This is a genomic window from Pseudoalteromonas sp. CO348, from assembly GCF_004208845.1.
In the GTDB taxonomy this organism is placed as follows: domain Bacteria; phylum Pseudomonadota; class Gammaproteobacteria; order Enterobacterales; family Alteromonadaceae; genus Pseudoalteromonas; species Pseudoalteromonas maricaloris.
Map to the genome: position 1 here is coordinate 230,685 of NZ_SGPI01000012.1, position 43,473 is coordinate 274,157.

The window sequence follows — 43,473 nt, forward strand, 5'->3', positions numbered from 1 at the left end:
GAGGAATATCCGCAAGATCCGTGAGCGTTGGCTTTGCGCTACAACCCTCACAAGGTGCAAAATCGCCTCTTTGATTGGCTTTGGCAATTTCGTTGGCAAAGAAACCTTGTAGTGCTTGATGATGAGCTTCAACTTCTTCCATGAAGGCGTGATGACGTGCTAATCCATTGCCCGCTAAATCAACCAGCAGTGTTTGTGCGATGAGTGCGGGGGAGAGATACTGTAGCTTTTGTGCATTATGTTGCTGTGCTTGTTGCGCCGTAAAAAATCGTAAATCTTCGGCCGCCATTGCGCGTTCAACAGAATTAATCGTAGCAATTTTTTTGGTTGCGTAATCGCTGGCACCACTGCCATTTTTTGCAAGCTCTGGATGATCTTGAAAATACTGAGCTAAGGTCTTTTCACTCGCTTTTTGGGCATCGTCACTGGCGGCACGCAGGCTATCTATATAGTGAATTCGTGAAGGGGTTGGGTCGAGTAATGCGATGCTGGTATTGACCAAAGCTGGAACCACAATCACCAAGGCAAGCCAACAGGTGACTAAGGTAGCTGCGTTGTTTGCTGCACTTTTAGCTCTGCTATTTACCCAAGCGGTTAAGGCAATCCAAAACCCAGAATAACATAGTGCGATAAGGTTATAGCTCAGCAGTTCAATCACCCCTAGCTGCTCTCGTATTGTTATTAAAAGCAGGCTACTAATACTTAAAAATGGCAGCACAATTAACGCGCTTCGCAGCAATAATTGATAGGTCAGAAGGCGGGTCGCACTGCCTCCTTGAAGCATCAGTAGTCTTAGCTGCCCATCTTGGCGTTCACTTGCCAAGGCATTAAAGCAAATGCCAATAATGAGCAATGGCAGTAAATAGACAATCACAAAACTTAAATCGAACTGGCCTAACAACAGAGATAGCGGATGAACATAGTCATATTGATGAACGATGTGCTGTTTCTCTTTGATTAGCATCTTAAAATAGTAAGGTAATACGTCGGCTTGCCCTGTTGCGATTGGCGACGTTGCAAGCGGGGTGTTGGTGGCGTAATTTTGCATTAAGTAAAAAGCCTGTCCGCGCAGGTCGTATGGGTCTTCCCACCATTTATAGTCTGCTGTGCTGGCGAGTCTCTCTGGTAATCCAGCTTTGGCATCTTGGATGGCCTGTTGCTGCATTTGCTGCGCGGCAAGCACCACATCATGCTGTTTTTTAGCAAAGTAATGGGCGTTAAAAAATGCCACTAGTGCAAGCATGGTGGTGGTCACAAACAGCGCGAGTACGAGCTTTTCTCGCCAGAGGTTTTTAAACTCAGTAGCTAACATTAAGCGTTTCATCTTTGCTCCTCCAAGCGCAGTTTTTTAATCGCGAAGAAACTCAATAACACCAGCACAATCAACCAAAAGCTCAGGCTAAACAGGCTGATAACGTAGTGAGGCAGGTAACGAATGAAATTGGGGTATTGGAATGCGAACTTTGGGATCTGCTGCCATAATTCCTCGCCCGCGGTGTAATGTCCGTTCGCCTTGTGACCGTGATCTCTTTGATTAAAGTTAAGCACCTCTTGCATCAGGCGGCGGTGCTGCTCTGCCGCATTCTCAAATGCTTGCTGGTGGGTAAAGTCGCTGGCGGCGGTGGCCATCGACAGCGTTTGTATCGCGATAAACGGCGTTAACATTCCTGCAAGTTGATAGCTTTGTGATTGCGCTTCTAGTTGAGCTAAACGCGCTGAAAATAAGCGGTCAAAGATTTTATCAGCGTATTGTTCACCAAATTGGAGTTGCGCTCCGGCATAGTCAAAGGGCAAGTCTTCTACATTGCTAACACCATATTGAGTCAATGTTTGCTGTTTGAACTTTGCGATTGCTTCAACTCGTGCTTCGGTATAAACCTCACTTTCAAGCTTTGCTTGAAACGCTTGACCTGAACCTTGAGGATGAATGGTGGTCGCGATATTCATCGCCAGTTTTGGTAGTAAAAGCGTTGTAAAGGCCCAAATGGTTAATAACGTGATCAATGCGCGCCTAGCCGTTGGGAGTAAACTTGAAAGCGTGGTGGTGAGTAACGACCAAAGCAATAGGTAAACCAAATAAAATAGTAAAAATAACCCACTTCTGAGTGTATGAGGTTCTGTGCTTGTTACTTGGCTATAAAGTAAAAAAATCGCAACAGGCAATAAAAACAAGCAAGAAATAGCAAAAAGCAGCGCACATTTGGCGATAAACAGCTTTGCTGGGCTTGCGCCCGATGCGAGTAGTTGTTTTAGGGTGCCTTGCTCACGCTCTCGGGCAAGTAGTGGGTAGCCAATTAATATAATCAACAGCGGCAGTAACACTTGCAGCACAAAGGCGGGCGATAAGCTGCCAAAACGTGACATTGGCAAGTTATCTTGCGCACTTCGAAACATACTATCGTTACGAATATGAGCCTCAAGTCTCAACACATTCCCTTGATATGCTTGTAATCCCGCGTCGAGTGCAGCCAATGGGGTGGTGGGTTTGACCACATAAATACCGTAGTGGGCGGCGGAATGGGGACCTTTTTCACCTTGATTTAACCAGCGTAATTGCTCTGATTGGGACACTTCCGTGACGGCTTGCTGATAGCTTTGGTGGCTTTTAAAACCGGTCAAGCAGGCAAGCAAGAGTAGTAATATTGCAATGCCCCCAAGCCAAAGCGCTTGTCCCTGCCGCTTGGTATCGAGCCATTCCTTTTTTAATGTCGTTTGAAACATCAGACACCCACCTTGATATGTTTGAGGTAAACGGATTCAAGTTGGACTTCTTGCAGTTGTTCATAGACTAAGGTATCGACTAATTGCCCTTGATTGATAATTGCCACGCGATGGGCATCTTCTTGAGCACGGTATAAGTCGTGGGTCGCCATTAAAATCGCGACGCCTTGCTTTGCTAATGACTGAATGAGCTGGCTAAATTCATGGCTGGCTGAAGGATCAAGACCTGATGTGGGCTCATCTAAGATCAATGCCTTGGCTTGTTTTGCAAGGGCAATGGCTATGCCCACTTTTTGTCGCATCCCTTTTGAATAGGTTGCAACGGGTTTATCTACAGCGTGACTTGGCAGTTTTACTTCACTGAGCAGTGTGCAAAAGGCCTCGTCGGTCTTTTCTATGCTGGCCATTTGGCTGAAATACGCGAGATTCTCAAGTCCGCTAAGTCGCGGATAGAGCGCGACTTGTTCAGGAATATAAGCCAGTTGCTGCCTTGCCGTTACTACGTCATGCTGTGGATTAATTCCAGCGATGGTGATTTCTCCGGCTTCCGGTTGTAAAAAGCCCAGTAAGCAATTAATCGTGGTGGTTTTACCCGCACCATTTGGGCCTAGCAGCGCTAGAATTTCACCTTGATGTACGCTCAAGTTTAATCCCTGTAACGCTTGGTATTCACCAAAGCGCTTTTGCAGGTTATTGATTTGAATAACAGGTGTAGTCATAAATTATCCTTAAAAGCTCACGCTTAATGAGGCGATAAAGGTGCGGCCACGACCGGGAGCGACTCCCCAATCTATGCCTTTGGCACCGCCAGATAGCCAATATTCTTTGTCGAACAGGTTTTCGGCCTTGAGTCGTAGCGTGGTGTTAATGTCAGTAAAGTGGTATTTAGCGCCCAAGTCGAAGCGCGTGTAGGCTGGTAGCTTTAGCGTGTTATTGACGTTTTGTTCGCGCTCACCAACATGGAAAATACCCGCATTGATGCTTAACGCCTCCCAAAATGGCAGCTGATAGTCGACATAGAGATTTGCTTGAAATTCAGGCACATTGGCTGGGGTGTTGCCATTAAGCGCGGGCTCGCCGTCAAGCTTATCTAAGCTCGGGTCCATCAAGGTAATGGATGCTACGGTTGCAAGGCCGTGAGTAAATGAACCACTGGCATTGAGCTCAATACCTTTATGTGACTGGACACCGTCTTGCACGAAATAGTTAGTAATGTGATTGTGGTACTCCAACATTTTTTCTATTTCGAAAATGGCCATCGAATAGTTCATGGTGTCCGTTTGGTATTTTATGCCAGCTTCAATTTGTTCGCTTTCTTGTGGGCCGAGTGATTCGCCCTCGTTTATTGCACCGCTGCCGATGACTGCAACACCACCTTCTCCCGCGCCTTCTGAGTAACTGGCGTAAAACGCGAGCTGATCGCTTGGGTTGTAGTTAAGACCTATGATGGGAGTATTAAAAGTTCGGTCGTCTAGCGTGGTTTTAGTTTGGCCAGGTAGAGTTTGCTCTTTTTTGTATTGAATATGACGCAGCCCTAAGGTGGCATAGAATACATCGTTAAAGTGCAAGGTATCTGTGATGAACAACGCGCTTTCAGAGGCTTCAGTTTTAGTTGGTTCTGGATAATCAGGGAACTGCGGTTTACTGCTATGAATTGGATTGAAAATATTGCCAACGGGGTTGGATAACTCAAACCAACGACCATCCTTTGACTCATAATCACGAATGCTAACGCCGACGACTAGCTCATGTTCAATTGCAGCGGTGGTAAGTTGACCGCTGATAAAACTATGTGCGGAGAGTGTGTCATACGTTTCGTCTGGGGTAATGTGGATAGCGGCAGACAGCACATTGCCTTCTGTATCAACCGAGTAGATATCAGGAAAAACGGTAAACCTATCATTACCAGAAAGCGCAGCTTGGTTTACCCATTGCCAGTTGTCGTTCAACCAAAAATCAGCACGTGCGGCAAGGTTATATGACTCGGTTTGATACTTTGCCCAAGGTTGTCCGAGCAATACATCACTGGTGTCGACATAGGGCGGTAATATTTTACGGTCAGGATCATTGGGGTCGCTGGCAAGTCCTATCAAAGGCTGTGATACGGTGCTTTTGTCTTGGTAATCGCCGTCTAATCGGATAAATAGGCGATCAGAGACTTGCCAATCCAGTGCTGCACTAAAGAAATAGCGCTCTAAGTCATCACCACCGGTAAAGTCACCGTTTTTCTCTGCTGCTGCATTAATACGATAGCCGAGTGTTTGCTCGTCGGAAATTGGTCCACCGAGGTCGATGTGTAAATACTTTCCTCCACGGCTACGTACTTCTGTTGTGACATCCAAAAAGGCGTCCATGGTTGGGCGCTTTGTCACATAGTTGATGGTACCGCCGGGGTTGTTAAAGCCTGATACGAGACTTGACGGGCCTTTAACGATATCAATGCGCTGAATATTCTCTAGCGGTACATCTTGGTAGGGGGCAAGCGCTAAACCGTCGCGTCTTAGACCGTTGGTCCAATCTAATTGAAAGCCACGCAGACTAACAAAGTCGAAAACCGTACCAATTGAGGTATTTTGAACAGAAGCATCGTTGGCAAGCACTTCGCCTAGCGTTTTTACTCTTTGATTGCTGATCAGTTCTTCAGAAAATGATTGAATGGAAATAGGAAGAAGCTGCGGATCTTTCATCCCCAATGCCGAAGCGTTCACGTCTCTCGTGCTGTAAAGAGGCGCGCGAGTGCCATGCACATCAATTGTTTCAATGGATTGTTCGGCAACACTAAGTGAAGAATATAAGCTACTAAGCACGCTAACTGTCAGGAGTGACCTTGTCATTTTGTTATTCCAACTGCAAAAACGAATGTGAAAAGAACCATCATTTATTTGATACAAATGATTATTTTAAAAATGTTATAACGTAACGATCTTAATCATGTTTTTGTGTGCTTGAAAAGAGGGAAGTTATTGCTAAAAGGTTATCTCTGGATCTTTTTGTTGTAAAAAATAGAATAAATGTGGGTTGTTCAAAGTAACAGCTTTGTGTATTGATAAAAGTATAAGTCTCAACGAGTGTTATTTTTATAAATAAAAATCGTTCTCATTAATTTGTTTTTAAAGTGGGTGAGTTGATTTTTTGTTGTGAATTTTTGTATAAAAAACAATGTGAAAGTTTGTAAATGGTTTGCGTGTTATTCAGTACATCGAGCTTAATCTCACTGAATAACGCCGAACATATGCTTAGAGAAGTGTTTGCTGCTTGATAAAGGTAACGAGTTTCTCGGCAATGTCTTGATGTTCCGAAGCGGTTGGATGCCACACACAGCCTTCTAATGGTGAGTCGAAAGTATGACTGTATAGCTTAGTGATATCTTGCTGATTAAGCCTTGCAATTGCATCGTGAGTTGCTGGAATAATAAAGTTATATGGATATGCTGGACGAGGCATATAAATAATGGGAACCGCAGGATATCTTGCACGCAGCTGTTTGGTGAAAACGACCATTGTTTCTACCCACTGCGTTTTGACTTCATCAATAGTTTGCCAAGGCTCTGCAGGGGTTGGATCGGTACTAAAGTCATTGGTGCCTACTTCAATGATGATAAGCTGTGGAAACTTATCTTCAAAGTCAGTGTTGTCGGTAAATACTGCTGACATTTTGTCATAGTAACTACGCAGCGTATGATGTGGCTGATTGCCACCCCAATTTCGAATTAAGCCTAAACCTGAGTATGAAACTTGGGTAAAACTGGCACCCAACTGTTGTGCGCTCATATATGGAAATGCTTTACGCGCGTTACTTAAATCAAGAATTTCACTCCATTCACACTGTCTTTGGGTGGACTCACTGCCAAAGCCTGCGCTAATTGAATCGCCAATAAATAAGATATGGGGCTGTGGCTGCTGGATTGAGTCTAATTTTCCATCCACATCAACACTTAGGATCTGGGTATTGTGTTCGTAGTGCTCCCAGCGTTTAACGAGTTCAATGGTGACGGTTTCTGCCTTTGCGCTCTCAAATAGTGTGAAGGTCTCAGCGACTCCATTGGCGTTGGTCTTTAGCTTTTTTGTGAATTTGCCATCGATCAGTACATCGAATTGATCGCCGTAGCCCATCAACTCGATATGAAAGGCACGGCCAGTGAACTTAGTATGCAGCTGGCTACCCGGCCAATTAAAACTCACACTGCCATCGGCATAGTTTTTACTGACGCGTCCTTCATAATGAATCGCATGATGGGTCGCTGCGTGATTTGCGGCACTGGCTACGCTTCCAGAAGCTAATAAAGCCACCGTAACTAACGTTTTTAACATGTTGTATTCCTTGTAGGGTTATTCATTGAATAATGTAACTGGTTTAAATGGGTTGTGAGTGAATTTAGGCTTGAAAATTATTCACTTAAGAAAGGAAAAAATAGAATATATCACTGGCAGGAAGAGGGTTGCTCAGGTACATTACTCTATGTAATCAGGTTAAGGAGAGGTAGCTGATGACGATTGTAGAACAGATAGTTGCTCGGAATATAGAAGCGGTTATCGTATATGAATCAGAGCAGGTGATTGCGTTTGCCGATCATGACCCCATAAATTTTGGCCATATCTTAATTTGCCCCAAATCCCCTTATGAAACGCTTCTTCAGGTCCCAGAATCCATACTGGCTGAAATCCACGGCGTTGCGCGTGACCTTTATGTGCGAATTGAGCGTAAATTTTCCCCAGATGGGATTACGTTGGTGCAAAACAACGGGCACTTTAACGAATTGAGCCACTATCACCTGCATATTTTCCCCCGCTATAAGCGAGATAGTTTTGCGTTTGGACGTGATGAACTCAATATTAAACCTCAAGAGGTTTTGCGTACCTCACTTGAGGGGTTATAGATGCTCGGGGAAGTATTAATCAAGGTTGTTGTAACGCTATTGCTTTGTATGTCACTCGTCTGGACTTTGTTGCCTTGGGCATTTGGATTATTAAATTTTCAAAACAAGCATGGCTACCCACTCTACAAAATTGGCCGAGTGTGCTGGTGGGTAATGGTTGCTATGCATCCCGTATTTGCTATTGGTATTTGGTTTTTCGATGCCAGTTTAAGTAAGTTAATATTTAGCCTAGCTGCAATGCATTTCTTTTTTGGGATAACGTTTGCCAGAAATGTAAGCACGCAATAAATCAAAAGGTCATAAGTGAAGATTACCATCAATGCTATTCAGGGCGAGGATGCAAATGCCATTGAAAGGTTAATGCGCGAAGTTTCAGAGGCTGACGTCTTACCCCATTTTTCGCAGCTTGGAAAAGATACTTATTTAAACGAAATATTACCTGAAGTGACTCAGGTGATGCGCAACGCCAATTTTGTCGGTGCCAAGGCGTTGTTAAACGGTGAGCTGATTGGATTTGCTTTATTAAGAGATGGTAACTATCTCACCCATTTATTTGTTGCCAAGTCAGCCCAAGGTAAAGGGATTGGTCGGCGACTATTAGATACTGTGCTAGCGAGTACAACCGCAGCTCAAGTCTCATTGTGTTCATCGCTCAATGCAGCACCTTTTTATCTTGCGTTAGGATTTCAGGCGACAGGGCAAGAAGCACAGAAAAACGGTATTAGATTTATTCCAATGAGGTTAGATCGAACTTAAGCAAGGATATTTTATGACATTTCCAATTAATGGCTCGTGCCAATGTGGTGAAGTAAGCTACACGTTAAAAGCAGCACCTAAAATGGTGGTCGCCTGTCACTGTAAGGCTTGCCAAAAACTATCAACCAGCGCATTTAGCATTACTGCCATTGTTGATAAAGACGATATTGAATTTTCGGGTCTGATGAAGGAATGGCGGCGCCCAGCTGACAGCGGTAACGTTAGCGGAGCAAAGTTTTGCCCAACTTGTGGCAATCGCATTTACCACTTTAATCCCGCAGAACCGAATTCAATTAAACTCAAACCAAGTAATTTGGACGATACTCGCCTTATTCAACCGACGGCCCATGCATGGGTTAGTGAAAAGCAAGACTGGTATACTATCCCAGAGGGCGTCATTGTATTTGATAAACAGCCTTAGCCTGCTCTGATGTGTTCAACGTCAATTATTGAGCAAGTCATCGCGAAGGAGTGTGCGCTTCATCGCAAAGAAAATAGGCATAATATGGCGTTGTGTCGCGAACTCCTTCACCCTCAATTTATTGAGGTTGGACGCTCTGGAAGCCAATATAACTTGAGCCAGATCCTATGCTTAATGAATGAAGAAGAATGGCCAGATGGGGAGGTGGTAGCAGAGCAGTTTCACTGTGCTTATATGAATAGTGACGCTTTGCTTCTTACTTATCGCTCTGCATGGAGGGAGACTGATGGCACGCTTTCAGAGCATGCTTATCGGTCATCTTTATGGGTTGAGCAAAATGGTAAGTGGCAGTTGTTACATCATCAGGGTACGCCCACCAGTTTATTTTAGTGCTGTTGTTATGACATAGTTTGGATTGCAAAAAATCACAAAAGTAAATTTTAAGTAATTTAAAATGCGACTACACTAAATCGACATAAGAAGAATATATGCTAGATCAAGATCTAAGGAACGAGTATGCCAACATCTCAACCAGGCACTGTAGTGAGCAATGCACAAACCAGAGCCGCTAATTTAACGACGACAAACAGCAATGAAGTGCCAGCGACTAAACAATTTGTAGTGAATGCCACCGGCAACTTATTTATCGCAAGTACACTAAACAGTACCGCAGATGGAAGTGTATTGCCGCAAGAAGCTGAAAATGCGTTTGGTGAAGTCAGCGTATTTTTTGCCGCGCTCACAAAAGCGATGGCAGAAGCTGGGACAAGTCTGTACGACTACGATGCACTCAATAAATTAGTGTCAAGCTCAGGATTGTTTGTCAAAGTGACAGATAGCAATATTCAATTTGAAAGTAAGCAAAGTGGCGTCACCTTATCAAGCCAACTGATCCAAACTTTACTAGGGCTCAGTGGTAATTTAGCCTCCATAGGTAAATCATTGATGGATATGATCGCTGGTATGGGGCAAGCCTCGCTAAGTATTAGTGCGAGTTCCGACAGCCAAGACAAAAAGGTCGGGACGATTATTTTTGTTTGCGAATATCTGCTTGGTGCAATTTCTATTGCGCCCATTGTCATTTCAGCGGATGCCAATGATGTAAAAGCCATTTGGCAAGCGGGCCCTTGCTTACAAGGCGGGCATACAGACGTGCAGTTAAGTCTGTGCAAATCAGTATACTTATTTGTGCCACCTGCATTTGTTAAGCAAGCGGCATCGCTCAATGAAGCGATGTCAGACCCTGAATTTAATAATCTAATTGAATCAATGCGAAGTGTCATAGCCGCACCGCCGCAAACCACTGCAGCCAGTAAAACGACTAAAAAGGACAGTTAATGTTGGGAGTAAATAATGTTCTCAACTTGGTTTAGCAAGCAAGATAAACCGTCAAAACCGCAGTCACAGCCAATGTATACCCCAATTACTAAACATTATGTGTTTAATGAAACGGGTAATATCATGTTGTGTGCCACGGCGGATAGCATTCAGAACTTTGACACTGACTTAAAAAGTGCATTCGTTGATATTAGTGTGTTTTTTGCCGCGATGACAAAAGCGGTGACGTCGACAACAAATCCGGTGACGGGGAAGCCGTTTTCAATATTTAACTACCAAGCTGTGAAAAATATTTTGGTAGAGTCAGGGCTTTTCATTGAAACCAATGTGGAAGAAGGCACTTTTAGTCACGATGGCGTAGGTAATGCGCTCGGCAAAGCGCTGTTTCAGCATGTCTTAAATCGAGAGTTTTCTGAAAAGCAGCTGCCTTTTGCCAAGTCCATGTTTAATGGTATGCAATATCAAAGGGCGAAGATGGCAGAGCAATCTGAGATGACGGAAGCGCAGCAGCAGCTTTGCCGCAGTGGTAGCATCTTTTTTATTGGTGAGCTGTTGATGGGCGTGCCACAAACGTCGGCAATTTTGCTTAGTATCGAACCACAAAGTATTGCCCAGTCGACAGGCGATACCGAAAGTGACTGGCAAGACTTATTTTCGTTGGCTGGGTTAGATGAAGACAAGCATCAGCCCAAGCACATCGTGCGTCATTGGAAATTTAAAAAACGTACTTATCTATTTGTACCACCGCAGTTTATTTCTCATGCGGTGGCTGGACTTGGTGAGCAAAGCAATATCGATTTTGAGGAATACAGTCGCAAGTTGGCGCAAAGTATTACTCCTAATCACAGCGTTAGCTAACTTCAAATATTATAATCTTAAAGCGCCTTAGCTAATTCGGTTAATGCGCTTTTTGCTATGTCTAAATCGACTTGCTCCGTTTGCCAATTACTGAGCGCAGCACGGATCACCTTCTGCCCTTGCCAACTCCCTGGGCTGACAAATATACGGCCGTCCGCATTAATGGCATGAAGAAGGGCGGTTGTGGCTGCGTCGTCTTTGCCACTTGGCTTGAAAAGCACCACGTTCAGCTCTCCGTAGTAGACTAATTCATAGTCTGGAGAATCAGCAAACCAGTCTGCAAGCTGTTTAGTTTGCGCAATATTTTTGCCTACCCATTGACGGATCCCGTCTTTACCATAGGCAAGTAATGACATCCAAACGGGCAGTGCCCTAAATCGACGAGAGTTTTCTACACCCATCGAAAAAAAGTCGGGGTCGGCTTTTGATGTGACTAAGTATGGAGCTGGAACGTCGCAGCTTTCAACCAAGTAGTGCAAATGACGAGTGAGAAAGATCCCACAATCGTATGGCACATTGAGCCACTTGTGTGCATCCAAGGTAATACTATCGGCGAACTCTAGCCCCTTAGTGCGACCTTCTGAGCCAGAGACCAGCCGGTCGAAAATGCCAAATGCAGCATCAACATGCAGCCAAGCTTGGTGTTTATCGCATAGACGGCGGATCTGCATTAAATCGTCAAAATTAGTGCCGGTAACCGTGGCGGCACTGGCGATGACAACCTTTCCTTTGGCGTTACTTGTTGCAAGCGCTGACTCAAGCGCTGCAATATCCGTAGCCTCATTGCCTACTTGCGTTGCGACTCTCGTGATTTGGTTGCGACCAAGGCCTGCAAGACCAAGCGCCTTAATCATACTCGCGTGGGGCGTCGCGCAAAAAACCTCAACTTCCAAACCGAAGGCTCCATCTTCTGCCACATTGATCCCTTGTTGATGCCCTGCAAACTGGCGTGCTATGACTGCACCTAAGTAATTTGCTGCTGTCGCTCCTGTAGTAAAAAGACCATCAAAGCTCGCTGGTAGGTCGAATAATTCGGTTAGCCAGCGAATGGCCTGCCGCTCTATACTGGTCGCAATGGAGCCATCGCCCTTTGAGACATTTTGGTCATAGGTTGACACTAGCCAATCGGCAAAGGTGGCAACAGGTGTTGCGCCGCCAGTGACAAATCCCCAATACCTAGGCCCAATGCTGGTACTTAAGTTTGGCACTACTTGTTTACTAAAAATCTCTATCAGTGATTCAAATTCAATCCCTGATTCTGTGAGTGTTAGGTCGGGCGGAGCAATATCTCGACCTGCGACGGGACGGCTATTGCTAGACTGTATAAATGCCTCGGTAAGTTTAGAAAACTCAGTGAGTAATTGGGGTAATGCTTGCCATTGGTTGTGTGTCATCGTCATGTGTCAATCCTATTTGTGATCGAATACTGGAATTACAGTGTAACTTCGATAAAAATGCAGTACAGATACAGAATTCTTGGTTATTAAGGATACAGATGGCGAGGAAGTTTATTACATTAAGTGAGCAGGTGATTGCAGAGATAAATGCTGGTGAGCGTCAATGCGGTGAAAAAATGACTTCACTTAGGATCTTTGCCAAGCAGCATGGCGTGAGCATGAGTACTGCAATTAGAACCTATGAGGAATTACAGGATAATGGCTTTTTAGCTTCTCAAGAGAAGTCTGGTTTTTATATTTGTAAACCGAAAGCGAAAAATAGTGACATTGACTTTGCCACGTTTACGAGTGAAGTAAAATCTCCCAAAAGTGCGCTAAGACCCTCTGTCATGGGGCTCAATACGATGTTATCGACGGTGCAAGTAGCGCCCGAGTTGATGCCCATAAATCGCCTGACTAAGTTTATAAAGCAAGCGTTCGACTCTCCTCAGTATCACCATTTTCATTATCCCAATGCGATGGGACTGATGTCGCTTAGAGAGAATCTAACCAAGCACTTTAAACAAAAGGGGTTGGCGCTGAATCCTGATAATCTCGTGGTGACGGGCGGTTGTATACAAGCCGTGATGGCGGGACTGCAGGCTGTTACAAAAGCGGGGGATTGTGTGGTGGTGCCATCACCTTGTTATCAAGGTTTATTGCAACTGCTTGCAACGCTACAGCTCAAGGTCATTGAGATCCCAACGACGCCCGAAGGACTCGACCTAGAAGCCTTGGAACAGGTAGTGACAACGCAAAGGGTATCTGCGTGTTTGCTTACGGCAAACCATCAAAATCCAACGGGACACAGTCTATCTGTGCAACAAAAAGCGTGGCTTGCGGATTTTGCTGTGCGGTATCAAGTGGCGATTATCGAAGACGACGTCTTTGGGGAGCTGAGCCATAATCAAACAATGCCTTTACCGATAAAAGCGTGGGATAAAGCCGGATATGTAATTTGGTGTAGCTCAGTGTCTAAGACGTTAGCGCCGGGCTTGCAAGTTGGATGGTGTGAAGCTGGGCGTTATCAAAGCCAAGTGGCCGCGCTCATGCAGGCATTTCACGGCATGCCAAACCAATGTTTACAAATGGCGGTATCACGCTTTATTGAGACAGGACATTACCAGCGCCATTTACGTACGCTTAATCGCACCTTAGCGGCACACTGCTTCGCTTACCAAAGCTATTTGAAATCGCGTTTACCAAAGGGCTGTAAAATATCTTCCCCTCAGGGCGGAATGGCATTATGGCTGAAACTGCCTAATATTGACTGTGATGCACTCGCTTTACGGCTCGCTGAACTTGGGATTGAGATTCGCCAAGGCAGCTTATTTACAAGTCGTGAGTTGTATCAAGATCATTTGCGGATCAATTGCGGTTGGCCGCTTGATGTGGCAAAACCTTGGTTAGATAAGCTATGTGATTGGGTACTTCATAATTGCGCCAAATTATAGTGTTATGCTCGGTTCATATAATACAACAAGGAATTAAAAAATGACTGTATTACTCAACGCAGAAACTCAAGTAAATAGCGAAGCGCTCAATGCCATTGCACATATGCCAACCAAGAGTCTTGGCGTATTACTCGATAGCAACTTTACGCGTAAGCTTTGCGATAAAGACTTTATGCGCATTGCTGTTTTGCTGGCAAAAAAGGGTTATGAAGAGGGCGGTTGCCCAATTGGTGCGGTTATTGTTGATAACGAGACCAATCAAATTGTAGGTAAAGGACATAATACGTTAGTACAAGAGAGTCACCCATATAACCATGGTGAAACCTCGGCAATTCGAGATGCGGGACGGATTGATTTTAGTAAAACCACTTTGTATACCAGCCTAAGTCCTTGTGACGTATGTGCAACATTACTCTACATGCGTGGCTTTCAGCGAGTCGTGGTGGGGGATATCACGAATGCTTCAGGCAATGAGCCGCTACTTGAAAGCAAGGGCGTACAAGTCGATATTTTAGAAGATGAGCAAGGTATCGTATTGTATCAACAATTTCGTGCTGAAAAGCCAGAACAAGATTTAGAAGATTGGCAAGGTCTGGCAGCGGTAAACGCAGGTCATAAGTAGCTAACTGTGCCCATGGCGAGGTAAAACCATTACTACATGATGTACTGGATTATCAAATGAAATACTTTCCGAAGTAATATAGCCATTGCTGCGGATTGAATTGCAATGCAAATACGGGCACACTGACCGAATGATTATTTAATTTATTGAGATAAAATGATTCGGAAAATTTTATTCCTTATGGCGCTACTTGCATCAACCAAAATAATTGCTTCGCCGCAAGAAACGGTGCATTTTGTTGCGGAAGATTTGCCTCCCTATCATTTTATTAATGGCCAAGGAGAAGTGGATGGTGGCCTGGTTGAGCTTGCTCAAGCGGTAGCAGATAAAGCAAATGTTACTGCTAAAATTGAAATAATGCCGATGGCCCGTGTGTTACACGAATTAGAAACTAAACCTAATGTTGTGCTGTTATCTTGGCTAAAAACACCAACTCGAGAAGTCTATTTCCGCTTTTTGGGTACTATGTGCCATACGTCCGCATCACTCATTGGCCTGAAACAATCTCAAACGCCAATAAACGATCTTGACGCTGCAAAGCGCTATCGTACCGGAACCATACGCGGTTATTATAGTGAAACCTTTCTCAAACAAGCTGGCTTTTCTGAAGGCTATGAGTTGGTATTAGTGTCAAACTACCAAAGTCTTTGGAATTTATTGTTTAAGGGCCGGATTGATTTTGTACTAACCAACACACTAACACTCGAGAAAGAGCTAAACGCCCTTAAGCTGGACCCAAAAGCAATTGAGCATAAGTTACTTCTTGAGCATTTCCCAAGTGAGTTGGCTCTGGCGGTGAATGCAGAGTTTCCCAATGAGCTTGCGAACCGCTTGCAGCACGCACTAGCGGAATTAAGTCAAAGTGGTCAACAACACGCTATTTTGGAGCGCTGGAAAATACACTAAATTGAATGCAGCTGCTTGGTTTCGTATGTTCCTAAATTAGTATAAAGTGTGTAGACATAAATTTAGCGCATTAAGGATAGGCGTGATGTTGCAAGAGTTGGTGAGTTATTTTGGCATACTAGCAAGTATATGGATGCTGGTAGGGGTGTATGGCGTTGCCAAGCGTTACCCAAATTATAGTCACAAAAATCAATTTTGTAGTGAGTTAGGCGCCAGTGGCAGCCCAACAGAGCGATTGTCTCCTGCAGTTAATAATTACCCCTTAGCCTTTTTATTTTGTTGTTTTGGTTTTTATATCATCTTGGCACCCGAAGGGAACTGGGCGTTAGGTGTTATCGGTGGTTTGATTGTTTGTCATGGTCTAGCAACCGCTGTTGCAGGTTTCTTTCCTATGGATCGGGATCCATACACAACCTCGCCAAGTCGAGCGTGTAATATTCATTCTTTCGCGGGCATGGTAATGCTATTAAGCTTACTCATCGCACCTTTATTGGTCTGGTTTGTAAGCCCGTTAAACTCGCTGTTTGCTTGGTTTTCTACTGCTTGTGTACTTGTTTGTATCGGTTTTAGCTATCAGCTTGCCAATGCTTACAAGAAAAAGCGTAACAGTGGGCTCTATCAGCGATTAAGTTATGGCGTTCAGCTAGTCTGGCTGAGTGCGCTGTGTTTTATAGTGTAAGGTGTTGATAAGCCAATAAAATGGCTTGCGCTTCGGGTTTGCCTTTGGCAACTCGTGCATAATGATCCAGCGTTTTCTCTAAATAGCGTTTGGACAGCGTGCCTTGTTGCCAAATCGCTTCGCCCAATGGGGTTATGGCAGTGCCAGTCTTACCTGAAGTGAGATAGAGCACTTCGTAAATACGTCGATTTTCTTCAACCAGTGATTCATAGGTCAGCTTAAGTGGCAAAGATTGCAAGGTTTGCCTCAAGGTATAATGATGATGAACTGGGCAAAGCAAGAAATCGACCTCGTCACGCAAATTGCAGCAAAGACTTGTCATCAGTTCTGCGGTTAAGTCGCCGCCAACACCTGCGATGATCACTAACTGCCTGCCTGAGTATTGTGCAAGAGGGAGCGTCGCAACGTCTTGGGTGTAAAGGCTATAGCGCGTTTCAGCTTCTGGAAAGAAGCGCGCGAGATCCAATTTTACTTTCGCGATAAGCGCTGGGACTACATCAACAAAGTGTATGTGCGCTTGGCTCGAATCTAAAAATTGTGCACCAAGCTGGCCATGATCGCAGCAGCAGTCCCAAATATGTTGATAGTCTTCAGTAACAACATCATGCAAAGTCTGTAAGCGTTTTCCAAGCTTCAAGTGGATTCCTTTTATTCAGGCGTAGGTATGGTGGCGCGTTGCACTAAAGTGGTTAAGTAGGCGATGAATAAGGTAGATTGCACAGAGACTTACCGTAATTGCAACGCTCACTGAACTGAAGCGATACAGTGCGCTATAGATTAAATCTTGATTTGGCGCGAGAGACTGACCAAATAAGATCCCAAAAGTGGTAATAATACCAAAGCCAATCCCAGGAGCACCACCACTTAACAAGTGGTAGCGACTAAAAATGAAGACTAAGATCCATAAAATCAAAATTGGAAAAAGTAAAATTTGGCTATAGGTTTGCAGTAGGATTTGCGCTGCTAATGCCAAGTTACAACCTATCAGCGTGCCAACTGCACGTTGCCAGCCCGCTGTGCCCGCCGCTTTCCAACTCAGTGGAAAGAGGATTAATATTGATGCCGCTTGGGCGGAAACGGAATCTTGTAAATCTAGGATTTGGAATATCATAAATGAGAGTGTGGCTACGGTGGCGCACAGTAAGACTTCATGGCGAATACTTGCCGCGTCTTTCGCTGGCCGTGGCGGTAATTGACGCACAGTAACATCCGGAAATAACCAATGCATTACATATGCGGTTGCGATACTAATGATAATAGCCAGAGAGTTACTGGCTATGAGTGAATATAAGCCACCACTGGTTGACGCATAACTGGCAAAATGAAGTTGGATTGATAGTCCCACCACACTCATTGCACCAAATAAGAAGTTAACGCCTTTGCTCATTTGCAAAAACAAAAAGGCAAATAAGGCAAAGGTGAGTAAGGACATTAACGCAGGGTGGAAGCCAAATAGCCCTTGTAGCACCAATACCGAAAAGGCACAGACCAACCCACTTAAGATAAACTGGCGCACTATGTGTGCGTTTAACATTGGTACTAACCCAAGTAGCAGCATGGGATATACGGTAAAAAAGATACCGTACGGCCAGTTGAGCAGTTTGCTTAGTGCAAAGCCTAGCGTACTCCCAGTTGCAATACGCAGCATCTGTCTCAGGTCATTGGCGTTCAGTGCAACTTTCATATCAATAAACGTAGTGAAGTAGACTGACGAATTTGATTTGCGCTTGTGCAAGGGTTGCAAGCAGAGAGCTTTCAGGCAGAACTTGAACAGTCGCTCTGGCACCACTTGCTAGTAAAGGTAATGGCTCATCAAATGCTAAATGAACGCGTTGACGTTGCGCATCTCGCACCCAGCGGTTGGAGGTCTCAACGGCAGCCAATTGGCCGTCGGCATTGAGCTGTCCATCGCTGACGCCAGCAGAAAATTCATGGATCACGGCAGGGTATACTTTGCCCGGTAACGCATCAAAGCTCACTAGCGCTTGTTCGCCGAGTTTGACGTGGTAAAGCGATTTTTCTCTGAAATCCGCAGCTAAGTCAACATTGTCCGAAACCAAACTGGTTAGACTCACACCCGTTCGAGCATAGGTTCCCGTGGTGATCTGTAAGTTACTAATGATGCCATCATGGGGCGCGCGGACTTCGGTATAGCTGAGTTGCAATTTAGCCTGCTCTACGGCATTTCGTGCTTGCATTAGTGCAATATTTTGTTCGTCGGTTGCACCACGCTTTACTTCAAGCGCATGTAGATTAGCTCTGAGTGCACTAAGCTGTGACTTAGCCGTCGCAAAATTTGCTTGAATTTGATCTGATTCCTGCGTTGAAATTGCGTGTTGTGACAGCAAAGATTGGCTGCGTTTATAAAGTCGCTGTTGCTCATCATACTTGGCTACAGCAGCCTCTATTTGTGCTTGCTGGGCAACCATCTGTGCGTCTAATTGTTTGTTCTGCTGATTAACCTCAGCCAAAGCGAGCTCAGCCTTAGCTAATGCTAAACGATATGGCGCTTCATCAATAGTAAGTAGTAGTTGCCCTTGCTGAACTCTTTGATTATTGCTGACATTTACTGCAAGCACTTCACCACTGACTTTAGGCGTCACTTTGGTTACTTGATGATACACACGTGCCTGAGGCGTCATTGGTATATAGAGATCAGCAAAGATAAAATAGCTAAAGCAGAGTGCAAAAAGGGCGATTGAAACCTTTACGTAGCGGGAAAATTGCTGATCTGGACTAAGTTTACTCACTGGTACCCCCACTTTCAGAAATATTGTCACAACATTGCTGAGCATTGTTCTCAAGTTTGACCAAAGCATGTGCAATAGCATTGAGCTCGTCATCGCTAAGCCCATGATATAAAAGTGCCTTCACTTCACTGATCCGCATCTTTAGCTGCGCTAACTGGGCTTGCCCGTGTTCGGTAAAGTAGATTTTACGACAGCGTTTGTCTTGCTTATCAATGCGGCGTTCAATGACGTTATTCTCTTCTAACTGTTTCATCGTGCGAGTCAGGCTCGGCATTTCGATATCTAAACTGCATGCCAATTGGTGTTGTGTGCAACCTTCACCCAAATGATGAATATGCATCATGGCGGTCCAGCGAGGCTGGGTAAAACCGAGTGGCTCCACAGCTTGGGTTACGGCTTGACGGCAAATTCTATGGACTCGGCCTAACTTGCCACAGAGACTAAGATCGAGCGTTTCATGAAATGGAAGTGACGACATAACTTAAGATATATTTACTTAGCATGCTAAGTATTCTAAATTAGTTAGCATGCTAAGTAAATGGTGTGTGTTTAGGTTATTGCAATATTAGCTTTAACTCTCTGAATTGGCGGTGCTTATTTTTAGTAAGAATCGCGTATAGTGAATACAAACGTGGCTAATTACAGCGATCGCAACAACAAGTTCAAACCAAACTAGGTACTGCAACACACTTAACCAGCCTTGGCTTAAGTGTTCGCTGCCGGGCCAAGTGACGACCTTACTAATGGCGGTGACGCCGATGACTAATGGAAAGGTATATGCTGCAAAAGCGGGACTAAATGGCAGCCGCAGAAGCTGAATAAAAGCAAGGTATATTGCTAGGGTCATAATAATAGCAATGCTCAGTAGGGCAAGCACCACGCCAGCCGCTGGCATTGGATGGACACTTAAATATCCTGCTAAACATAGACTCGCAGGCGCTGCCATGACTGCAATTGTGGGCTGGGTTTGCTGTGGTATGGCACTGCCTCTACACAAACGGTAAATCATGAACGGTAGCAGCAGCAGATAAAATATCACTCCCAAGTACCAAAGCCCCATCGCCAAAGGCTGCAACGCTGCCATGCCGTTAAAGGTGACATCGGCAACGACAAACCCCACAGGGGGAATAAACCAACTTGGCACTAGCTGGTTAAGCTCAAAATTGCGGCTGCGAAAATACACGAAGCTGATTAGCAACCCTAGGTGAAGTGCAATGGCGAGTAGCCAAACCACAGTTGCAATAAGATGTGAATAGGCCGCGATGCTATGAGAAATCACCATGATTGTCATGGCACTGGTTGGTAATACACTCCCAACTACTGGATCTGCGAGATCTGCTCTTAATAGAGCTGGTTGATGAATAAACTTAAGCACTAACAACAATAAAATAAAGCCAGCCAGCAGTGCACTTAAAGGTTTTAACACAAAAAATGCGGGAAAGAGGTTACTGATACACCAGCCTAAACTAGCTAGCCCAAGAGCAAGACCAGACATCGGGGTGGGGATATTGGCGGTGAGTTTTTTACCATAAGAAAGAAGAGTAGCCATGCGTAATTTCACAATAATTGTTCGGTGAAGGGATAATACGCTTGCGCTTTGATTAAGAATATCTGAATATATTTAAATTAGTGTTCAGTAATTCTTAACATCAATGATAACCCTTAAGCAACTCAATGTATTTACGGTAATCGTGCAAGAGCGTTCGATCACGGCTGCAGCGGATAAGCTATGTTTAACTAAGGCTGCTGTTAGCATGGCTCTGGCGGAGTTAGAGCGTCACCTCGAACAACCATTATTCGATCGTGTAAATAATCGATTAATGATAAATCCAGCCGGAGAGTTATTACTACCGCATGCGCATCAAGTGCTTGATAGATGTCGCTTCTTAGAGTCCTTATTTAAAGAAAGCGAGAGGCTATATGGCGAAATTAAAATTGGTGCCAGCGATACCTTAGGCAATCATTTGTTGCCTCCCATGTTAGCGGCTTTTCAGCAGCAAACAGGGCATACGCAGCAGCAGTTGTTTATCACCAATACGGCGAAGGTGTGTGCCATGCTTCGTGATTACGAATTAGACATTGGTTTTGTTGAAGGTCGAGTGATAGGCGAAGATTTAGACATCATGCCTTGGTTTGAAGATGAAATGTGTATCGTGAGTGCAATGGACTGTGCGGTAACTGACGTTCAAACGCTGATACAAAGTCAATCTCGCTGGTTGTTACGGGAACAAGGCTCTGGCAGTCGAGAATTTTTCTTAGCGAATATTGCAGCGCAGCTTACGTCGTGGCGAACCGCGTTTGAGTTAAATTCCACCGAGGCGATTATAAATGGTGTTGCGGCAGGGCTCGGTGTAGCGTGTATCTCAAAATACTCCGCTGAACATGCCATAGCACAGCAACGAATTAAGGCGCTTTCTGGTTTAAAAACCGTACCGAGGCAGTTTTGGTTGGTGACGCGTAAAGATAAATTTCAAAGCCCAATATTAACGCGACTCATTGACTTTGCGGCGCACTGGCGTTGAACTGGGCTGTCGACCTAACGACTCAACACAGCTGGCAATGGGTATAAACTTCACAAACACTGAATGAACTTTCTCAAACCTCGGGTCTTATAGACAATAGCATATTAAGAGGTTAGATATGTCGTTCAGAACTATCGATTATTCTATTTCAGGCGTGTTAGCAGTGAGCTTATTACTGCTTGGCATTTCATTTTTGTTTGGCGCTGGGCCAAGTACCATTTCAGGTACCTTTAGCTTTTACGGGTTAACGGAGTGGGTGCCTATTGCCACGCTTGGCATTGTATTTGGCTTTGCGTTAATGGTCGCCGCGGGTCTAGTCATTTTACAGCAATGTAAGATTATTCCTGCGGCGTGGCCGCTTGCCTTAATCGCCATCATTAGTTTATTTACTTTGCTGACGTTGTTTGCCGAAAACCGCTGGATAGCAGCTCATGGCGGCTTTCCCGTTATTGGTTCTGGGCAAGGGATCATCAAGTATTTTTCGTTAGTACCCATGGCACTATTTCTATACTGCCGTCATCATATCAACACGCGAACGCTCGTATGGGCGAACTATTTCCCCGTGGCATTGGTTTTAGTCTGGATCGGTGGAATGAAATTTCTCGAACTCGAAGCAAAGGCAATCGTGCCGCTAGTGGAAACTTCACCGTTTATGTCTTGGATGTATGAGTTGTTTACCGTGCAAGAAGCCTCAAACGTGATAGGCGTCTATGACGTTTTGATGGCAGGCTTGCTCGGCATTGGCATTTGGTTTAATCAGCGAGTCTTGATTGGCGTCGCAAGCCTTGGGTGTCTTGCGGTATTTGTTATGACACAAAGCTTTTTGTTTACCGCAGCCGGTGCATTTAGCGACATGAGTTTGCTTGGTGGTTTGGGACAATTTGTGATTAAAGACTTGTGGTTTATCGCCAATATCATGGTGCTGGTGTTTTTGACATTGGAGTCCAGCTCGGCTGAGTCTATAGAGCCAGCTGTCGCGTAAATTTCATTGTGATGCAGCCCCGCTGTCAAAAGAGCGTGACCTAAGTTGCGCTCTTTTTATTTTTATCACATATGCCAGATGTACCAAGTGAAGTTTTTTCCGAAAATCGCCCTGTTGGCAGTGAAAATTAAATGTGAATAAGTTAAGGTCATAAAAAGTTGATATCAGTGGTCTAAGCTAGATTATCAAACGTATACAGCAAGATGCCATTGGTATTAAGTGGCAAAGTGAGCAAAGTTTAAAAGCTGCATGCATTGAAATGGTGTATGTATCGAAGTAGCAAGTTTAAAGAAGATAATTGTATGGAAAGACCAAATACATTAAAGCCAATCTGGCTTTCAGGTGGCGATGTAGAGAAAAAGCGCGCTGAGATCAAAGCATACTTCAACAATAGCTGGCAGCAGTACGAATCATTATTTAGCAATATCAACAATGACGACGCCTATTTTGTGAAGGCTGAGCGGTTACGGCATCCTCTCATTTTCTATTTCGGTCATACCGCTTGTTTTTACGTTAATAAGTTGATGTTAGGGAAATACATCACTCAACGTGTTAATCCACACATTGAATCTACCTGTGCAGTTGGCGTAGATGAAATGTCTTGGGACGACCTTGATAGCAATAATTACGATTGGCCAACAGTGCCAGAAGTGCGTGCTTATCGCCAGCAAGTGAATGCACTTATTAATGGGTTAATCGACGAGATGGATATTACTCTACCAATCACTCAAGATAGCCTTGCGTGGGTTGTCCTAATGGGGATTGAACACGAACGTATCCACCTAGAAACCTCTTCTGTAATTATGCGGATGCTGCCGCTGGCTGACTTGACTTTACAACCCGGTTGGGAAGCGTGTGATGAGTACGGTGATGCACCTGACAACAACCTAATCCCAGTAAGCGGTTGTAATGTTCGGCTCGGTAAACCTGAATCAAATCAAACCTACGGCTGGGATAACGAATATGGTGTACAAGACGTCAAAGTGGAGCCATTCAAGGCCAGTAAATATGTGGTCTCAAACCAAGAGTTTTTAACCTTTGTCGAAGCTGGTGGCTACAATCAACCTGAGTTTTGGACGGCTGAAGGTCAAGCTTGGCTGGCTTCAACTAAATCAACCATGCCGCGCTTTTGGGTAAAAAAAGACACAGGCTTTTGGCAACGAAACTTAGCCGAAGAAATCCCGTTACCACTCAATTGGCCAGTTGAGGTTAATTACCTTGAAGCGAAGGCTTTTTGTAACTGGAAATCAGAGCAAAGTGAGCACTTTGTACGCTTACCAACAGAAGCAGAGTGGCAAGTACTACGCGATAAGCTCGATGTTGATCTGCCAACATGGAGTGAAGCGCCGGGAAACATTAACCTTGAGGTATGTGCTTCAAGCTGTCCGGTTAACCGTTTTGAAACTGAAGGTTTATTCGACATCATCGGCAATGTTTGGCAATGGACGGAAAGTCCGATTGACGCATATAGCGGCTTTAAAGTGCATCCATTATACGATGATTTCTCGACCCCCACTTTTGATGGTAAACATAATCTGATCAAAGGTGGTTCTTGGATTTCTACAGGCAACGAAGCCGTGCGAGACTCTCGTTATGCCTTTAGACGCCACTTCTTCCAACATGCAGGATTTAGATACATCGAAAGTGAGAGTTCACAAGTGCCAGTGCAAAAGGTCAACTTGTGTGAAATGGATGCGGACGTCGCCAATGCGCTACATAGCCACTACGGTAAGCCTGTTATGCATTTTGGCAACCCATTACAAAGTGTTGTTTCACAGCTAATGGTGCATTATCAAGGTAATACAAATAAAGCGCTGGACTTAGGTTGCTCGGTCGGTCGTGCAAGTTTTGAATTAGCGAAACACTTTGCTCAAGTAGATGGCATTGATTTTACTGCGCGCAATATTCAACACGCGTTGGCCTTAAAAGAAGGCACGCCAGTACGCTTTGCTACCGAGATTGAAGGTGAAATTGTGGACTTCCACGAAGTGTCTACCTCGCAATTGGGATTTAATGAACTCAGTGAGCGTATTCATTTTTGCCAAGGGGATGGGCATAACCTTAAACCACAATTCGCCGAGTATGACTTAATCTTATGTCATCGTGTTGTGGAATACTTATATTCACCAAAAACCTTTTTAAACCAAATTAAATCGCGCTTGAATGCAGGCGGGATCCTTGCGATAAGCTCAGCCTATCAGTGGGACAAAGCGCTAACCCAAGCACAAAACTGGTTGGGCGGCTATAAGGTTAGTGGTGAGAATGTCACGGGCCGTGATGGTTTAGAAATTTTACTGGGACGAGATTTTGAACTGTTGGCTGAAGATGAAGTAATGTCCGCCACAAGCAAAAATGCACGTAAAGTTGAACTAGAGCGATGCCAACTTACGCTTTGGCGTCTTAAATAGTCGTTGATACCCATGCCAGCCAAAGTGCTGGCATGATTTTTTTAGGTTAAAGAATGGAATTAGTATTACCCGATCACATTAAGTTTAGTCAAAGCTTGGCTGCTCCCATCGATATCAACTTGAGTGATTCCTGCGCTCAAGGCACCACGCTTGGTGAACTTATTGAGCTTGGTGGCGGCAAAATGCCAGATATTGAACTGGGTTACAACCCGATTGCGGGCAGTGAAGGGCTAAAAGCGGCGATTAAAGCTTATCATCTGCCGACGACTGCATGTGTGGATCTTAATCAAATTGTGACGTTTAGCGGTGCTCAAGAAGCTATTTTCACTACGATGGCGCAATTACTAGACCCACAAGATGAGGTGGTGGTCTGCACACCAAGTTACCCATCGCTTGCAACACTCCCCAAACAGTTTGGCGCTATCGTCAACACGGTGCCATTGCGAGAAGAGAGCAACTGGCAGTTTGATATAGAAAGACTCAAAAACGCAGTGACGACAAAAACCAAACTCATTATCGTCAATGCCCCTCATAATCCAACGGGCACAGGCTTGACTGACAAAGAAGTTGGACAAATACAGCAGCTAGCAGAGCAGTGTGGTGCTTACATTTTAAGTGATGAAGTATCAGCACAGAGCCATGGCGATGACCGCGCAGTAAGTGGGCGCTTTTCGGCTTATCCGCGGTCGATTACGTTAGGCGTATTATCTAAAAGTATGGGCTTACCTGGGATCCGAGTAGGGTGGGCAATTTGCGGTTCGAAAGCACTAGCAGATGCGCTGTTGGCCGGTAAAAGCTACTTAAGCATTTGTGGCAGTAAAGTGGATGATTTATTGGCGACGACCGCATTACTGCATAGTGAAACTATCTTAGCGCATAATACGAAAATCATCGCAAATAACGTCCAATTGATGCGTGAATTTGTCAGTTTATACTCGCAAAAAGTGACTTGGGTTGAGCCTCGTGGAGGTGTGTTGTCATTGCTGAAGATTAATTCAGTAAGGGACTCTGAAAAGTGGTCACGTCAATTTGCAGAGACCTCGAACACGCTATTGTTACCCGCAAAGTTATTTCTATTGGAGAGCGAGTGCCACTTTCGTTTAGGTACGGGTAAGCGTAACTTTGCCGCTGGTTTGGCAAGACTCGAAACATACCTCTAAATTAATCCAGCATTCAAACTAAGCGTCTATGATAGGTAGTGTTATTTTCAATTAATGCAGGAAAGGAAAAACCTATGGTAAACGTTAAACATTTAATGGCTGGCTTTTTGGCCGTCATGCTTAGTGCATGTGCTTCAATGGGCGATGGTGACAAGGTTGAAAAGCAACGTGCCATCCTAGATATGAAAAACGATGTACTTACTCAGCTTTACAGCAAAAAGCCAGATACGCGTTCGCAAATTGCGGCAGCGCCGGGCTATGCTGTTTTTTCTAATGCCAATATTAATCTGCTATTTGTTGCAGCTGGAACAGGTTACGGTGTCGTACATGATAATACGGTAGGAAGTAACACTTATATGAATATGGCTGAAGGTGGTGTAGGCCTTGGTCTAGGTGTAAAAGATTATCGTATTGTGATGGTATTCCATACTCCTGAAGCAATGAATAAGTTTGTGACCTCAGGCTGGACGTTTGGCGGAAATGCAGATGCTGCGGCGAAAGCGGCTAAAAAAGGTGCATCGGTAGAAGGCGAAGCCTATTATGGCGATGTTACAGTGTACACCTTTACTGAAAGTGGCTTGGCACTGCAAGCAACAGTAAAAGGCACTAAGTTCTGGAAAGATAAAGAACTAAATTAAGATGATCTAATAACGATTTTAGAGAAAAGCCCCGCAAGTCGGGGCTTTTTGTGTATTATTCTTTGATTTCTGTAGCGTTGACACTTTTCTCAAAACGCCTGTTTAACAATTGGCAGACGATAGTCAGCACAATGGCAGCGAACATAAAGCTTGAGAATGGCAAAGGTGACTCAGGAACCGCGAGTGCAAGTAAAGGGCCGACCAAAGCGCCACTACCAAATCGTAGCGTGCCTATCACCGCGGTTGCGGTACCGGTTTGATGTTCAAAACTCAGTAATATCAGTGCATCAGCGTTGCTGGCAATGATCCCCAAACTCATCATCAAAGGTGCAATAGCAGAAGCTAGCACCCAAACCGAGACTGATTGGCTACTGAGTATGACTAAGATCGTGGAGCAGACGACACCAATCACAAGACCGATATTGAGCATTCTCCTAGAACCAAGCCTTGGCACTAAACGCGTGTTGGCAAAGTTACCGAGCATCAATGCAATCACATTCATGGCGAATAACACTCCAAACAGCTGCTCCGACACGCCATAATACTCAAGATAAATAAATGAAACTGAGGTTAAAAAACAAAAGAATGCGAATGATGCCAGCATCGAAGAAAGAATATCGTAGCGGGCCTTCTTTTGTGTTAACACAATACGATAGCTTTTTAAGAAAAACGATAAGCTAAGCGGTACATCGGCTTTGGTCGGAATTGCAATACAGAAAAACTGTAATGCGATGATAACGAGTATTGCATAAACCGCTAAAAACCAAAAAATGGCGTGCCAATCAAAGTACAACAAGATCAACGCACCAAGTGAGGGAGCAATTAGTGGCGCAATCATCATGATCATCGAAACATAAGACATCCCTTTGGCTGTGTGTTCTTTGTAATAATAGCGGATCACACCTGGTACAACGACTGTTGCTGCGGCACCACAAAATGCTTGAACGACCCGTAAGAAGCAAAACATATCGATGTCATTCGTTAGCGCAAGCCCAATTGACGATGCGGTAAAACCGACCAAGCCCCAAATAGATAACGTCTGCCTTGAGAATCTATCTGCAAGGGGGCCAAACACCATCATGCCGACAGCATAACCTGCTAAATAGCTACTAAGAGAAACCTGCACTTGCTCAAGCGGGCTATTCAAGCTATCTGCAATCGCGAGCATCGCAGGTAGGTACAAGTCGATAGCCAAAGGCGTTATCGCGACAATACTAGCCAGTAATGGCAAGAGTATTGCTGGGAGTGTTGATGACTTCATATGTTGGTATTGTTACCTTGTTAATGTTAAGCAGAATAAATACACCAATCAGAGACGCTTTATATGAAGATGGAACTCGGTGCACTAGAGTAGAGCAACGAAAAGACGGCGTTCTGATCAGCAGAAGTTCATGAAAAATTTTTTATATTGTACTAAGTTAGTCTCGTTAAGTGACGAAATTGCGGTAAACTTAGAGAAACTTAAGTTATAAAATAAGAAAAGGAACAAGTTATGAAAAAACTGGTTCTCGCGATAGCTGTGGCGGCAACGCTTGCTGGCTGCAAAACATCGCCTACCGGACGCACTCAGTTAGCACTCTATTCCGAGCAGCAAATGGACCAAATGGGTGTTGCAAGCTTTGAACAAATGAAGCAAGAGCAAAAAGTCGATACTGATGCTAAAACCAATCGCTATGTTAAGTGTATTGCAAATGCCTTGATAGCACAACTCCCAACAAACTACGCAAACCAGCAATGGGAAGTCGTGGTCTTTGAAGATGACTCTGCTAATGCATTTGCACTACCCGGCGGTAAAATCGGGGTTCATACGGGGATTCTCAAAGTTGCAGAAAACCAAGATCAACTTGCTGCGGTGATGGGTCATGAAGTAGGGCACGTTATTGCTGAACACGCTAATGAGCGCGTATCGCAAAACAGTGTGTTGCAGTTTGGCCTGCAAGCAGGTGCGGCGGTGCTTGAAATGAATAATATCGAATATCGCAATGCCATTATGCAGGGATTAGGTCTTGGCGCGCAGTATGGTGTGGCACTGCCATTTAGCCGCTCTCATGAAAGCGAAGCGGATGTTATCGGCTTAGACCTAATGGCTAAGGCTGGCTTTAATCCTGAAGGCTCGGTTGCGCTTTGGCAAAATATGGCGAAAATGAGCGAACAGCGTCCACCAGAATTTATGTCGACGCACCCTGCGCCTGAAAATCGAATTAAGCAATTACAAGCAAACATGACAACTGCCCAAGCAACCGCTAACAAAGCGCGTACGGGTGGTTTTGCACCAAGCTGTAAACGCTAATTTCTCAAAACACCAATTACCCTTCAGTTAAGTGTAATTGGTGTTGCCTTCCGTTTCACACATCAGCATAAATAGCCGTAACTCTAGCTCAAGTTGATGATAGTGGGGTTCCATATGCTGACAAAGCTTGTAAAACGCCTTGTTATGGTCTTTCTCTTTAAAGTGCGCTAGCTCGTGTACAACCAACGCTCGTAGCACCGCCTCGGGAGCGTATTTTAACTGTGCTGCGATGTGTATTTGATGCGACGTCTTTTGTTTTTGCCCGTGTCGTGTGGTTTTGAACGTATGGGTTCCTAACGCATTCAATACCATATTGTTGCGCTTCTCAAACTTGGCCTGCGATACCCGTGGGGTATTTTTTAAGTATTGCTGTCTTAATCCTTCTACATATTCGTAAAGTAGCTTATCGCTTTTGATTTGATGCGGTTCAGGATAGCGGCTTTTGAAAAAAGCACTGAGTCGCTTGCTCTCTATTAATTGAGTGACTTGAGTCTGGACTTGCTCTGAGTAGTTTAAAAAATAGGGGTGGGACATTAAAACAGCGCCTCTTGCTTTGCTTCTTTTTCAGCGGGGAATGGATTGCTTACTTGATGATGTATCTCTAAATCAGCGATAAATTGTCTTGCTAAAAATGGCGCATCAAAATTGTCTGCGGTATGGAAAAACACATAAGGTGATTTACCTTCGCTGAGCCATTGATTGAGTTTAGTTAACCAAGGCTGATAAAAGTCTCTATTAGACTCAAGCTGAGAGCAACCAACAAATCGCAGAATAGGGCTGTCTCCCGTGGCAATAGCATGCACAGGTAATCGCGGCTTTTTTTGCTGTGCATCTACTATCGCAGGGGTACTGGCTGGCTCGCTAAAAAGTGCGCGAGTATCCATCACGATGCGGTTGTAGTTATTTTCGATTAAATATTGGTTGTATCTGCGCTCAGCATCGCCTTTGCGATAAAAGTCCCAATGCCGTACTTCAACACCAACAGTTAGCGCTTTGGGCAACCAAGATAAAAATTGTCGCATTTTATTTATATGTTCAGGCGCAAACTGCGCAGGTAATTGCAGCATTAATACGCCTAATTTTGGAAACAGCGGCGCCATGTTTTTACACCAAGCCAATAATTCATCTTGGCAGTGGCTAAGTGCCATTTCATGACTAAAACGCTTAGGAATTTTAAACGTAAAGCGAAAGTCATCGGGCACTTGTTCTAGCCATTTTAATACGGTCTGCGGATTTGGATCGGCATAAAAAGTTGTATTGCCTTCAACGCTATTAAAAATTTGGCCATACTCTTTGAGCATATTTGTGGCACTACAATGGCTGGAAAATACTCGACCTTTCCAGTGTGCGCTACTCCATTGTGGGCAACCCAGATACAACATAGTGATCAAAACAACGATTAAATGTGTGAATAGTGTATCAGATCCTTAGATTGAGGATGACAATGCAGCGTATTTTTATATAATTGGCGGTTATTGAAAATGAGTCTTAGCGACTGGCTTACCAATACTGTAAATTCATATTGTGTGGTGAGAAGTGATTAGTCGTAAGAGCAAACTGGACTGACAGGAATTTTATGCGCTCTATATACTGCGGAAAACTAAATAAGAGCCATGTAGATCAGGAAGTTGAACTATGTGGTTGGATCAATAAACGTCGTGACCTTGGCGGCCTAATCTTTGTCGATTTAAGAGATAGAGAAGGGCTTGTGCAAGTGGTATTCGATCCTGAAGTGGAAGGCTTAATGGATAAAGCGAATACGTTGCGCCAAGAGTTCTGTGTTCAGATCAAAGGTGTTGTCCGTGCGCGTCCTGAAAGCCAAGTAAACAAAGACATGGCAACCGGTGAAGTTGAGATCTTAGGCACTGGCTTAACCATTATCAACCGTTCAGAACCATTACCGCTTGACTTCAATCAGCAAAACTCTGAAGAGCGTCGTCTTAAGTACCGTTATTTAGACCTACGCCGTCTAGAAATGAGCGATCGCATTAAGATGCGTGCTAAAGCGAGTAGCTTCGTGCGTCGTTTCTTGGATGAAAATGCATTCTTAGACATTGAAACGCCAGTACTAACGAAAGCGACACCTGAAGGTGCACGCGACTATCTAGTACCAAGTCGTGTTCACAAAGGCAGTTTCTATGCGCTACCGCAGTCGCCGCAGCTATTTAAGCAGCTGCTAATGATGTCTGGCTTTGACCGCTATTATCAAATCGTAAAATGTTTCCGTGATGAAGACTTACGTGCAGATCGCCAGCCTGAGTTCACTCAGATAGATATCGAAACGTCATTTATGAGCTCAGATCAAGTTCGTGGCGTGACAGAAAAAATGATCCGTGAAATGTGGCAGTCTTTCCTAGACGTTGATTTGGGTGAGTTCCCTGTGATGCCATACAGCGAAGCGATGAGCAAATATGGTTCAGATAAACCAGACCTACGTAACCCGCTTGAGCTTATCGACGTTGCAGACATCGTAAAAGATGTTGAATTTAAAGTACTAAGCGGCCCTGCGAACGACGAAAAAGGTCGTGTTGCAGTACTGTCAGTACCAGGTGGCGCACAACTTTCACGTAAGCAAATCGATGAATACACTAAGTTTGTAGGTATTTACGGTGCGAAAGGCCTTGCATGGATGAAAGTGAATGACCGTGAGGCGGGTATCGAAGGCGTACAGTCACCAATCGCTAAGTTCTTGAATGAAGAAGTGATCAATGCACTGCTTGAACGCACAGGCGCAAACACAGGTGACATTATTCTATTCGGCGCAGACAAGCGTAATACTGTAAACGAAGCCATGGGCGCGCTACGTCTGAAGATTGGTCTTGATTTAGAAATCACTGATCTAACTAAATGGGCACCACTTTGGGTTGTTGACTTCCCGATGTTTGAAGAAGACGACGAAGGTAACTTACACGCGGTACACCACCCGTTTACTGCGCCTAAAGGCGTAAGTGCTGCGGACCTTGAAGCAAATCCAGCAGGTACACTTTCTGATGCATACGATATGGTACTTAACGGCTACGAAGTCGGTGGCGGTTCGGTTCGTATTCACAACAACGAAATGCAACAGGCGGCGTTTAGGATCCTAGGCATTGAAGAGTCTGAACAGCAAGAGAAGTTTGGTTTCTTACTCGATGCTCTGAAGTATGGCACGCCTCCGCACGCAGGTTTGGCATTCGGTCTTGACCGTTTGGTGATGCTACTGTGTGGCACTGACAACATCCGTGACGTTATTGCGTTTCCGAAAACAACGCAAGCGTCGTGCTTGATGACGGATGCGCCAAGCCCTGCAAACCCAGATGCGCTAAAAGAGCTTGCTATCTCGATAGAAAAGCAACTAGCAGAGCAAGGTGAAGGCGAGTAAGTTCGTCAACCGAATATAAAAGAGGCGACTTAGGTCGCCTCTTCAATTTTTTAAGCACTAACTAAGGACAAGCGCCTTCCATACTAAAATATGGCTTGCCCCACGGGTCATAGTAAGTCCATGTACAGGTTTGAGGACCGCTGATACCACCAAAACCTCGTCCAGGGATCCTATCGTAACCTTTACCAAGGTTGACAGGATCATGTCCGCCGCCACCGCCACCGGCTATACTCGCTTCAAGATGTTTATTTAATACTTCAAGCATACAGTTAGAAACGTTAGCAGGTCTCGACCTTCTCATATCTTTAATTCTACTGCCGCCAAGAAAAGACGCATGTTCTGCAAGCTCAAAGTCTAGTCCTGTTCCTCTTGGGCCTTTGAAAATGTCGTAGACTATGGTGTGATCTCCGTTGACGGAATCTGCAAATGTTACACTCACTGAGCGAGTTTGAGGGACATACTGCCAGCTCCCGCCAAGCCCTACACCACCTTTACTTACAGAAAAGTTGAGTGCGGTCATTTGCTTTGTTTCAAATGCCCCATCAACACTTCCGTATTCCTGTTGAAATTTATTTACCAAGCTTTTATGCAAGTTTGCTCTAGCATGTCCATCATAAGCAAAGTGGGCTGCGCGGGTGATCGGCTCATTTTCACAGTTATTCGGTGATGCTGAAGCTGTTGAAAATCTCTGCGTAAGCGCCTCTGAGAGCAAAGATGTTTGCATCGTTTGAGATTGATACTGGTCATTCACTAGTGACACTGCTCTATCCCAAGCTGCATAATACCTTAATAATTCGTCTGCAAGGTTATTCGCATCAGCTGGTAGGTTTTTTTCTGTTGTATTAAGTGTTAACTCGTTACGAAACTTACCTTGGTTTGTGTGGTTGAGTTGGTAGTACCACTTTTGGCCTGAGTTCGCATTAATAATTAGTACGTCTCGCGGTTGTGAGTAACACTCTTGAGTATAATCCCAACCGAATGGTCCATTTATCTTACACTCCACCGTAGGTGGATATTTTTTGGCAAAGTCGATGGCATTTCCTGCACTACATGAGTAGCAAATTTCGGTTTGATACTGAGTAATAGCCGCATTTGCAGATACAGAAATCCCCATACCACTAGCTGTTAACGCTCCGTAAAGTAATGCTTTTATCGAGTTTCTTTCCATTGAATTTCCTTTTAGTTCACTCTTCAGTTCATGAAGTTGTTTTTATGTTATCACGGTGTTTTTATTTTGGAAACATTATGGTTGTGCTCTATCTAAATTACCAATACTTCACCTAACTGGTATTAAAATGATGATAGTTAGGCAAACCGAAAAACTTAAGTTGGTAAAGCAGAGTAGGGTTACAACTTAACTGGTAATGCTACTGTGTGGCACTGACAATATTCGTGATGTGATTGCATTCCCGAAAACAACGCAAGCGTCGTGCTTGATGACGGATGCGCCAAGCCCTGTCAACCCAGATCTTGCTATCTCAATAGAAAAGCAGCTAGCAAAGCAAGGTGAAGGCGAGTAAATTCGTCAACCGAATATAAAAGAGGCGACTTAGGTCGCCTCTTCAATTTTTAAGCACTAACTAAGGACAAGCGCCTTCCATACTAAAGTATGGCTTTCCCCATGGGTCATAGTAAGTCCATGTACAGGTTTGAGGACCGCTGATACCACCAAAACCTCGTCCAGGGATCCTATCGTAACCTTTACCAAGGTTGACAGGATCATGTCCGCCGCCGCCGCCACCGGCTATACTCGCTTCAAGATGTTGATTTAATACTTCGAGCATACAGTTAGAAACGCTAGGGGGTCTCGACGTTCTCAAATCTTTAATCGCATGGCCACCAAGAAAGCTCATGGCTTCGTTAAGCTCAATGTCTAAACCAACACCTCTAGGTCCGGGAAGTACATTATAGACAATAGTATGATTACCGTTTGCAGGGTCATGGAAATTTACACGGGTCGAGCGGTTTATTGGTACATATTGCCAACTGCCAGATAGCGCTGCAGCGCCTCTGCTCACAGAATAGCTTAATGCGGTCATTTGTGTTGTTTCGAAAGAGCCTTTAATGCTACCGTATTCCTGTTCAAGTGCGCTAGCTAGGCTTCGTCGTAAGTTTGCTTTTGCGGTAATATTGTAAGCAAAATTAGCTGCGCGAGTAACTGGCTCATTTTCACAGTTGTTTGGTGACTCTGAAGCTACTGAAATCCGACTTTTAAGGGCCTGAATAAGTAAATTCGATTGTACTGACTTAGACTGATATTCAGCGCTAACTTTAGACACTGCTCTATCCCAAGCTGCATAATACCTTAATAATTCGTCTGCAAGGTTATTCGCATCAGCTGGTAGGTTTTTTTCTGTCGTATTAAGTATTAACTCGTTACGAAACTTACCTTGGTTTGTGTGGTTGAGTTGGTAGTACCACTTTTGGCCTGAGTTCGCATTAATAATTAGTACGTCTCGCGGTTGTGAGTAACACTCTTGAGTATAATCCCAACCGAATGGTCCATTTATCTTACACTCCACCGTAGGTGGATATTTTTTGGCAAAGTCGATGGCATTTCCTGCACTACATAAGTAGCAAATTTCGGTTTGATACTGAGTAATAGCCGCATTTGCAGATACAGAAATGCCCATACCACTAGCTATTAACGCTCCGTAAAGTAATGCTTTTATCGAGTTTCTTTTCATTGAATTTCCTTTTAGTTTACTCTTAAGTTTATGAAGTTGTTTTTATGTTGTCACGGTGTTTTTATTTTGGAAACATTATGATTGTGCTCTATCTAAATTACCAATACCTCACCTAACTGGTATTAAAATGATGATAGTTAGGCAAACCGAAAAACTTAAGTTGGTAAAGCAGAGTAGGGTTACAACTTAACTGGTAATCTATACAGTATTTTGGCATTATAACCAAAAAACCAAGAGACGATGCGTTTGGCTGTCATTTTAGGAATTGATCCAGGGTCAAGATTTACAGGCTATGGTGTGATTGCTCATCAAGGTGCAAAGTTCCAATATTTGGGGAGCGGTTGCATTAAAGTTGGTGAACATGACTTTCCCACTCGATTAAAAATGATCTATCAAGGGATCACACAGCTCATAGAGCAGTTTTCGCCGAGCGACTTTGCGATTGAGCAAGTGTTCGTTGCGCATAATCCAAGTTCAGCCTTAAAACTTGGTCAAGCGCGAGGTGCGGCCATTGTTGCAGCGACCATGCAGTCAGTGGTTGTGAGTGAATATTCGGCAAGGCAAGTTAAACAAGCCGTTGCGGGTACCGGTGGTGCAGACAAAGCCCAAGTACAGGAAATGGTAAAGCGCATATTAAAGCTGCCTGGCACACCCCAAGCTGATGCTGCAGATGCGTTGGCGGTGGCGATTTGTCACGCGCACTCAAGGCAAAACTTAATAAAAATGGCAGGCGCAGCGCGTAAAACCGTAAGAGGAAGGTTGAGATAACCATGATAGGAAAATTAAGCGGAACACTGTTAGAAAAGCAGCCACCAGAGATATTAATTGATGTTGCAGGTGTAGGTTATGAAGTGCAAATGCCTATGACTTGTTTTTATGAATTACCGAGCGTGGGCGAGCCGGTTTCAGTATTTACTCACTTTGTAGTACGTGAAGATGCGCAGTTACTGTTTGGTTTTAATACCAAGATCGCACGTGCATTGTTTAGAACGTTAATTAAAGCGAACGGAGTCGGTCCAAAGCTCGGACTTGCAATTTTGTCTGGCATGTCTGCAGAGCAATTTGTTAGCTGCGTGAATCATGGCGATGCAACGACTTTGGTTAAGATCCCAGGAGTTGGTAAAAAGACCGCTGAGCGCCTAGTGCTTGAAATGAAAGATAAGCTAAAAGACTTTGGCAATGACTTACTCACACCGTTTAGCGATGCCGCTGTACTTGCGCCGCAAGAGCATCCGACGGTAAGTGATACCCCAGCAGATGAAGCGATTGCAGCCTTAATGGCATTAGGGTATAAACAAGTTCAAGCACAAAAAGCGGTAAAAGCCGTAAACAGAGAAGGCATGACGACCGAGAGTATCATTAAAGACGCTCTTAAATCGATGATGTAACTATGATTGAAGCAGATAGATTAATTGAACCTGAGATCCAAGGTAATGAAGATTTAGTTGATAGGGCGATTAGACCTAAATTACTAAATGATTATACTGGTCAGCCACATGTCAAAAAGCAAATGGAAATTTTTATTGCGGCGGCACGTTCAAGACAGGAAGCCTTAGATCACTTGCTGATATTTGGTCCGCCGGGTTTAGGTAAAACCACGCTTGCGAACATTGTCGCAAACGAGCTTGAGGTTAATATTAAAACCACCTCGGGACCTGTGCTTGAAAAAGCGGGAGATTTAGCTGCGTTGCTCACTAACCTTGAAGAAGGGGATGTGTTATTTATTGATGAGATCCATCGTTTAAGTCCTCAGGTGGAAGAAATTCTCTATCCTGCGATGGAAGACTATCAATTGGACATCATGATTGGTGAAGGCCCTGCAGCACGCTCAATTAAACTGGATTTACCACCTTTTACTTTGGTTGGCGCAACGACACGTGCCGGCTCGTTAACCTCACCATTGAGAGACCGCTTTGGTATTGTGCAGCGCTTGGAGTTTTACTCGGTTGCGGATTTGTCTTCGATTGTGACTCGCTCAGCGTATCATTTAAATCTAGAGATCAGCGAGTCGGGCGCAACTGAAGTGGCGCGTCGAGCGCGCGGTACACCACGAATAGCAAATCGTTTACTACGCAGGGTAAGAGACTTTGCTGAAGTGAAGGGCGATGGCTCTATCACTGAAGACATTGCGCACTTAGCGCTGGATATGGTCGATGTTGATAAATGTGGCTTCGATTATATGGACCGCAAATATCTGCTGGCAATCATAGAAAAGTTTACTGGTGGCCCGGTTGGTCTGGATAACCTTGCTGCGGCAATTGGAGAAGAAAAAGAAACCATCGAAGATGTGATAGAACCATTTTTGATCCAACAAGGCTTTATTCAACGCACGCCAAGAGGACGTATTGTCTCTGACAAAGCCTATATGCATTTTGAGCTAAGCAAGCCAGAATGATCTAAGTTGGGTAATAAACACCTTTATTCTTCATAATAGCCGAGTATTCACTCGGCTATTTCATTTCTACACTCACTTATTGCTAATCGCGTTTGCACAAATCTATTATTTTGTGTCAGCTAAATTCAGGCAAGATCCATCACTGCTGAAGTAATTTACCTGAGCTTCGGATAATTAATGCCTTTCTAGCAGCCAGTTTTAGCGCTAACTGCGTTGAATTCACTTCCAATAGCCAGCTATTGGTGCGTAAATTCGCCTAGTTTCCCCCTAAAACTTTCTGGCTAGACAAGGAGGTAAATTAAGTTGCCCCTTAACAACAAGGAGTGAGAACCTTTCTTATCTAAACCTCAGGTAAATTTATCTCGACCTGTGTGGGCTATACCGTTGCTTAAACTATTTGTAGATTGTCTCGTCCTTTAAACCAAGCGCTAAATAAAAACCGCAAAATGACCGAGTGTTAAAGAAAATGTGGAGCGTAATAAGGAGCTCGCACCAAATTTCAGGCAAAAAAAAGCCCGCAAATAATGCGGGCAAAACAACAAGTTGAAGGAAGTAATCCAGGGAACAAGATGAGTTACTTTGGGTTTTATCCACAAAATGCATCATCTAAGCAATACGAAAAATCAGAATCCTATTGCAAGTAACTGTGCTTTGCTGAAACTTCAGCTGCTCGCTCAGTACAGGGTGTATATTAAAGAGGTTTTAGTTTTTCATCAAACTAGAAAAATTCTTTTTTCAGATAAAAAAAACTAATATCAGAATTTTTGTTGAGGTTAAAAAGTGAGCTTAAACGTGGTGATGTATTTGTGTAAGTTTATGTAAAATATAGTTTTGTATGTTAAATGCGCAAAATGTAAATATTAGATAATCTGTTGTTAATTGGTAAGACCAATCTGTTTTTTGAGGTTTTATTCTCTATTTGTGCATAAAACTCCTATTTTATGCAGTTTTGAGTCATATTTAGAGACTGTGATGGAGATTGTCGAATTTGCTTAAGTTTGGGTAAAGCAAAGGGAGTTAAACTGTTTAGCTCTATTTATCGTCAAATACAATGAATTCGCAGTATTGAGATTGTAAGGTATTTATAGTGTGGTTAAACTAGCTGAACCTTTTGGTAGTAAATCTAGTCTATCTCTAGATATTGCTCGGTAGAGCGCAAGAATATAAATGGCTACCATTGCCGAAACACTTTTGGGAGTATAATAACGTGGAATCGGGACTAAATTTTGTCGATCTAATTTTAAAAGCCAGCTTTTTGGTACAACTTGTTATGTTGACCCTGGTGGGATTGTCTATTGCTTCTTGGGCAATTATTTTTCAACGTAAAACTGTCATTTCTCAAGCCCAAAGCCAATCAAAGAATTTCGAGCAAAAATTTTGGTCCGGTATGGATCTTAGCAAACTCTATAATGAAATAGCTGCAAGGACTGGTAGCGCGTCAGGACTAGAAGCGCTATTTGTATCTGGCTTTAAAGAGTTTGCAAAGCATAAAAAAGGCAATATCCAATCCCCTTCAATTGTTGTTGAAGGTACTCACCGTTCAATGCGTGTCGCGCTTTCTCGTGAAATCGAAAAGTTAGAATCAAGCCTTTCTTTTTTAGCAACAGTTGGCTCTATCAGTCCTTACATCGGTCTTTTTGGTACCGTTTGGGGGATCATGAATGCTTTCATCGCGCTTGGCGAAGTGAAACAAGCGACACTGCAAATGGTTGCACCAGGTATTGCTGAGGCGTTGATTGCAACAGCCATGGGTCTGTTTGCGGCAATTCCAGCGGTTATGGCGTATAACCGATTTGCCAAAAATGTAGAAAAGCTAGAAACTCAGTACATTAACTTTATGGAAGAGTTCGCTAATATTCTTTATCGTCAGGCTGCAACACAAGTAGAGGCAAAACAAAATGTATCAGCGTAAGAGACGTCGTCCCGTCGCGGAGATCAACGTCGTTCCTTATATTGATGTTATGTTGGTGCTGTTAATCATTTTTATGGCAACGGCTCCACTTATCCAGCACGGCGTAAAAGTAGACTTACCTCAGATGGAAGAGTCTGAATTGGTTGAAACCAAAGACTCGCCACCGATTATTGCCACCATTGATGCTGAAGGTCGCTATTTTGTGACTGTTGGTACGGACCCTGAAGCACCAATGGATGCTGTAGAAGTAGCTGCGGTGATTAAACTTAAGTTAGAACAAAATCCAGATACCCCTGTAATGATTAAAGGTTCAGGTAGAGTGTCGTATCAAGAAGTCCTTTATTTAATGGATTTCTTGAAAAAAGCGGGTGTTCCTTCTGTTGGCCTAATGACTAAATCATTTGAGGATGAGTAATGAGTTCATTATCTAGCAGTGTAGTTAAGTCAGTATTGCTTCATGGCGCGATTGGCGGTCTGCTATTTGCTACGGCAAATTTTCAAGTCGAAACACCTACTGTGATGGAAGTCACCTTAAATCCACAGCAAAAAGATCAAAAGCCTGAAAGGGCGGTTTCTGCAGTGTCGGTTGATCAGCAAGCGGTTGAGAAAAAGATTGCTGATTTAAAAAAGCGTGAAGAAGAAAAGCAAGCTGCTGAAGATCGCCGTATTCGCGATCTTGAACAGCGTGCGCAGCAAGCCAGAAAAGACCGCGAAGCCGAAGCGCGGCGCATTAAAAAGCTGGAGCAAGAGCGTCAAGCTAAGTTGGAAGAGACTCGCCAAGCTGAGGCGCAAGCCAAACGCGCTCGCGAAATTGAGAAAAAACAACGTGAGCAGGCTGATAAAGCGAGAGCTGAAAAAGCCGCTGCGGAAGAAGCTGCTAAAAAGGCTGCAGCTCAGCGCCAAGCTGAGGAAGATCGCTTAAGAAAAGCTGAAGAGGCGAGGAAACGTCGCGAAGCTGAGGAAAAACGAAAAGCGGAAGAAGCCGAGCGTCAACGTCAAAAGGCACTTGAAGAACAAATGCTGCGTGACCAGCTTGCGAAAGAGCAGGCAGCAAGAGCGAAGATCCGTCAACAGCAAGTATTGAGTGAAGTGGATAAGTTTAAAGCACTTATCATGCAACGCATTCAGGCCAACTTGCTTATCGATGAAACAATGAAAGGTAAACAATGCCGAGTAAACATTCGCCTAGCCTTTAACGGCCTTGTGACGCATGTAGAGTCATTGGGCGGCGACAAGCTAGTTTGTGAAGCTGCTATCCGTGCTGTGAAAATGGCAGATACTTTACCTGTTTCTAAAGATAAAGACGTGTTTGAGCAGCTTAAGAATATCAATTTAACAATTAAACCAAATTTTTAAAGGACGAACATGCTAAAGAAGTTCACAACCTTATTGCTGGTTTTTACTCTGGGTGTATCACAGTTTGCGCAAGCCGCACTTGAAATTGTGATAACAGAAGGGGTAGACAGTGCTAGACCCATCGCAATTGTACCATTTAAATATAATGGCACTGGTGAAATGCCGTCGAGTTTAAGTGACGTTATTTCTGCAGACTTGATGCGCAGCGGTAAATTTAAGCCTGTTGCCGAGGCTGACATGCCTCAATTACCAACCACTGACTCGGAAATCGACTACGCTGCATGGGTTGATGCGGGGGTTGAAGCGGTAGTTGTAGGCACCGTGACCCAGCAATCTGCTGGACGCTACTTGGTAAAGTATGAACTGATTGACGTGATCAGAGCACAGCTGACCGGTGGTGAAACTCGCATTATGTCAAATGGTCGCTTAATGCAAAGCGACGACCATGTGCTCGAAGGACGCCAAAGTATTGTCAGCAGTACAGGCTTTAGAAACTATGCGCACCAAATCAGTGATGTTGTATATGAAGCCTTAACGGGTGAAAGAGGCGCATTTAGAACTAAGATTGCCTACGTCATCGTACGTGACGGCCAAGATAAGCCATACCAGTTAGTTGTTGCCGATTATGACGGTTACAACGAACAGGTGTTATTACGCTCAAAAGAGCCGTTAATGTCTCCTGCATGGTCGCCGGATGCAAACAAACTTGCGTACGTGACTTTTGAAAATCGCCAATCGCAAATCTACATTCAAGACATTTACACTGGGAAACGCGAACTCGTCACGAGTCACCCAGGTATTAATGGCGCTCCCCAGTTTTCTCCAGATGGAACTAAATTACTAGCTGTACTCTCTAAGGACTCAGGTGGTGCGACAGAAGTCTATCTTATCGACCTGAAAACCCGTCAAGAAACCCGCTTGACTCGTCACCGTAGTATAGATACTGAGCCTTCTTGGCATCCAAACGGTCAAGAAATTGTGTATACATCTGAAAGGGGTGGTAATGCTCAGATTTATAAGTTAAATTTAAAAACTGGTAGGTCTAAGCGAGTGACGTTCGACGGCGACATGAACTTAGCAGGTTCGATCACTCCAGATGGTAAACGTTTGATTATGGTTAACCGCACGCTGGGCCGTTACCACATTGCGAAAAAAGAATTAGATTCCGGGCTGTTTCAAGTGCTGACTCGTACGAGACTAGATGAGTCTCCAAGTATTGCACCAAATGGTTCGATGATAATATACAGCACCTTGCACAATAATAAGCAGGTATTGGCATTGGTGTCTATGGATGGTCGTTTCAAGGCAAGATTACCTGTCTTGGATGGTCAAGTTAAGGCACCAGCCTGGTCGCCGTTTTTACAGTAATTTTGCTGGTTAGATTTATAAAGATATAGGAATATACTCGATGCAACTTAACAAAACTCTAAAAGCCTTAATGGTCGCGTTGCCAGTGATGACACTTGCAGCATGTAGCTCATCTTCAAGTGTTGACGAGGGCGCGGCGAGCGAAAGCAATCAAGCGGCAACCAATCAAGATAACAACACTGTTGATGTAAATACTATTTCTCGTGAGAAATCTGCAGAAGAAAAACTACGTGAGAAATATGAAGCTCTACGTCAAGAACAGATCGTATACTTTGATTTTGATAAATCTACTATTCAGAGCAAATATGCTGAACTACTTCAAGCGCACGCTGATTTCCTAGTGAAAAATCCAAGCGTAAAAGTGCTTGTTGAAGGTCACGCAGACGAGCGTGGTACGCCTGAGTACAACATCGCACTAGGTGAGAGCCGTGGTAAAGCAGTGGCTAAGTATCTTCAAAGCCTTGGTGTTTCTGACAGCCAAATCTCTGTAGTGAGCTATGGTGAAGAGAAACCTTTAGTGAAGTCACGTACAGAAGAAGCATTCGCTAAGAACCGCCGCGCGGTATTAGTCTACTAAGAAAGAGTTATTATGAAGCCGAATACTATTTTGGCAGCATTCTTACTTATGAGCGGGAGCGCCCAAGTTTGGGCTGCTCCCGCTCCTGTTTCAGAAGCTGCAAATTCAAATCAAACACTAGAAGAACGTGTCTCTCAACTTGAGAGTATGATGAGAACCCGCAATTTGCTACAGGCTGAGTTACAGCAACAGCTTAATCTTTTGCAAGAAGAAGTAAGCCAAGTGCGCGGTGTGACGGAAGAGCAAAGCTATAAGCTTGAAAAAGTGCTACAACGCCAACGTGAGCTGTATCAAGAGATTGAAAATCGCGTTAGCCAAGCTTACGACCAGTCAAAAACAACTGCTGCGGTAACGCCAGATGTTACGCCCGAGCAAGCATTTAGCAGTAATTTGTCTGAAAATGAAGCGTACGACCGTACTGTAAACATGATAATGAAGGATAAGCGCTACGATGCGGCGATCCCTGAGTTTCAAAGTTTCTTGCAGCAGTATCCAAACTCAGTATATGTGCCGAACGCGCATTACTGGTTAGGTCAGCTATTCTTAATAAAATCTGACGATGGTAAAGCTAAGTCTCATTTTGCAACCGTTGTTGATAATTTCCCTGAATCGAATAAACGTCCAGAAGCGATGTTAAAGCTGGGTACTATTTTACATAAACAGGGACAAGCAGCAGAAGCGAAGACACTCCTCAATAAATTGATTAAAGAGTATCCAAGTACGACTCCTGCAAAATTGGCAACAGAGCGTTTAGCGAAGATGTAATTATCACTTTTTGAGCGGAGTGCCTTAAAATTAGGCGCTTAGTCATAAAAAGTGAAAAAAACTAGCTATTTCAGTTGCACTCAAAATTTAAATAAGTATTATAAGCGCCCGCAGCAGGCGATTGGTAACAAAAAACTGCTGCGTTAAGTGGGTCATTAGCTCAGTTGGTAGAGCAGTGGACTTTTAATCCATTGGTCGATGGTTCGAGTCCATCATGACCCACCACTTACAAGCA

General features: G+C 44.1%; 44 protein-coding genes and 1 tRNA gene (1 of these 45 cut by a window edge). 29 read left to right on the plus strand and 16 right to left on the minus strand.

Translation table 11 applies throughout. From position 1 onward, the window contains the following. The 5 genes from EXT48_RS05630 to EXT48_RS05650 form a co-directional block, all read right to left on the minus strand. A protein-coding gene (locus tag EXT48_RS05630; protein WP_130163824.1) for a DUF3526 domain-containing protein crosses the window boundary here: on the minus strand, positions 1–1,324 show its 5' portion. It extends 146 nt beyond the left edge of the window; the window shows 1,324 of its 1,470 coding nt (coding positions 1–1,324); its start codon is at positions 1,322–1,324; its stop codon lies beyond the left edge, outside the window. After that, entirely contained in the window at positions 1,321–2,721 is a 1,401-nt protein-coding gene (locus EXT48_RS05635; RefSeq protein ID WP_130163825.1) for a DUF3526 domain-containing protein, read from the minus strand. Before EXT48_RS05635 ends, EXT48_RS05630 begins: the two co-directional genes overlap by 4 nt. After that, entirely contained in the window at positions 2,721–3,440 is a 720-nt protein-coding gene (locus EXT48_RS05640) for an ABC transporter ATP-binding protein (protein WP_130163826.1), read from the minus strand. The genes EXT48_RS05635 and EXT48_RS05640 overlap by 1 nt, the downstream gene beginning before the upstream one ends. A gap of 9 nt (positions 3,441–3,449) precedes the next feature. Beyond that, positions 3,450–5,555, minus strand: coding sequence for a TonB-dependent siderophore receptor (locus EXT48_RS05645; RefSeq protein ID WP_130163827.1), 2,106 nt, complete (start codon positions 5,553–5,555; stop codon positions 3,450–3,452). 402 nt (positions 5,556–5,957) lie between these two features. Beyond that, on the minus strand, positions 5,958–7,031 hold the full coding sequence (locus EXT48_RS05650) for an SGNH/GDSL hydrolase family protein (protein ID WP_130163828.1): 1,074 nt from the start codon (positions 7,029–7,031) through the stop codon (positions 5,958–5,960). A gap of 176 nt (positions 7,032–7,207) precedes the next feature. On the opposite strand from EXT48_RS05650, the gene EXT48_RS05655 reads away from it, so the two are divergent. The 7 genes from EXT48_RS05655 to EXT48_RS05685 all read left to right on the plus strand — a co-directional run bounded on the left by EXT48_RS05655 (position 7,208) and on the right by EXT48_RS05685 (position 10,970). Beyond that, entirely contained in the window at positions 7,208–7,597 is a 390-nt protein-coding gene (locus EXT48_RS05655; RefSeq protein WP_130126093.1) for an HIT family protein, read from the plus strand. Further along, a complete protein-coding gene (locus EXT48_RS05660) occupies positions 7,598–7,885 on the plus strand; it encodes a hypothetical protein (RefSeq protein WP_130126094.1) in 288 nt (95 codons plus the stop codon). 15 nt (positions 7,886–7,900) lie between these two features. Then, positions 7,901–8,353 (plus strand): GNAT family N-acetyltransferase, encoded by a 453-nt coding sequence (locus EXT48_RS05665; protein WP_130163829.1) that lies wholly within the window; start codon positions 7,901–7,903, stop codon positions 8,351–8,353. 13 nt (positions 8,354–8,366) lie between these two features. Continuing rightward, complete coding sequence (locus EXT48_RS05670) at positions 8,367–8,774, plus strand: GFA family protein (protein WP_130126096.1); 408 nt, start codon at positions 8,367–8,369, stop codon at positions 8,772–8,774. A 9-nt stretch (positions 8,775–8,783) separates the two neighbouring features. Continuing rightward, on the plus strand, positions 8,784–9,164 hold the full coding sequence (locus EXT48_RS05675; RefSeq protein WP_130163830.1) for a DUF4440 domain-containing protein: 381 nt from the start codon (positions 8,784–8,786) through the stop codon (positions 9,162–9,164). Positions 9,165–9,290: 126 nt separating this feature from the next. Next, positions 9,291–10,112 (plus strand): hypothetical protein, encoded by an 822-nt coding sequence (locus EXT48_RS05680; protein ID WP_130163831.1) that lies wholly within the window; start codon positions 9,291–9,293, stop codon positions 10,110–10,112. 15 nt (positions 10,113–10,127) lie between these two features. Then, positions 10,128–10,970, plus strand: coding sequence for a hypothetical protein (locus EXT48_RS05685; RefSeq protein WP_130163832.1), 843 nt, complete (start codon positions 10,128–10,130; stop codon positions 10,968–10,970). 17 nt (positions 10,971–10,987) lie between these two features. On the opposite strand, the gene EXT48_RS05690 is transcribed toward EXT48_RS05685, so the two are convergent. Next, positions 10,988–12,370, minus strand: coding sequence for a pyridoxal-dependent decarboxylase (locus EXT48_RS05690; protein ID WP_045989784.1), 1,383 nt, complete (start codon positions 12,368–12,370; stop codon positions 10,988–10,990). Positions 12,371–12,465: 95 nt separating this feature from the next. Here EXT48_RS05690 and EXT48_RS05695 point away from each other — a divergent pair, with 95 nt between their 5' ends. From EXT48_RS05695 to EXT48_RS05710, 4 genes are all read left to right on the plus strand, one after another. Further along, positions 12,466–13,860, plus strand: a complete 1,395-nt coding sequence (locus tag EXT48_RS05695; RefSeq protein ID WP_130163833.1) for a PLP-dependent aminotransferase family protein — start codon at positions 12,466–12,468, stop codon at positions 13,858–13,860. A gap of 40 nt (positions 13,861–13,900) precedes the next feature. After that, complete coding sequence (locus EXT48_RS05700; protein ID WP_039497274.1) at positions 13,901–14,482, plus strand: nucleoside deaminase; 582 nt, start codon at positions 13,901–13,903, stop codon at positions 14,480–14,482. Positions 14,483–14,638: 156 nt separating this feature from the next. After that, positions 14,639–15,388 (plus strand): ABC transporter substrate-binding protein, encoded by a 750-nt coding sequence (locus EXT48_RS05705; protein ID WP_240703352.1) that lies wholly within the window; start codon positions 14,639–14,641, stop codon positions 15,386–15,388. Between the two features lie 85 nt (positions 15,389–15,473). Beyond that, a complete protein-coding gene (locus tag EXT48_RS05710; RefSeq protein WP_130163834.1) occupies positions 15,474–16,067 on the plus strand; it encodes a DUF998 domain-containing protein in 594 nt (197 codons plus the stop codon). Here the strand turns inward: EXT48_RS05710 and EXT48_RS05715 are convergent. The 5 genes from EXT48_RS05715 to EXT48_RS05735 form a co-directional block, all read right to left on the minus strand. Then, entirely contained in the window at positions 16,057–16,704 is a 648-nt protein-coding gene (locus EXT48_RS05715; protein WP_130163835.1) for a tRNA (adenine(22)-N(1))-methyltransferase TrmK, read from the minus strand. The two genes, EXT48_RS05710 and EXT48_RS05715, sit on opposite strands and share 11 nt — an antisense overlap. Before the next feature lie 15 nt (positions 16,705–16,719). Beyond that, positions 16,720–17,751, minus strand: a complete 1,032-nt coding sequence (locus EXT48_RS05720) for a DUF2955 domain-containing protein (protein WP_039497279.1) — start codon at positions 17,749–17,751, stop codon at positions 16,720–16,722. A 1-nt stretch (position 17,752) separates the two neighbouring features. Next, positions 17,753–18,817, minus strand: a complete 1,065-nt coding sequence (locus EXT48_RS05725) for an HlyD family secretion protein (protein WP_130163836.1) — start codon at positions 18,815–18,817, stop codon at positions 17,753–17,755. Then, on the minus strand, positions 18,810–19,295 hold the full coding sequence (locus EXT48_RS05730) for a MarR family transcriptional regulator (protein ID WP_045989777.1): 486 nt from the start codon (positions 19,293–19,295) through the stop codon (positions 18,810–18,812). Before EXT48_RS05730 ends, EXT48_RS05725 begins: the two co-directional genes overlap by 8 nt. Positions 19,296–19,388: 93 nt before the next feature. Further along, entirely contained in the window at positions 19,389–20,366 is a 978-nt protein-coding gene (locus EXT48_RS05735; protein WP_205992056.1) for a TDT family transporter, read from the minus strand. Between the two features lie 103 nt (positions 20,367–20,469). On the opposite strand from EXT48_RS05735, the gene EXT48_RS05740 reads away from it, so the two are divergent. From EXT48_RS05740 to EXT48_RS05760, 5 genes are all read left to right on the plus strand, one after another. After that, a complete protein-coding gene (locus EXT48_RS05740; RefSeq protein ID WP_130163837.1) occupies positions 20,470–21,339 on the plus strand; it encodes a LysR family transcriptional regulator in 870 nt (289 codons plus the stop codon). A gap of 118 nt (positions 21,340–21,457) precedes the next feature. Beyond that, positions 21,458–22,321 carry a DUF417 family protein gene (locus tag EXT48_RS05745; RefSeq protein WP_130163838.1) on the plus strand — a complete coding sequence of 288 codons (864 nt, stop codon included), beginning with the start codon at positions 21,458–21,460 and terminating at the stop codon, positions 22,319–22,321. A 302-nt stretch (positions 22,322–22,623) separates the two neighbouring features. Next, positions 22,624–24,729, plus strand: coding sequence for a 5-histidylcysteine sulfoxide synthase (gene ovoA, locus EXT48_RS05750; RefSeq protein WP_130163839.1), 2,106 nt, complete (start codon positions 22,624–22,626; stop codon positions 24,727–24,729). 53 nt (positions 24,730–24,782) lie between these two features. After that, a complete protein-coding gene (locus tag EXT48_RS05755) occupies positions 24,783–25,889 on the plus strand; it encodes an aminotransferase class I/II-fold pyridoxal phosphate-dependent enzyme (protein ID WP_130163840.1) in 1,107 nt (368 codons plus the stop codon). A gap of 74 nt (positions 25,890–25,963) precedes the next feature. Beyond that, complete coding sequence (locus EXT48_RS05760; protein WP_010605134.1) at positions 25,964–26,527, plus strand: YSC84-related protein; 564 nt, start codon at positions 25,964–25,966, stop codon at positions 26,525–26,527. 55 nt (positions 26,528–26,582) lie between these two features. On the opposite strand, the gene EXT48_RS05765 is transcribed toward EXT48_RS05760, so the two are convergent. Continuing rightward, positions 26,583–27,788, minus strand: coding sequence for a Bcr/CflA family multidrug efflux MFS transporter (locus tag EXT48_RS05765; protein ID WP_130163841.1), 1,206 nt, complete (start codon positions 27,786–27,788; stop codon positions 26,583–26,585). A gap of 231 nt (positions 27,789–28,019) precedes the next feature. On the opposite strand from EXT48_RS05765, the gene EXT48_RS05770 reads away from it, so the two are divergent. Continuing rightward, positions 28,020–28,817 carry a M48 family metallopeptidase gene (locus tag EXT48_RS05770; RefSeq protein ID WP_039497298.1) on the plus strand — a complete coding sequence of 266 codons (798 nt, stop codon included), beginning with the start codon at positions 28,020–28,022 and terminating at the stop codon, positions 28,815–28,817. 27 nt (positions 28,818–28,844) lie between these two features. On the opposite strand, the gene EXT48_RS05775 is transcribed toward EXT48_RS05770, so the two are convergent. Beyond that, complete coding sequence (locus EXT48_RS05775) at positions 28,845–29,351, minus strand: M48 family metallopeptidase (RefSeq protein ID WP_130163842.1); 507 nt, start codon at positions 29,349–29,351, stop codon at positions 28,845–28,847. Further along, on the minus strand, positions 29,351–30,199 hold the full coding sequence (locus EXT48_RS05780) for a DUF72 domain-containing protein (protein ID WP_158299115.1): 849 nt from the start codon (positions 30,197–30,199) through the stop codon (positions 29,351–29,353). Before EXT48_RS05780 ends, EXT48_RS05775 begins: the two co-directional genes overlap by 1 nt. A gap of 194 nt (positions 30,200–30,393) precedes the next feature. On the opposite strand from EXT48_RS05780, the gene aspS reads away from it, so the two are divergent. Next, positions 30,394–32,178 carry an aspartate--tRNA ligase gene (gene aspS / locus EXT48_RS05785; RefSeq protein WP_130163843.1) on the plus strand — a complete coding sequence of 595 codons (1,785 nt, stop codon included), beginning with the start codon at positions 30,394–30,396 and terminating at the stop codon, positions 32,176–32,178. A 61-nt stretch (positions 32,179–32,239) separates the two neighbouring features. Here aspS and EXT48_RS05790 read toward each other — a convergent pair whose 3' ends face one another. Continuing rightward, complete coding sequence (locus tag EXT48_RS05790) at positions 32,240–33,346, minus strand: hypothetical protein (protein ID WP_130163844.1); 1,107 nt, start codon at positions 33,344–33,346, stop codon at positions 32,240–32,242. A gap of 196 nt (positions 33,347–33,542) precedes the next feature. Here EXT48_RS05790 and EXT48_RS23700 point away from each other — a divergent pair, with 196 nt between their 5' ends. Then, positions 33,543–33,698, plus strand: a complete 156-nt coding sequence (locus EXT48_RS23700) for a hypothetical protein (RefSeq protein WP_165384088.1) — start codon at positions 33,543–33,545, stop codon at positions 33,696–33,698. 60 nt (positions 33,699–33,758) lie between these two features. Here the strand turns inward: EXT48_RS23700 and EXT48_RS05795 are convergent, their stop codons facing one another. Beyond that, positions 33,759–34,865, minus strand: coding sequence for a hypothetical protein (locus EXT48_RS05795; RefSeq protein WP_130163845.1), 1,107 nt, complete (start codon positions 34,863–34,865; stop codon positions 33,759–33,761). Positions 34,866–35,111: 246 nt separating this feature from the next. On the opposite strand from EXT48_RS05795, the gene ruvC reads away from it, so the two are divergent. From ruvC to EXT48_RS05850, 10 genes are all read left to right on the plus strand, one after another. Beyond that, positions 35,112–35,633: a crossover junction endodeoxyribonuclease RuvC gene (gene ruvC / locus EXT48_RS05800; protein WP_010605128.1), complete on the plus strand. Its 522-nt coding sequence runs from the start codon at positions 35,112–35,114 to the stop codon at positions 35,631–35,633. A gap of 2 nt (positions 35,634–35,635) precedes the next feature. Continuing rightward, positions 35,636–36,253, plus strand: a complete 618-nt coding sequence (gene ruvA / locus EXT48_RS05805) for a Holliday junction branch migration protein RuvA (RefSeq protein WP_010377584.1) — start codon at positions 35,636–35,638, stop codon at positions 36,251–36,253. 2 nt (positions 36,254–36,255) lie between these two features. Next, on the plus strand, positions 36,256–37,260 hold the full coding sequence (gene ruvB / locus EXT48_RS05810; RefSeq protein ID WP_045989767.1) for a Holliday junction branch migration DNA helicase RuvB: 1,005 nt from the start codon (positions 36,256–36,258) through the stop codon (positions 37,258–37,260). A gap of 1,207 nt (positions 37,261–38,467) precedes the next feature. Beyond that, complete coding sequence (tolQ, locus tag EXT48_RS05820) at positions 38,468–39,172, plus strand: protein TolQ (RefSeq protein ID WP_010377591.1); 705 nt, start codon at positions 38,468–38,470, stop codon at positions 39,170–39,172. After that, complete coding sequence (gene tolR / locus EXT48_RS05825) at positions 39,159–39,587, plus strand: protein TolR (RefSeq protein ID WP_010377593.1); 429 nt, start codon at positions 39,159–39,161, stop codon at positions 39,585–39,587. The genes tolQ and tolR overlap by 14 nt, the downstream gene beginning before the upstream one ends. Beyond that, positions 39,587–40,528, plus strand: coding sequence for a cell envelope integrity protein TolA (gene tolA / locus EXT48_RS05830; RefSeq protein WP_010605124.1), 942 nt, complete (start codon positions 39,587–39,589; stop codon positions 40,526–40,528). The genes tolR and tolA overlap by 1 nt, the downstream gene beginning before the upstream one ends. Positions 40,529–40,537: 9 nt before the next feature. Next, complete coding sequence (tolB, locus tag EXT48_RS05835) at positions 40,538–41,896, plus strand: Tol-Pal system beta propeller repeat protein TolB (RefSeq protein WP_128727756.1); 1,359 nt, start codon at positions 40,538–40,540, stop codon at positions 41,894–41,896. 40 nt (positions 41,897–41,936) lie between these two features. Next, positions 41,937–42,473 (plus strand): peptidoglycan-associated lipoprotein Pal, encoded by a 537-nt coding sequence (gene pal / locus EXT48_RS05840; RefSeq protein ID WP_010605122.1) that lies wholly within the window; start codon positions 41,937–41,939, stop codon positions 42,471–42,473. Between the two features lie 12 nt (positions 42,474–42,485). Beyond that, positions 42,486–43,238, plus strand: coding sequence for a tol-pal system protein YbgF (ybgF, locus tag EXT48_RS05845; RefSeq protein ID WP_130163846.1), 753 nt, complete (start codon positions 42,486–42,488; stop codon positions 43,236–43,238). Positions 43,239–43,387: 149 nt separating this feature from the next. Next, a tRNA-Lys gene (locus tag EXT48_RS05850) sits at positions 43,388–43,463 on the plus strand. The last annotated feature ends 10 nt before the right edge of the window (positions 43,464–43,473 follow it).

Excerpts from the sequence above, each read along its gene's own strand:
- EXT48_RS05740 (WP_130163837.1), top strand. The coding sequence starts at position 20,470 with ATGATAACCCTTAAGCAACTCAATGTATTTACGGTAATCGTGCAAGAG.
- EXT48_RS05775 (WP_130163842.1), bottom strand. The coding sequence starts at position 29,351 with ATGTCCCACCCCTATTTTTTAAACTACTCAGAGCAAGTCCAGACTCAA.
- EXT48_RS23700 (WP_165384088.1), top strand. The coding sequence starts at position 33,543 with ATGCTACTGTGTGGCACTGACAATATTCGTGATGTGATTGCATTCCCG.
- ybgF (WP_130163846.1), top strand. The coding sequence starts at position 42,486 with ATGAAGCCGAATACTATTTTGGCAGCATTCTTACTTATGAGCGGGAGC.
- EXT48_RS05720 (WP_039497279.1), bottom strand. The coding sequence starts at position 17,751 with ATGAAAGTTGCACTGAACGCCAATGACCTGAGACAGATGCTGCGTATT.
- EXT48_RS05670 (WP_130126096.1), top strand. The coding sequence starts at position 8,367 with ATGACATTTCCAATTAATGGCTCGTGCCAATGTGGTGAAGTAAGCTAC.
- ovoA (WP_130163839.1), top strand. The coding sequence starts at position 22,624 with ATGGAAAGACCAAATACATTAAAGCCAATCTGGCTTTCAGGTGGCGAT.
- EXT48_RS05755 (WP_130163840.1), top strand. The coding sequence starts at position 24,783 with ATGGAATTAGTATTACCCGATCACATTAAGTTTAGTCAAAGCTTGGCT.
- EXT48_RS05675 (WP_130163830.1), top strand. The coding sequence starts at position 8,784 with ATGTGTTCAACGTCAATTATTGAGCAAGTCATCGCGAAGGAGTGTGCG.
- EXT48_RS05645 (WP_130163827.1), bottom strand. The coding sequence starts at position 5,555 with ATGACAAGGTCACTCCTGACAGTTAGCGTGCTTAGTAGCTTATATTCT.
- EXT48_RS05685 (WP_130163832.1), top strand. The coding sequence starts at position 10,128 with ATGTTCTCAACTTGGTTTAGCAAGCAAGATAAACCGTCAAAACCGCAG.
- aspS (WP_130163843.1), top strand. The coding sequence starts at position 30,394 with ATGCGCTCTATATACTGCGGAAAACTAAATAAGAGCCATGTAGATCAG.
- EXT48_RS05765 (WP_130163841.1), bottom strand. The coding sequence starts at position 27,788 with ATGAAGTCATCAACACTCCCAGCAATACTCTTGCCATTACTGGCTAGT.
- EXT48_RS05700 (WP_039497274.1), top strand. The coding sequence starts at position 13,901 with ATGACTGTATTACTCAACGCAGAAACTCAAGTAAATAGCGAAGCGCTC.
- EXT48_RS05795 (WP_130163845.1), bottom strand. The coding sequence starts at position 34,865 with ATGAAAAGAAACTCGATAAAAGCATTACTTTACGGAGCGTTAATAGCT.
- EXT48_RS05780 (WP_158299115.1), bottom strand. The coding sequence starts at position 30,199 with ATGTTGTATCTGGGTTGCCCACAATGGAGTAGCGCACACTGGAAAGGT.
- EXT48_RS05745 (WP_130163838.1), top strand. The coding sequence starts at position 21,458 with ATGTCGTTCAGAACTATCGATTATTCTATTTCAGGCGTGTTAGCAGTG.
- ruvA (WP_010377584.1), top strand. The coding sequence starts at position 35,636 with ATGATAGGAAAATTAAGCGGAACACTGTTAGAAAAGCAGCCACCAGAG.
- EXT48_RS05640 (WP_130163826.1), bottom strand. The coding sequence starts at position 3,440 with ATGACTACACCTGTTATTCAAATCAATAACCTGCAAAAGCGCTTTGGT.
- EXT48_RS05680 (WP_130163831.1), top strand. The coding sequence starts at position 9,291 with ATGCCAACATCTCAACCAGGCACTGTAGTGAGCAATGCACAAACCAGA.
- EXT48_RS05735 (WP_205992056.1), bottom strand. The coding sequence starts at position 20,366 with ATGGCTACTCTTCTTTCTTATGGTAAAAAACTCACCGCCAATATCCCC.
- EXT48_RS05705 (WP_240703352.1), top strand. The coding sequence starts at position 14,639 with ATGATTCGGAAAATTTTATTCCTTATGGCGCTACTTGCATCAACCAAA.
- ruvB (WP_045989767.1), top strand. The coding sequence starts at position 36,256 with ATGATTGAAGCAGATAGATTAATTGAACCTGAGATCCAAGGTAATGAA.
- EXT48_RS05660 (WP_130126094.1), top strand. The coding sequence starts at position 7,598 with ATGCTCGGGGAAGTATTAATCAAGGTTGTTGTAACGCTATTGCTTTGT.
- EXT48_RS05760 (WP_010605134.1), top strand. The coding sequence starts at position 25,964 with ATGGTAAACGTTAAACATTTAATGGCTGGCTTTTTGGCCGTCATGCTT.
- EXT48_RS05730 (WP_045989777.1), bottom strand. The coding sequence starts at position 19,295 with ATGTCGTCACTTCCATTTCATGAAACGCTCGATCTTAGTCTCTGTGGC.
- EXT48_RS05655 (WP_130126093.1), top strand. The coding sequence starts at position 7,208 with ATGACGATTGTAGAACAGATAGTTGCTCGGAATATAGAAGCGGTTATC.
- pal (WP_010605122.1), top strand. The coding sequence starts at position 41,937 with ATGCAACTTAACAAAACTCTAAAAGCCTTAATGGTCGCGTTGCCAGTG.
- EXT48_RS05770 (WP_039497298.1), top strand. The coding sequence starts at position 28,020 with ATGAAAAAACTGGTTCTCGCGATAGCTGTGGCGGCAACGCTTGCTGGC.
- EXT48_RS05695 (WP_130163833.1), top strand. The coding sequence starts at position 12,466 with ATGGCGAGGAAGTTTATTACATTAAGTGAGCAGGTGATTGCAGAGATA.
- tolB (WP_128727756.1), top strand. The coding sequence starts at position 40,538 with ATGCTAAAGAAGTTCACAACCTTATTGCTGGTTTTTACTCTGGGTGTA.
- EXT48_RS05690 (WP_045989784.1), bottom strand. The coding sequence starts at position 12,370 with ATGACGATGACACACAACCAATGGCAAGCATTACCCCAATTACTCACT.
- tolR (WP_010377593.1), top strand. The coding sequence starts at position 39,159 with ATGTATCAGCGTAAGAGACGTCGTCCCGTCGCGGAGATCAACGTCGTT.
- EXT48_RS05650 (WP_130163828.1), bottom strand. The coding sequence starts at position 7,031 with ATGTTAAAAACGTTAGTTACGGTGGCTTTATTAGCTTCTGGAAGCGTA.
- EXT48_RS05790 (WP_130163844.1), bottom strand. The coding sequence starts at position 33,346 with ATGGAAAGAAACTCGATAAAAGCATTACTTTACGGAGCGTTAACAGCT.
- EXT48_RS05635 (WP_130163825.1), bottom strand. The coding sequence starts at position 2,721 with ATGTTTCAAACGACATTAAAAAAGGAATGGCTCGATACCAAGCGGCAG.
- EXT48_RS05710 (WP_130163834.1), top strand. The coding sequence starts at position 15,474 with ATGTTGCAAGAGTTGGTGAGTTATTTTGGCATACTAGCAAGTATATGG.
- tolA (WP_010605124.1), top strand. The coding sequence starts at position 39,587 with ATGAGTTCATTATCTAGCAGTGTAGTTAAGTCAGTATTGCTTCATGGC.